This is a genomic window from Profundibacter sp., assembly GCF_965277155.1.
Lineage (GTDB): Bacteria > Pseudomonadota > Alphaproteobacteria > Rhodobacterales > Rhodobacteraceae > Profundibacter.
Map to the genome: position 1 here is coordinate 113,488 of NZ_CBDIBV010000014.1, position 57,671 is coordinate 171,158.

General features: G+C 56.1%; 51 protein-coding genes and 5 pseudogenes (1 of these 56 running past the window's edge). 29 read left to right on the plus strand and 27 right to left on the minus strand.

Features of this window, described 5'->3' with window-relative positions:
• Window positions 1-1,212 carry the 5' portion of an IS21 family transposase gene (gene istA, locus ACQY4M_RS21400; protein WP_428548555.1) on the minus strand. The gene continues 288 nt to the left of window position 1, outside the view, so 1,212 of the gene's 1,500 nt are visible here — the first part of the coding sequence; it begins with the start codon at window positions 1,210-1,212; its stop codon lies beyond the left edge, outside the window.
• A gap of 116 nt (window positions 1,213-1,328) precedes the next feature.
• Here istA and ACQY4M_RS21405 point away from each other — a divergent pair.
• A pseudogene (locus ACQY4M_RS21405) lies at window positions 1,329-2,234 on the plus strand (IS256 family transposase); the annotation flags it as partial.
• A gap of 185 nt (window positions 2,235-2,419) precedes the next feature.
• A protein-coding gene (locus tag ACQY4M_RS21410) for an IS3 family transposase (RefSeq protein ID WP_428548558.1) occupies window positions 2,420-3,552 on the plus strand; the annotation gives its coding sequence in 2 pieces (ribosomal slippage) (window positions 2,420-2,672 and window positions 2,672-3,552; 1,134 coding nt in all).
• 230 nt (window positions 3,553-3,782) lie between these two features.
• Here ACQY4M_RS21410 and ACQY4M_RS21415 read toward each other — a convergent pair.
• A complete protein-coding gene (locus ACQY4M_RS21415; protein ID WP_428539582.1) occupies window positions 3,783-5,009 on the minus strand; it encodes an IS256 family transposase in 1,227 nt (408 codons plus the stop codon).
• 148 nt (window positions 5,010-5,157) lie between these two features.
• On the opposite strand from ACQY4M_RS21415, the pseudogene ACQY4M_RS21420 reads away from it, so the two are divergent.
• The 3 pseudogenes from ACQY4M_RS21420 to ACQY4M_RS21430 all read left to right on the plus strand — a co-directional run.
• Window positions 5,158-5,427: pseudogene (locus ACQY4M_RS21420) on the plus strand (cytochrome-c peroxidase); the annotation flags it as partial.
• A 92-nt stretch (window positions 5,428-5,519) separates the two neighbouring features.
• Window positions 5,520-6,770, plus strand: a pseudogene (locus tag ACQY4M_RS21425) (IS256 family transposase).
• A gap of 33 nt (window positions 6,771-6,803) precedes the next feature.
• A pseudogene (locus ACQY4M_RS21430) lies at window positions 6,804-7,580 on the plus strand (cytochrome-c peroxidase); the annotation flags it as partial.
• A 46-nt stretch (window positions 7,581-7,626) separates the two neighbouring features.
• On the opposite strand, the gene ACQY4M_RS21435 reads toward ACQY4M_RS21430, so the two are convergent.
• From ACQY4M_RS21435 to ACQY4M_RS21445, 3 genes are read right to left on the minus strand one after another with little or no spacing between them, the layout of a single operon-like run.
• Complete coding sequence (locus ACQY4M_RS21435) at window positions 7,627-8,064, minus strand: hypothetical protein (protein WP_428548561.1); 438 nt, start codon at window positions 8,062-8,064, stop codon at window positions 7,627-7,629.
• A gap of 29 nt (window positions 8,065-8,093) precedes the next feature.
• Entirely contained in the window at window positions 8,094-8,390 is a 297-nt protein-coding gene (locus tag ACQY4M_RS21440; RefSeq protein WP_428548564.1) for a Dabb family protein, read from the minus strand.
• A gap of 38 nt (window positions 8,391-8,428) precedes the next feature.
• Window positions 8,429-9,298, minus strand: a complete 870-nt coding sequence (locus tag ACQY4M_RS21445) for a branched-chain amino acid aminotransferase (RefSeq protein WP_428548567.1) — start codon at window positions 9,296-9,298, stop codon at window positions 8,429-8,431.
• A gap of 183 nt (window positions 9,299-9,481) precedes the next feature.
• On the opposite strand from ACQY4M_RS21445, the gene ACQY4M_RS21450 reads away from it, so the two are divergent.
• Together ACQY4M_RS21450 and ACQY4M_RS21455 are read left to right on the plus strand one after the other, a co-directional pair.
• On the plus strand, window positions 9,482-9,982 hold the full coding sequence (locus tag ACQY4M_RS21450) for a MarR family winged helix-turn-helix transcriptional regulator (RefSeq protein ID WP_428548570.1): 501 nt from the start codon (window positions 9,482-9,484) through the stop codon (window positions 9,980-9,982).
• Window positions 9,982-10,689 carry a response regulator gene (locus ACQY4M_RS21455; RefSeq protein ID WP_428548573.1) on the plus strand — a complete coding sequence of 236 codons (708 nt, stop codon included), beginning with the start codon at window positions 9,982-9,984 and terminating at the stop codon, window positions 10,687-10,689. Before ACQY4M_RS21450 ends, ACQY4M_RS21455 begins: the two co-directional genes overlap by 1 nt.
• A gap of 55 nt (window positions 10,690-10,744) precedes the next feature.
• On the opposite strand, the gene ACQY4M_RS21460 is transcribed toward ACQY4M_RS21455, so the two are convergent.
• From ACQY4M_RS21460 to ACQY4M_RS21505, 10 genes are all read right to left on the minus strand, one after another.
• The gene (locus ACQY4M_RS21460; RefSeq protein ID WP_428548576.1) at window positions 10,745-11,548 is read right to left on the minus strand and encodes a peptidylprolyl isomerase; all 804 of its coding nucleotides are present in this window, start codon (window positions 11,546-11,548) and stop codon (window positions 10,745-10,747) included.
• Complete coding sequence (gene narI / locus ACQY4M_RS21465; RefSeq protein WP_428548579.1) at window positions 11,545-12,237, minus strand: respiratory nitrate reductase subunit gamma; 693 nt, start codon at window positions 12,235-12,237, stop codon at window positions 11,545-11,547. Before narI ends, ACQY4M_RS21460 begins: the two co-directional genes overlap by 4 nt.
• A 12-nt stretch (window positions 12,238-12,249) precedes the next feature.
• A complete protein-coding gene (narJ, locus tag ACQY4M_RS21470) occupies window positions 12,250-12,963 on the minus strand; it encodes a nitrate reductase molybdenum cofactor assembly chaperone (RefSeq protein WP_428548582.1) in 714 nt (237 codons plus the stop codon).
• Window positions 12,964-14,511, minus strand: a complete 1,548-nt coding sequence (gene narH, locus ACQY4M_RS21475; RefSeq protein WP_428548585.1) for a nitrate reductase subunit beta — start codon at window positions 14,509-14,511, stop codon at window positions 12,964-12,966.
• Entirely contained in the window at window positions 14,508-18,242 is a 3,735-nt protein-coding gene (locus ACQY4M_RS21480) for a nitrate reductase subunit alpha (protein ID WP_428548588.1), read from the minus strand. Before ACQY4M_RS21480 ends, narH begins: the two co-directional genes overlap by 4 nt.
• Before the next feature lie 65 nt (window positions 18,243-18,307).
• Complete coding sequence (locus tag ACQY4M_RS21485) at window positions 18,308-19,915, minus strand: antiporter (RefSeq protein WP_428548591.1); 1,608 nt, start codon at window positions 19,913-19,915, stop codon at window positions 18,308-18,310.
• Window positions 19,916-19,981: 66 nt separating this feature from the next.
• The gene (locus tag ACQY4M_RS21490) at window positions 19,982-21,298 is read right to left on the minus strand and encodes an MFS transporter (protein WP_428548594.1); all 1,317 of its coding nucleotides are present in this window, start codon (window positions 21,296-21,298) and stop codon (window positions 19,982-19,984) included.
• Between the two features lie 15 nt (window positions 21,299-21,313).
• Window positions 21,314-21,511, minus strand: a complete 198-nt coding sequence (locus ACQY4M_RS21495) for a hypothetical protein (RefSeq protein ID WP_428548597.1) — start codon at window positions 21,509-21,511, stop codon at window positions 21,314-21,316.
• A gap of 65 nt (window positions 21,512-21,576) precedes the next feature.
• The gene (locus ACQY4M_RS21500; RefSeq protein WP_428548600.1) at window positions 21,577-22,620 is read right to left on the minus strand and encodes an IS5 family transposase; all 1,044 of its coding nucleotides are present in this window, start codon (window positions 22,618-22,620) and stop codon (window positions 21,577-21,579) included.
• A 314-nt stretch (window positions 22,621-22,934) separates the two neighbouring features.
• Window positions 22,935-23,123, minus strand: a complete 189-nt coding sequence (locus ACQY4M_RS21505) for a hypothetical protein (RefSeq protein ID WP_428548602.1) — start codon at window positions 23,121-23,123, stop codon at window positions 22,935-22,937.
• A gap of 422 nt (window positions 23,124-23,545) precedes the next feature.
• Between ACQY4M_RS21505 and ACQY4M_RS21510 the strand changes: the two genes are divergently transcribed.
• Window positions 23,546-24,796, plus strand: coding sequence for an IS256 family transposase (locus tag ACQY4M_RS21510; RefSeq protein ID WP_428539230.1), 1,251 nt, complete (start codon window positions 23,546-23,548; stop codon window positions 24,794-24,796).
• A 337-nt stretch (window positions 24,797-25,133) separates the two neighbouring features.
• Window positions 25,134-25,463 (plus strand): annotated as a pseudogene (locus tag ACQY4M_RS21515) (C4-dicarboxylate ABC transporter); the annotation flags it as partial.
• 41 nt (window positions 25,464-25,504) lie between these two features.
• Here the strand turns inward: ACQY4M_RS21515 and ACQY4M_RS21520 are convergent.
• Window positions 25,505-26,637 (minus strand): IS3 family transposase gene (locus ACQY4M_RS21520; RefSeq protein WP_428539245.1). Its coding sequence is split into 2 segments (ribosomal slippage): window positions 25,505-26,385 and window positions 26,385-26,637, totalling 1,134 coding nucleotides; the frame shifts between segments, so codons are not numbered across the junction.
• A 1-nt stretch (window position 26,638) separates the two neighbouring features.
• Here ACQY4M_RS21520 and ACQY4M_RS21525 point away from each other — a divergent pair.
• The 3 genes from ACQY4M_RS21525 (at window position 26,639) to ACQY4M_RS21535 (ending at window position 29,547) form a co-directional block, all read left to right on the plus strand.
• A complete protein-coding gene (locus ACQY4M_RS21525; protein ID WP_428548605.1) occupies window positions 26,639-27,403 on the plus strand; it encodes a DctP family TRAP transporter solute-binding subunit in 765 nt (254 codons plus the stop codon).
• A 78-nt stretch (window positions 27,404-27,481) separates the two neighbouring features.
• Window positions 27,482-28,156 carry a TRAP transporter small permease gene (locus ACQY4M_RS21530; protein WP_428548608.1) on the plus strand — a complete coding sequence of 225 codons (675 nt, stop codon included), beginning with the start codon at window positions 27,482-27,484 and terminating at the stop codon, window positions 28,154-28,156.
• Window positions 28,153-29,547, plus strand: coding sequence for a TRAP transporter large permease (locus ACQY4M_RS21535; protein WP_428548611.1), 1,395 nt, complete (start codon window positions 28,153-28,155; stop codon window positions 29,545-29,547). The genes ACQY4M_RS21530 and ACQY4M_RS21535 overlap by 4 nt, the downstream gene beginning before the upstream one ends.
• 73 nt (window positions 29,548-29,620) lie before the next feature.
• On the opposite strand, the gene tpiA is transcribed toward ACQY4M_RS21535, so the two are convergent.
• The 9 genes from tpiA to ACQY4M_RS21580 all read right to left on the minus strand — a co-directional run bounded on the left by tpiA (window position 29,621) and on the right by ACQY4M_RS21580 (window position 36,638).
• Window positions 29,621-30,370, minus strand: a complete 750-nt coding sequence (gene tpiA, locus ACQY4M_RS21540; RefSeq protein WP_428548614.1) for a triose-phosphate isomerase — start codon at window positions 30,368-30,370, stop codon at window positions 29,621-29,623.
• A gap of 98 nt (window positions 30,371-30,468) precedes the next feature.
• A complete protein-coding gene (locus ACQY4M_RS21545) occupies window positions 30,469-30,780 on the minus strand; it encodes a TfoX/Sxy family protein (protein ID WP_428548617.1) in 312 nt (103 codons plus the stop codon).
• On the minus strand, window positions 30,777-31,142 hold the full coding sequence (locus tag ACQY4M_RS21550; RefSeq protein WP_428548620.1) for a TfoX/Sxy family protein: 366 nt from the start codon (window positions 31,140-31,142) through the stop codon (window positions 30,777-30,779). The genes ACQY4M_RS21545 and ACQY4M_RS21550 overlap by 4 nt, the downstream gene beginning before the upstream one ends.
• Entirely contained in the window at window positions 31,142-31,492 is a 351-nt protein-coding gene (locus tag ACQY4M_RS21555) for a HesB/IscA family protein (RefSeq protein ID WP_118942075.1), read from the minus strand. The genes ACQY4M_RS21550 and ACQY4M_RS21555 overlap by 1 nt, the downstream gene beginning before the upstream one ends.
• 60 nt (window positions 31,493-31,552) lie before the next feature.
• Window positions 31,553-32,617, minus strand: a complete 1,065-nt coding sequence (locus tag ACQY4M_RS21560) for a hypothetical protein (RefSeq protein ID WP_428548623.1) — start codon at window positions 32,615-32,617, stop codon at window positions 31,553-31,555.
• A 66-nt stretch (window positions 32,618-32,683) separates the two neighbouring features.
• Window positions 32,684-33,049 carry an SUF system Fe-S cluster assembly protein gene (locus ACQY4M_RS21565; protein WP_428548626.1) on the minus strand — a complete coding sequence of 122 codons (366 nt, stop codon included), beginning with the start codon at window positions 33,047-33,049 and terminating at the stop codon, window positions 32,684-32,686.
• Window positions 33,050-33,249: 200 nt separating this feature from the next.
• On the minus strand, window positions 33,250-33,537 hold the full coding sequence (locus tag ACQY4M_RS21570) for a hypothetical protein (protein ID WP_428548629.1): 288 nt from the start codon (window positions 33,535-33,537) through the stop codon (window positions 33,250-33,252).
• 89 nt (window positions 33,538-33,626) lie between these two features.
• Complete coding sequence (locus ACQY4M_RS21575; RefSeq protein WP_428548632.1) at window positions 33,627-35,867, minus strand: cation:dicarboxylate symporter family transporter; 2,241 nt, start codon at window positions 35,865-35,867, stop codon at window positions 33,627-33,629.
• 114 nt (window positions 35,868-35,981) lie between these two features.
• On the minus strand, window positions 35,982-36,638 hold the full coding sequence (locus ACQY4M_RS21580) for an IS1595 family transposase (RefSeq protein WP_428539609.1): 657 nt from the start codon (window positions 36,636-36,638) through the stop codon (window positions 35,982-35,984).
• Between the two features lie 328 nt (window positions 36,639-36,966).
• On the opposite strand from ACQY4M_RS21580, the gene ACQY4M_RS21585 reads away from it, so the two are divergent.
• Window positions 36,967-37,629, plus strand: coding sequence for a hypothetical protein (locus ACQY4M_RS21585; protein ID WP_428548635.1), 663 nt, complete (start codon window positions 36,967-36,969; stop codon window positions 37,627-37,629).
• A 14-nt stretch (window positions 37,630-37,643) separates the two neighbouring features.
• Here ACQY4M_RS21585 and ACQY4M_RS21590 read toward each other — a convergent pair whose 3' ends face one another.
• Entirely contained in the window at window positions 37,644-38,324 is a 681-nt protein-coding gene (locus ACQY4M_RS21590) for an alpha/beta fold hydrolase (protein WP_428548638.1), read from the minus strand.
• A gap of 107 nt (window positions 38,325-38,431) precedes the next feature.
• Between ACQY4M_RS21590 and ACQY4M_RS21595 the strand changes: the two genes are divergently transcribed.
• A complete protein-coding gene (locus ACQY4M_RS21595) occupies window positions 38,432-39,658 on the plus strand; it encodes an IS256 family transposase (protein ID WP_428539582.1) in 1,227 nt (408 codons plus the stop codon).
• Window positions 39,659-39,858: 200 nt separating this feature from the next.
• Here the strand turns inward: ACQY4M_RS21595 and ACQY4M_RS21600 are convergent, their stop codons facing one another.
• Complete coding sequence (locus ACQY4M_RS21600; RefSeq protein WP_428548641.1) at window positions 39,859-41,037, minus strand: NAD(P)/FAD-dependent oxidoreductase; 1,179 nt, start codon at window positions 41,035-41,037, stop codon at window positions 39,859-39,861.
• A gap of 136 nt (window positions 41,038-41,173) precedes the next feature.
• Between ACQY4M_RS21600 and ACQY4M_RS21605 the strand changes: the two genes are divergently transcribed.
• The 15 genes from ACQY4M_RS21605 to recN all read left to right on the plus strand — a co-directional run bounded on the left by ACQY4M_RS21605 (window position 41,174) and on the right by recN (window position 57,546).
• Window positions 41,174-42,340, plus strand: a complete 1,167-nt coding sequence (locus ACQY4M_RS21605) for a peptidoglycan glycosyltransferase FtsW (protein WP_428548644.1) — start codon at window positions 41,174-41,176, stop codon at window positions 42,338-42,340.
• Window positions 42,341-42,343: 3 nt separating this feature from the next.
• Entirely contained in the window at window positions 42,344-43,456 is a 1,113-nt protein-coding gene (locus ACQY4M_RS21610; protein ID WP_428548647.1) for a UDP-N-acetylglucosamine--N-acetylmuramyl-(pentapeptide) pyrophosphoryl-undecaprenol N-acetylglucosamine transferase, read from the plus strand.
• Window positions 43,453-44,853 carry a UDP-N-acetylmuramate--L-alanine ligase gene (murC, locus tag ACQY4M_RS21615; RefSeq protein WP_428548650.1) on the plus strand — a complete coding sequence of 467 codons (1,401 nt, stop codon included), beginning with the start codon at window positions 43,453-43,455 and terminating at the stop codon, window positions 44,851-44,853. Before ACQY4M_RS21610 ends, murC begins: the two co-directional genes overlap by 4 nt.
• 3 nt (window positions 44,854-44,856) lie before the next feature.
• Entirely contained in the window at window positions 44,857-46,044 is a 1,188-nt protein-coding gene (locus ACQY4M_RS21620) for an APC family permease (RefSeq protein ID WP_428548653.1), read from the plus strand.
• On the plus strand, window positions 46,041-46,292 hold the full coding sequence (locus ACQY4M_RS21625) for a DUF2484 family protein (RefSeq protein WP_428548656.1): 252 nt from the start codon (window positions 46,041-46,043) through the stop codon (window positions 46,290-46,292). Before ACQY4M_RS21620 ends, ACQY4M_RS21625 begins: the two co-directional genes overlap by 4 nt.
• Window positions 46,289-46,549: a DUF2484 family protein gene (locus ACQY4M_RS21630; RefSeq protein ID WP_428548659.1), complete on the plus strand. Its 261-nt coding sequence runs from the start codon at window positions 46,289-46,291 to the stop codon at window positions 46,547-46,549. The genes ACQY4M_RS21625 and ACQY4M_RS21630 overlap by 4 nt, the downstream gene beginning before the upstream one ends.
• A 3-nt stretch (window positions 46,550-46,552) precedes the next feature.
• Window positions 46,553-47,857, plus strand: coding sequence for a hypothetical protein (locus tag ACQY4M_RS21635; protein WP_428548662.1), 1,305 nt, complete (start codon window positions 46,553-46,555; stop codon window positions 47,855-47,857).
• 213 nt (window positions 47,858-48,070) lie between these two features.
• Entirely contained in the window at window positions 48,071-49,003 is a 933-nt protein-coding gene (gene murB / locus ACQY4M_RS21640; protein WP_428549044.1) for a UDP-N-acetylmuramate dehydrogenase, read from the plus strand.
• Window positions 49,004-49,057: 54 nt separating this feature from the next.
• Complete coding sequence (locus ACQY4M_RS21645; RefSeq protein ID WP_428548665.1) at window positions 49,058-49,972, plus strand: D-alanine--D-alanine ligase; 915 nt, start codon at window positions 49,058-49,060, stop codon at window positions 49,970-49,972.
• The gene (locus ACQY4M_RS21650; RefSeq protein ID WP_428548668.1) at window positions 49,960-50,826 is read left to right on the plus strand and encodes a cell division protein FtsQ/DivIB; all 867 of its coding nucleotides are present in this window, start codon (window positions 49,960-49,962) and stop codon (window positions 50,824-50,826) included. The genes ACQY4M_RS21645 and ACQY4M_RS21650 overlap by 13 nt, the downstream gene beginning before the upstream one ends.
• 13 nt (window positions 50,827-50,839) lie before the next feature.
• Window positions 50,840-52,174, plus strand: coding sequence for a cell division protein FtsA (gene ftsA / locus ACQY4M_RS21655; RefSeq protein ID WP_428548671.1), 1,335 nt, complete (start codon window positions 50,840-50,842; stop codon window positions 52,172-52,174).
• A gap of 178 nt (window positions 52,175-52,352) precedes the next feature.
• Window positions 52,353-53,747: a cell division protein FtsZ gene (gene ftsZ, locus ACQY4M_RS21660; protein ID WP_428548674.1), complete on the plus strand. Its 1,395-nt coding sequence runs from the start codon at window positions 52,353-52,355 to the stop codon at window positions 53,745-53,747.
• 224 nt (window positions 53,748-53,971) lie between these two features.
• Window positions 53,972-54,895: a UDP-3-O-acyl-N-acetylglucosamine deacetylase gene (gene lpxC, locus ACQY4M_RS21665; protein ID WP_428548677.1), complete on the plus strand. Its 924-nt coding sequence runs from the start codon at window positions 53,972-53,974 to the stop codon at window positions 54,893-54,895.
• A gap of 125 nt (window positions 54,896-55,020) precedes the next feature.
• On the plus strand, window positions 55,021-55,872 hold the full coding sequence (locus ACQY4M_RS21670; RefSeq protein ID WP_428548679.1) for an outer membrane protein assembly factor BamD: 852 nt from the start codon (window positions 55,021-55,023) through the stop codon (window positions 55,870-55,872).
• A gap of 21 nt (window positions 55,873-55,893) precedes the next feature.
• On the plus strand, window positions 55,894-57,546 hold the full coding sequence (gene recN / locus ACQY4M_RS21675) for a DNA repair protein RecN (protein WP_428548681.1): 1,653 nt from the start codon (window positions 55,894-55,896) through the stop codon (window positions 57,544-57,546).
• Window positions 57,547-57,671: the final 125 nt, after the last annotated feature.

Consider the following 57,671-nt stretch of genomic DNA (forward strand, 5'->3'; position numbering starts at 1 on the left):
ATGCATGGCCTCGGGCAGTTCCCAGCCCACAAAGGGGGCGCCATTGCGCAGGGCACCAGGCTTGCGGTCCAGCAGGGGAACGTAATGCCAGGGCTCGAAATAGCTGATATTGCGGGTAAAATGACGCCTGTGCTCGGCAATCACATCCTGACCGGAGACCACCACGATCCGGCCGGCATAGGCGCGTAGCGACACATGATGCCCGGCAAAGCGGGAGGGCACGCTGTAGCGATTGCTGGCATATTGAACCAGGCAGGTGGAGCGGACACGGACGGTCTTTTCCACGTAGCCGTCGAAGGCCCGACCCAGGGGGCGCAGTTCGGCGCGCTCGTCTTCGAACACTTCGGTAATCGTGCGATCCTGCTGCTCGGGATGGGGACGCTCTGCCAGATCTTCGCAACGCAGACGCAGCCACGCGTTCAGCGCCTCGAGATCATCAAAGGCCGGTTCGGGAACGAACAACCGGCCCCGCAAGAACTGGACCTGGTTCTCGACCTGTCCCTTCTCCCAGCCCGCAGCGGGCGTGCAGGCCACCGGCTCCATCACATAGTGGTTCATCAAGGCCAGGAACCGGGGATGGAATATCCGCTCCTTCGAGCGCGAAACGTAGGTCACCATGGTCTTGGGGTTGTCGATGATCACCCTGCGCGGAACGCCTCCGTAAAAGGACAGCGCCTGCACGAAAGCATCCAGCACCATCTCCTGGGCTTCACCGGGATAGGCAATCACGAAAGGCTTGCGGCTGTGACACAGGCGGAAATGAGCGACCTTCACCTTCTGCTCGACACCACCCAGTACGACCCGTTCTTCGCTCCAGTCAAATTGCAGCGCGTCACCCGCCGCAAAATGCAGCGGGATAAACGCATCTCCCGAACAGGCCCCGGCGCGCTTCAACTCACGAACAAAACGCTGAACCGGCGAATAGGACCCGGTATAGCCCTCTGCCACAAGCTGCTCGTATAGCTTCTGGGCCGTCCGCCGCTCCCAGCGTGGTCGCCTCGAGTCCTGATCAAACAGTTCCTGCAGCCGAAGATCAAACCCATTGCACAGTTTGTGCCGAACTGGCGGCGCATGGCGCTGGTAGCTCGGCGGATTCTCGTCCTTCAAATACTTCTTGATCGTGTTCCGCGACAGTCCCGTCGCCCGCGCCACAGACCGGATGCTGCGCCCTTCAACCAGCACCCAGCGCCGGATCTTCGATACGCTTTCCATCAATATCACCTGCTCTTTCCTCCGCACAATTTTGCGCGGATGTTAACGAAACAGGTGGGTCAATTTTACTCGCTCATAACCCACCCAAGTGGGTCAGTTTTGCACGCCGATTCACACCCTGGCTCTATCTCAAAGGTATTTCCACGGGTGATTTCGGCGAAGCACTGGCGGCCCTTCTGGGGCCTGATGCGGGTGGTTTGACATCGAGCACGATTTCGCGCCTGAAGGCGGAGTGGTGGGCAGAATACGAGCGTTGGAACCGGCGTGACCTGTCGGCCAAACGCTATGTGTATTTCTGGGCCGACGGGGTTTATTTCAAGCCGCGCACGGATGCTGACAAGCAATGCATGCTGGTGATCATCGGCGCGGACGAGTGGGGTAACAAGGATGTTCTGGGCCTCGTGGACGGGTATCGAGAAAGCAGCCAGAGCTGGCGTGAACTGCTGCTGGACTTGCAACGTCGTGGCCTCAGAAAAGCCCCTGATCTGGCCGTTGGTGATGGCGCGCTCGGCTTCTGGAACGCCTTGCGGGAGGTGTTCGGTGAGACCCGGGAGCAGCGCTGCTGGGTGCATAAAACCGGCAACGTCCTGAATGCCATGCCGAAGTCGCTGCAAGCCAAAGCCAAGGGCCATCTACAGGACATCTGGATGGCCGAGAACAAACGGGACGCCGAGGCCGCGTTCAATTTCTTCATCGAAGCCTATGGCGTGAAATACGAGCGTGCCGTGGGGAAGCTGACCAAGGACCGGGACGTGCTGCTGACCTTCTACGACTTCCCTGCCGAGCACTGGAAACACATCCGCACATCCAACCCCATCGAAAGCATATTTGCCACCGTGCGGCACCGAACGAAGAAGACCAAAGGCTGCCTCGGGCGCAAGACCGCCTTGGCAATGACCTTCCGCCTGATGATGTCGGCAAAGAAGAAATGGCGTAAACTCGACGGCGCATTCCGATTGCCGGAAATCATCGAAGGGGTTGAATTTAAGGACGGGATCAAGCAGGAAAAACATGCCGCCTGATTACTGCGTCACCAACTTTTGGGCATAGCTCTCTCGTCACCGTCTCTGGCCAGTTCAGATAGTGCACCCTTATCCAAGGAATCTCTCCGCTTTCACAATTGGTTTAGCGTCAGGATCTTAGAGGTGGTCGCGGAAATTCGGACCAGTTGTTAAGGTGGATCGACTTATGAGAAAGACGATTCAAAATGACGAAACGAAAGAACCATTCTCCCGAATTCAAAGCCCGCGTTGCGCTTGAAGCAATCCGCGAGGAAATGACGATGGCGGAGCTGTCGAAGAAGTATGGTGTGCATCCAACCAAGATTGGCACATGGAAACGAGCAGCGATTGAAAACATGGCCACGGCATTTTCCAGACGGGGCCGTGATCCTGATCGGGTTGATGAAGCCCAGATTGAGAAGCTGCACTCCAAGATTGGTCAGCTGGTCGTGGAACGGGATTTTTTAGCCAACGCCTCGCAACAGTTGCTCGGGAAGCGAGGCAAAAAATGGTGAGCCGTGAGCATGATCTGAGTGTGCGACGACAATGCGGGCTACTTTCTCTGGCGCGCTCGAACCTGTATTACCAGCCAAAAGGCGAAAGTGCTGAAAATTTGCGGTTCATGACAATAATCGACAAGCAATTCTTGCAGACGCCGTGGTATGGATCACGGCAAATGGCCCGGCACATGCAGCGCCAAGGTTACAAGTGTGGTCGCCACAGGGTCCGCCGTTTGATGCGGCTGATGCGGTTGGTTCCGATCTACCAGACGCCCAACACGAGCAAGAAACATCCGCAGCATAAGATCTACCCGTATCTGCTGCGAGACCTGACGATTGATCGTCCAAACCATGTGTGGTGCGTAGATATCACCTACATTCCGATGCAGCGCGGGTTCCTCTATTTGGTCGCGATCATGGACTGGCACAGCCGCAAGGTTTTGAGCTGGAGATTGTCAAACAGCATGGAGGCAGATTTTTGCGTTGAAGCCCTGAAAGAGGCTATGGCCAAATACGGCAAGCCCGATATCATGAACAGCGACCAGGGCAGCCAGTTCACCGGGTTTGAATGGACGCAGGCGCTGAAAGAAGCCGACGTGAAAATCTCGATGGATGGCAAAGGTCGCTGGGTCGATAACCGGATGATCGAGCGGCTTTGGCGATCCTTGAAATACGAATGCATTTACCTCAACGCATTTGAAACGGGTTCGCAGACCCGCGCCGGGATCGGGAAATGGTTGGCTTACTACAACACCGAGCGCCCGCATTCCACCCACGGAATATTGACCCCGGATGAAGCCTATGACAGAAAAACAAAACCAATGAGTTTGGCAGCCTAAATGAAACCCTGATCCATCTTAAACTGGCTGCTGACTGGTCAAAAAAGTGGGACCACCTCTCTTAACATTCTTTTCCCGTGGATCACTACGTTTATGTTATTGCCAACTCATACTTTGACCTAAATCAAATAATTATTCTTATTCTAAATCAAAGAAGAATTTTCGGTTGTGTCTCGAAAGTGGTGGAAATTGATTTCAGGCACCTCCGAGCGGGTTGAGTTATGCGCCGGTCAGGCGGCTTGGTCAAGGGTTGCGTCGGCGACGGGCTGAGCGAGCGTTTCCCAGCCATCGACCTTTCGCATGACGATCTGCCCCGAGGCCATCAGAGCCCAAAGCAGCATCGGCACGGTCTCGGCGCATGGCAGCACGGTCTGGGTCTTGATGCGGCGGCGGAATTCCTCGTTCAGGCGTTCGATCGCATTTGTCGTTCTGGCCGATTTCCACTGGCCTTGTGGCAGACGCGTGAAGGTGAAAAGCTTATCTCCTGCTTCTTCCAAGCTGTCAGCGACGGCCTTGCATTTCAGCCGCCATTTTCGCAGAAATGCCTTGCGGCGGGTGGCGATTTCCTCGGGTGTTTTGGCGTAGATCATGTCGCGGTAATCTTCTGTCAACTCATCATGCATACGCTTGGGTGCCTTGGCCAGAAGGTTGCGGTGCTTGTGCACCGTGCACCTCTGGATCGGCAGATCTTCACCCCAGAGGGCAATGAGAGCGACCTCAAGTCCCGGTGCCCCGTCCACGATGACAAATTCGGGCCGTTTCAACCCGCGCGCATCCAGATCGTTGATGAACTGACGCCAGGCGGAGGTGCTTTCGCCGCCCATGTTCATCAGTGATAACAAGACCTTCTGCCCATCCCGGCGCACGCCAATCGCGGCCAGAACCGAGATATTGGTGGCCTTCCTGTCAATCCGCGTTTTGATCACGGTGCCGTCCAGGATCAGCCGCACGATGTCTTCATCCGCAAGGCTGCGGGCGCACCACGCCTGCCAGTCCACCTTCACCTTGCGCCAGGCGCGGCTCACCACATCCTTGCTGACCGCCCCCTGAAACAGGCCGAACAGGGCGCGTTTTACCCGCCGTGTGTTGGTGCCCGAAAGGTAGACAGCAGCGATCAGCGCCTCGGCCTTCTTCGTCAGCCGCTGGTAGCGGGGCAATGCCTTCGAGCGCCATTCTCTGGCCTTGCCGGCCTCGCCTGTGATCCGCGCACGCGGCACGCGCACCGTTTCGGTTCCAAATGTTCCGACCAGTTGCCGCTCGCGATGCCCGTGGCGGTATCCGGCCTTTGCCCCGCCGCTGCGGCCATACCGGCAACGGCCCAGAAACTGCTCCAGCTCCTCTTCGAAAACCGCCTCGATCGTCGCGCGGATGTTCTGGCGCAGCCGGTCTTCAATCGGGTCATAGCCTGCTTCATTGGCCAGTAGCGCGGATGTCGATGTTGCTGTATTCTTTGTCATGGCGTGATCTCCTTGGCGGTTCCAGCCGCCGGTTGGGTGGCTTCGATGCACCCGGAGATTACGCCGTCCTCGAATTTCCACCAAACTCGCGACACTACCGAATTTTCAAACCTCTGCAAATTAGAATTATTGTAATTTGGAGGACAAAATGAAAACCCTGATCCCGATCCTGCTTGTTTCCACGGCCATGACTGGTGCGGCTTTTGCCGATGATTTACGCGCAACAGCGCTGGAACAGTTCAAGCCATTGCCATCTACCGTACCCAATGTGGCAGACAACCCGACATCTCCGGCCAAAGTCGAACTGGGGCGGGCGTTGTTCTTTGATCCGCGCCTGTCGGCTTCGGGGGTGTTAAGCTGTTATTCCTGCCACAACCTGACAACTGGAGGCGATGACAACCTGGAAACATCAATTGGAGTAATGCCCGAAAGTTGGTGATGGGGTGATTGGGTGGCATATCATGGCGGTGTTGACGCGCCGCGATTCTCAGAGAGAAAAGGATATGCCACATGGAAGACGATACTATTTTGGAGTTTACCGATCCAGCCGGAATTTCACCTGATCCGCTGACGGATATCTTGCGCAAAGGCGCGCGGGATCTGTTGGCACAGGCGGTCGAGGCCGAGGTTTGTGATCTGATGGCGCAACACGCGCATTAAAGGGATTCGGCCGGTCGCCAGCGCCTTGTTCGCCACGGATACCTGCCGGAGCGCGAGGTGATGACGGGGATCGGCCCTGTCCCGGTGAATGTGCCTCGGGTGCGTGATCGTGGCACGGGGGCGGAGAAGATCAGGTTCACCTCGACGCTTCTGCCGCCGTATCTGCGCCGGGCAAAGTCGGTCGAGGAGTTGTTGCCCTGGCTCTATCTCAAAGGTATTTCCACGGGTGATTTCGGCGAAGCACTGGCGGCCCTTCTGGGGCCTGATGCGGGTGGTTTGACATCGAGCACGATTTCGCGCCTGAAGGCGGAGTGGTGGGCAGAATACGAGCGTTGGAACCGGCGTGACCTGTCGGCCAAACGCTATGTGTATTTCTGGGCCGACGGGGTTTATTTCAAGCCGCGCACGGATGCTGACAAGCAATGCATGCTGGTGATCATCGGCGCGGACGAGTGGGGTAACAAGGATGTTCTGGGCCTCGTGGACGGGTATCGAGAAAGCAGCCAGAGCTGGCGTGAACTGCTGCTGGACTTGCAACGTCGTGGCCTCAGAAAAGCCCCTGATCTGGCCGTTGGTGATGGCGCGCTCGGCTTCTGGAACGCCTTGCGGGAGGTGTTCGGTGAGACCCGGGAGCAGCGCTGCTGGGTGCATAAAACCGGCAACGTCCTGAATGCCATGCCGAAGTCGCTGCAAGCCAAAGCCAAGGGCCATCTACAGGACATCTGGATGGCCGAGAACAAACGGGACGCCGAGGCCGCGTTCAATTTCTTCATCGAAGCCTATGGCGTGAAATACGAGCGTGCCGTGGGGAAGCTGACCAAGGACCGGGACGTGCTGCTGACCTTCTACGACTTCCCTGCCGAGCACTGGAAACACATCCGCACATCCAACCCCATCGAAAGCATATTTGCCACCGTGCGGCACCGAACGAAGAAGACCAAAGGCTGCCTCGGGCGCAAGACCGCCTTGGCAATGACCTTCCGCCTGATGATGTCGGCAAAGAAGAAATGGCGTAAACTCGACGGCGCATTCCGATTGCCGGAAATCATCGAAGGGGTTGAATTTAAGGACGGGATCAAGCAGGAAAAACATGCCGCCTGATTACTGCGTCACCAACTTTTGGGCATAGCTCCATCAATTGGTCATGGATGGCAAAAAGGTCCGCGCAATGCACCGACAGTCTTAAATTCCGTTCTGAACGAAGCCCAGTTCTGGGACGGGCGCGCCGACGATTTGAAAGCACAGGCCAAAGGGCCGATCCAGGCAGGTGTGGAAATGGCCAACACGCCGGAAAATGTGGTGGTGACGCTGAACAGTATGCCCGAATATGTCAGCATGTTTGGTGCCGCGTTTTCGGACGAGTCTGAACCTGTCAGCTTTGACAATATGGCCCGCGCGATCGAAAGCTTCGAGGCAACCCTGATTACCCCAGCCACGTTCGATGCCTATCTGAATGGTGACGACACAGCCCTGAACGATGATGAAAAGGCCGGGTTGGCCTTGTTCATGGAGAAAGGCTGTTCCTCTTGCCATAGCGGTGTCAACGTCGGTGGGCATGGGTATTATCCATTTGGATTCGTTGAAAAACCTGGTGCGGACGTTCTGCCGGTTGGCGACAAAGGGCGCTTCAAGGTTACGGAAACAGTCGACGACGAATACGTATTTCGCGCCGCCCCTTTGCGCAATGTAAGTGTCACCGCCCCCTATTTCCATTCCGGCAAGGTTTGGGATTTGAAAGTCGCGGTGCAGATAATGGCGGAATCCCAGTTAGGTGAAGAGTTAAGCGATACTGAAACCAATCAGATCGTTGCCTTCCTTGGTGCACTGGAAGGGGCCGTTCCCCCGGTTGTGCTTCCGATACTGCCAGCGGAAACCGCATCCACGCCGCGTCCGACAGCTGAAGTAAAATAAATCAACAAGCCAGATGCGCCGGCGGGGCAAAGCTTGCCGGCGTATACTACCTGCGGATAGGGGCCGACATCTGGTACATCCGGTAGACAGCAATTGCATTGTTCACAGCATCCCCTGCCTTGTTAATCCGCAAGGGTCCGAATTTATTTCGCCCGACCTGATAAGTGATAGACACGGGATCGGCACTGTCCGCGGTTTCAAAAACAGTCCGCACCGCAACACCATGCGCCCGAAAGGCCCGTAAAATGACATTGGCCAGTTCCCGCTGTGTAAAAGATTTCTGCCGCCTTGTGGTCCAGCGCACATGCGCGACGATTTCAACGGCCACCGCCTCGCCCCGATAAATCGCCTCGTCATTCAGGGTTCTGGCAAGGGGCCGCAGGGTGGGGTTTTTTGTCAGCATATAGGCCACAACCATTGTGGTTGCGGGCAAAGCAATCACAAGGATGATCGCAATCAGGATCGAGCTGTTCTTGATTTCCATAACACCCCGACCCTAGGCCGCAAGGGTTGTTATTTGGTGAACGGGCTTTGGAAATCGGCGGCCATGCGCAATTCGCGCAAAGGACGAACGCGCTGAATGGAATCCTGATAAAGCGGATGCGCCTTATAGGCCGCCAGTGCTGCTTCATCCGCAAATTCACCATAAACCACCACGTCCACGGCATCTGACAAATCGTCGGATTGCAGGTTCGGTTCAACTTCCAGAATGGTGGCGTGGGGGATATCCCGCAGGATCCGCAGACCAGCCAGAACATCCCCGATGTCGTCTTTGTTCTTTGCACTAAAGAACACGATGTGACGTATCATTGAGGGCCTCAATGCTGTGTGAATTAACGAGGGCGCGGTTACTCCCGCACCAACCTCTCGTAATCCGCAGCGATGTCGCGCGCAAGGGCCCCGACCTCGAAATGATAGTCCCCTATCTGCCCCACCGGCGTAACCTCGGCGGCGGTGCCGGTCAGCCAGCATTGCTCGAACCCTTCCAGTTCCTCGGGCATGATGTGGCGCTCGTGCACCTTGATACCTTTTTCCTGCAACATGCCGATCACCGTTTGCCGCGTGATCCCGTTCAGGAAACAGTCGGGCGTAGGCGTATGCACTTCGCAGTCCTTTACGAAAAAGATATTCGCGCCCGTGGCTTCGGCCACATAACCGCGATAGTCGAACATCATCGCATCCGAACAGCCCTTGGCCTCGGCCGCGTGTTTGGACATGGTGCAGATCATATACAGACCTGCCGCTTTGGCCGCGCAAGGGATGGTTTCGGGGCTGGGGCGTTTCCATTTGGAAATGTCCAGTTTTGCCCCTTTGGTTTTGGCGTCACCGTAATAGGCGCCCCATTCCCACGCAGCAATCGCCAGATGGACAGGATTGCGCGCGGATGCGACACCCATATCTTCGCCAGCGCCACGCCATGCGATGGCCCTGATATAGGCATCTTTCAAACGCGAGGCACGCAGAACCTGTGCCTTGACCTGTTCGATTTCATCCACGCTCCACTGAATTTCAAAATCAATCAGCTTGGCCGAGCGATGCAACCGCTCTGTATGCTCGCGGCTTTTGAAAATCTTGCCGTTGTAGGCCCGCTCACCTTCAAACACGCTGGAGGCATAGTGCATCGCATGGGTCAGAATATGGACCTTGGCATCGCGCCAGCGGGTCATCATCCCGTCCATCCAGATGGTTCCATCGCGGTCATCATATGCACCTGACATGGGGTCGTCCTTTCCGATCATCGCCGATCTTTGGCCAGTAGTTTTCATATGTTGCGCAAAATAGGTCCGCATGGGGCATAATATTGCGCAAAATCTGCTGATTGTTACGAATTGATTCTTGGAATGTCAACAACACTGACGTAAAATCAGGCAAACCGAAAGAAAACGTGATTAGGGGGTATTATGGCGCAAGATGCAAGATCGGGGGGCGAGGCGCTGTTGTTCCTGACCGACGAACAATTGCGCAAGGGGATCGAGGCGATGTTTTTTGCCTATCGCGGATTCACTGCTGATCCGGATCGTATTTTGAACAATTACTCCTATGGTCGGGCACATCACCGCGCAGTGCATTTCATCCACCGCAGTCCCGGCACCACGGTCAATAACCTGTTGGGTATTCTGGGGGTGACCAAACAATCGCTGAACCGCGTGCTGCGCACCCTGATCGAGGACGGATTGGTGGAAAGCCGCGTTGGCACCCGTGACAAACGCGAACGCCACCTGTTTCTGACCGAAGCAGGCATTGCACTGGAACGTGAACTGTCGGATGCCCAACGCAAACGGATGCGCGATGCCTATCGTGCGGTCGGGCCGGATGCGGTGGCCGGATTTCGTAAAGTGCTTGAGGCAATGATGGAGCCGGAGTACCGTCGCTACTTCAAATCCTTAAAGGAGGGTGAGTGATGAACGACACCCCCGAAGCCCACCTGCTGATCATAGACGATGACGAACGCATTCGCGGGCTGTTGCAGAAATTCCTGATCCGCCACGGGTTCTGGGTGACCGCCGCGCGCGACGCCGAACATGCCCGCCGCATCCTGTCGGGACTGGAATTCGACATGATCGTGATGGATGTGATGATGCCGGGCGAGGACGGTATCAGCCTGACCCGCAGCCTGCGCGAGGGCGGCGTCCCCACCCCCATCCTATTGCTGACCGCCAAGGGTGAAACCAATGACAGAATTACCGGACTTGAGGCCGGCGCGGATGATTATCTGGCCAAACCGTTCGAACCCAAAGAACTGTTGCTGCGCCTGAACGCCATTCTGCGGCGGATGCCGGCAGATACGCTAGCGGATCAGGGGCCGAAGATGCTGCATCTGGGGCCGGTGCGTTACAATGTGGAACGCGGCGAGATGTGGCGCGGCGAGGAACTGGTGCGTCTGACATCGACCGAAAGCGCCTTGATGAAAATCTTTGCCAGTTGCCCGAATGAACCCGTCAGCCGTGCCAAACTGGTCGAGGATCTGGGGCGCGATACCGGACAGGCACAGGAACGCGCGGTGGATGTGCAAATCACGCGCCTGCGCCGCAAGATCGAAACAGACCCCAAACAGCCCCGTTACCTGCAAACCGTGCGCGGCGAGGGGTATATGTTGGCACCGGAATAGCAATGCCGCCCCGAGGACAGGGGGCGGCATTTTATAGGTCGAACATGCAAAGCAATTATGCCGCCATATCGACTCCGATGATTTCAGCCTTGGCCACCAGCTCCTGAACAAATCCATTTGCGGCACTGGCCCAAGCGGCCTTCTCTAGCATTTCGCCGATCTGCTGCTTGACCTGGTCATAGGGCAACACATCCCCCTCGGCCTTGGCATCCAGTCGTAGGATGTGTATGCCGTAACGGGATTTGACAGGCTCGGGGTTGATCACGCCCGGCTCCATCGCATCCATTGCGGCCTCGAATTCCGGCACGGTGTCGCCGGTGACGATCTGGCCCAATTGGCCGCCCGCATCACGGGACGGACAATCGCTTAACTCTTTGGCCAAGGATGCAAAATCCTTGGGGTTGGAACGCAACGTGGCAAGGGCCGCCTGGGCCTTTTGCAACGCTTCGGCCCAGGCCTCGGCATCGGTCGGATCAGCGGCGAACAGGATGTGCGAAGGCTCGTACAAGGTGGGTGCGCGGAACATATCGGGCTGCGCGTCGTAAACCTTGCGCGTGTCATCAACGTTTGGAACCTTCGGCGTCACCGCCAGATCCAGCAATTCGCGGATCAGCGATTCATCCTCGGTTTCAAACATGCCGGGCTCCAGTTCGTTGGGCTGCGGTTGCAGGTCACGCTTGCGCGCCTCTTGCAACAGCAACTCGCGGATCACCAGAGCCCGGGCACCGTCACGCCAAGCCCAGCCGGGCTTGTCCTTGGGGGCATTGTGGTTCTGGGCCTCTGCCGCGATATCCGCGGCAGAGATTTCTTGTCCGTTCACGAAAACATCCGGGAACAGGGGTTTGCGCTCGGTGCTCATTTCGCAGCTTTCCGGCGCGAACGCACGATCTGGTACCCTTTGCGCAGCGGAGTTACATAGCGCACGGGAACCGAGAGCATGTGAACCAGCCGTGTGAAGGGGAACAGCAAGAAGATGGTCAGACCCAGCAGGATATGCATCTTGAAGATGATTGATGCATCCTGAATATAGCTGGCTGCATTGCCATCAAAATAGAATATCCCCTGTGCCCATGACATCAGTTTGACCATTTCTGTGCCATCCAGATGCTGCATGGAAACAAAGATCGTGCTAACCCCCAAAACCAATTGCAGCAGCAACAGGATCAGGATGCCGGTGTCGGCAAAGCTGGAGTTCTTGGCGATCCGTGGATCCCCCAGACGGCGCATCAGCAGCATCGTGCCACCAACCAGCGCCATGATACCGGCAATACCACCGGCAGCCATCGCCAGAATTTGCTTTGCTTCATGGCTGATGCCAAGCGCATTGAAAATCCAGATAGGTGTAAGCAGACCGACAAGATGGCCGCCAAAGATGATCAACACACCCACATGGAACAACACCGACCCGACAATCAGCTGTTTGCGACGCAAAAGCTGGCTCGAGGAGGATTTCCATGTGAAAGGGTCACGTTCATACCGCGCGATCGAGCCGATAAACAGCACCGTTAGCGCGATGTAGGGGTAAGTTCCGAACAGAAATTGGTTCATTATTCTGTCTCCTTATTCTGCCGCTGCGGGCGCTGTTTCAGGGGGGGCGTTCCGGGGCGTATCCATCTGGGCCAGCATATCGCGGACCTGTGGACAACCGGCGTTCGGATCGGGGGCGAAAGTGACTTCACTTTCTTCCCAGACCTGATCCAGCGCTTCCAGATCGTCAGGATCGTCTTCCTTTATGGCCAACAGTTCGGCAACAGCCGTCTGATCGGCCTGCTCGCCGGAAATGTGCAGGAGGGCGGCAAAGACCGGCGCATAAATGCTTTCGCGTCGTGTGAGACGTGTGCGAAGCACTTCCAGTATATGCGCGGCATCGGCCAGCACCTCCTGCGCCTCGTCAATGGGACGCATTGCGAGGAATTCCAGCAAGACAGGCAGGTGATCCGGCAATTCGGTTGACGCAGGCTCGAACCCGGCCGCCCGATAGTTTTCCACCAGATCGACCATCGCTGGCCCCCTGTCGCGGCTTTCGCCGTGGACATGCTCGAACAGATTCAAGCTGAGGGTGCGCGAGCGGTCAAACAGCCCGACATATGTTTCCTGCAGATCATAGATATCACCGGTGGCGATTCCGTTAATCAGCACGGATAGATCATTGATCATCTCGGCGGGCAGCAGGTCACCCTGCCCCAACGCCTCGATCAATTCGGCCTTGGCGGCCTGTAGCTCTTCTGTCGGATAGCTCAGAAGCGCTGATATCGCTTTCAGAGGCATGTGCATCTAAAATACCTCCCGTGCGGCGGCGGGCATCGGCGGAATAGAGAAGCCTTTGTCCTTTTTCTTGCCGCCGAACATGCTGCCGGTGCTGATCCCCGAGGAACAGCCATTACAGTCAGTAAAGCCCTGACCGGTGCGGATTTCCATGCCGTCCTCAACCGTTTCGCGGTGTGTTGTCGGCACAACAAAGCGGTCTTCGTAGTTGGCAATCGACATGATATGGAACATATCCTCGATCAGTTCAGGCGTCAGGCCGACGCGTTCGGCGATACCCGCATCAATCACACCGTCAATGGTTTTGCTGCGCATATAGGCACGCATCGCCAGCATCCGTTCCAGTGCTGTGACCACGGGGGCCTCGTCACCGGCGGTCAGCATGTTGGCCAGATAGCGCACCGGAATACGCAGGGATTTCACATCCGGCATATCGCGGTCCAGCCCGATTGCGCCGGCTTCGGCAGCATTCTGGATGGGCGACAGTGGCGGGATATACCAGACCATCGGCAAGGTGCGGTATTCGGGATGCAGCGGGAAGGCGATCTTCCAGTCCATCGCCATCTTGTAAACAGGCGATTTCTTGGCTGCATCGATCCAGTCCTGCGGCACGCCATCAGCCAATGCCTGCGCTTCGACAGCGGGGTCATTGGGGTCAAGGAACATATCAAGCTGTGCCTGATACAGATCCTTTTCCGATGGAGTATTGGCCATTTCCTCGATCCGATCGGCATCATACAGGATCACGCCCAGATAACGAATGCGGCCCACGCAGGTTTCCGAACAGACTGTCGGCATGCCTGACTCAATCCGTGGATAGCAGAAGGTACACTTCTCGGATTTGCCGCTTTCCCAGTTGTAGTAGACCTTTTTGTAGGGGCAACCGGACACGCACATCCGCCAGCCGCGACATTTTTCCTGGTCAATCAGCACAATGCCGTCTTCTTCACGCTTGTAGATCGCGCCCGACGGGCAGGATGCAGCACAAGCGGGGTTCAGACAGTGTTCGCAAAGGCGCGGCAAATACATCATGAATGTATTTTCGTATTCGCCGTAGATTTCCTTTTGAACACCTTCAAAGTTATAGTCCTTGGACCGCTTGCTAAATTCACCACCCAGGATTTCCTCCCAGTTGGGACCACCGACGATCTTTTCCATCCGCTCGCCTGTGATCACCGAACGCGGACGCGCGGTGGGGAAGGCGGGCATGTCAGGGGCCGATTTCAGATGGTCATAGTCAAAGGTGAACGGCTCGTAATAGTCGTCAATCTCGGGCAAATCGGGGTTGCCAAAGATTTTCGCCAAGATGCGCCATTTGCTACCCTGTTTGGGGTGTAGTTTGCCGCGTTTGGAGCGTTCCCAGCCACCATTCCAACGGGCCTGGTTTTCCCAGTCTTTGGGATACCCGATACCGGGTTTGGTTTCGACGTTGTTGAACCAGGCGTATTCAACACCTTCACGGCTGGTCCAGACGTTTTTACAGGTAACCGAACAGGTGTGACACCCGATACATTTATCAAGATTCAGCACCATGCCTATTTGTGCGCGGATTTTCATTCTGCTGCCTCCGTAGATGTTAAGGGGGTATCAAGCCAGTCGACTTTCTTCATTTTGCGAACGATCACGAATTCGTCGCGGTTCGAACCGACTGTCCCATAATAGTTGAAGCCATAGGATTGCTGGGCATAACCGCCAATCATATGGGTTGGCTTCACCGTAACACGGGTGACCGAGTTATGGATACCACCCCGGATGCCGGTCTTTTCCGACCCCGGTGTATTCACGATCTTTTCCTGGGCGTGATACATATAGATGGTGCCTTGCTTCATCCGCTGGGACACAACAACACGGGCCGTCAGTGCCCCGTTGGCGTTGTATGCCTCGACCCAGTCATTATCGACCAGCCCGGCGGTTTTGGCGTCCACTTCGGAAATCCAGACCACAGGGCCACCGCGGTTCAGCGTCAGCATGTGCAGGTTATCCGAATAGGTCGAGTGGATACCCCATTTCTGGTGCGGCGTGATAAAGTTCAGCACCACATGCGGCTGGCCTTCTTCGGTGTTGAAGTCGCCTTCGATGGTTTTCAAATCAACCGGAGGGCGGTAGCTACAGAAGCCTTCGCCAAAGGCCAGCATCCATTCGTGATCCTGATAGAGCTGCTGACGACCTGTCAGCGTGCGCCACGGGATCAGTTCATGAACGTTGGTGTAACCGGCGTTATAGGACACATGTTCGCTTTCGATCCCCGACCAGGTGGGCGAGGAAATGATCTTGCGGGGTTGTGCCGCAATATCGCGGAAGCGGATTTTTTCATCCTCTTTGGTTTCGGCCAGATGCGTGTGTTCGCGGCCTGTGGCCTCGCCCAATGCTTTCCATGCTTTTACCGCCACTTCGCCGTTGGTTTCAGGGGCCAGCATCAGGATCATTTCAGCGGCATCAATCGCGGTGTCCAGTTTGGGCATGCCTTTCGATACGCCCTCTTCCAGAACCACACCGTTCAGATCGCGCAGATGCTGCACTTCGACCTTGGTATCCCAGCCGATGCCCTTGCCACCATTGCCCAGCTTGTCCAGCAAAGGACCAACCGAAGTGTATTTGGCATAGATTTGCGAGAAATCCCGCTCGACCTCGATATATTTCGGCGCGGTCTTGCCGGGGATCAGATCGCATTCACCCTTTTTCCAGTCGCGAACGCGGTCCTGGGCCACTTCCATCGGGCTGTCGTGCTGCAACGGCAGTTGCACAACGTCGGTTTCCACATCCAGAATTTCCGGCGCGATCTCACTAACCGATTTGGCAATCCCTTTGAAGATTTCCCAGTCCGTGCGGCTTTCATAGGCCGGATCAACCGCCGCCTGAAGCGGGTGGATGAACGGGTGCATGTCGGATGTGTTCATGTCGTCTTTTTCATACCAGGATGCAGTCGGCAGAACGATGTCTGAATAAACTGCCGTGGTGGACATGCGGAAGTCGATGGTCACCAGCAGGTCAAGTTTGCCTTCGGGGGCCTCATCATGCCATTTGGCTTCTTTTGGCATCCGGCCACCTTCTTCACCCAGATCCTTGCCCAGCACACCATGATCGGTGCCCAGCAGGTGCTTGATGAAGTATTCGTGGCCCTTGCCGGACGCGCCCAGCAGGTTAGAACGCCACACAAACAGATTGCGCGGCCAGTTTTCCGGTGCATCCGGGTCCTCGCAGGACATTTCCAGATTGCCGGATTTCAACTGTTCCGCCACATATTCGGCAACGGGCTGACCAGCTTTCTTGGCCGCCTTTCCCACTTCCAGCGGATTGGTTTTCAACTGTGGTGCAGATGGCAACCAGCCCATGCGTTCAGCGCGAATGTTGTAATCAATCAGGCTGGCATCCCAATCGCCCTTAGGCGCAGTGGGGGACAGGATTTCATTCACATCCAGCTGCTCGTAACGCCATTGGTCGGTGTGGGCATAGAATGCCGATGTTCCGTTCATATGGCGCGGTGGGCGACACCAGTCCGTGGCAAAGGCCAACGGGATCCAGCCGGTTTGCGGGCGCAGTTTTTCCTGACCCACATAATGGCTCCAGCCGCCGCCGGATTTACCAACGCAACCACACATCACCAGCATGTTGATGATACCGCGATAGTTCATATCCATGTGGTACCAGTGGTTCAGACCGGCCCCCAGAATAACCATCGAACGACCTTCGGTTTTTTCCGCATTCAGTGCAAATTCACGGGCAACCGTTTCGATCTTGTCAGCAGGAACACCTGTAATCTTTTCGGCCCATGCGGGGGTATAGGGGATATCTTTGGAATAATCATCCTTCACCCAATCACCACCAAGGCCGCGATCCAGCCCGTAGTTGGCGCAAAACAGGTCAAACACGGTGGCAACAAGGATTTCCTTCTTGCCCGATTTGATCCGTTTGACCGGCACGTTTTTGGTCATCACATCGGGGTGGTCACATTTGACGAAATGCTTGGTGGCCTGACCGCCGAAATAAGGGAAATCCACGCCAACAACATCGTCGCGGTCTTCTTCCTGAACAAACGACATCATCAGTTCGGTGTCTTTGCCCTTGGCGCGTTCCTCGAGGTTCCATTCGCCATCTTCACCCCAGCGGAAACCGATGGTGCCATTGGGCACAACAAGGCTTTTGGATTTTCCGTCCCAAGCCACGGTTTTCCATTCGGGATTGTTCTTCTGGCCCAGCTTCCCTTGCAGATCGTCCGCCCGTAACAGGCGGCCCGGGATCAGTTGGCCATCTTTTTCCTCGATCTTCACCAACATCGGGAAGTCGGAATATTTACGGGTGTATTCCTCGAAATACGGCGCCTGACGGTCCAGGTGGAATTCGCGCAGGATAACATGGCCCATCGCCATCGACAGGGCACTGTCGGTGCCGGCCTTGGGGTTCAGCCATATGTCACCGAATTTCGCGGCCTCGGAATAGTCGGGGCTGATAACAGCGGATTTGGTGCCTTTATAGCGGACCTCTGTATAGAAGTGCGCATCGGGTGTACGCGTTTGCGGCACGTTCGAACCCCACAGCAGAAGATAGCCGGCATTATACCAGTCGGCCGATTCCGGCACGTCGGTTTGTTCACCCCATGTCATCGGGCTGGCCGGTGGCAGGTCGCAATACCAGTCATAGAACGACAGACAAGTGCCGCCCAGCAGGCTGAGGTAACGGGCACCGGACGCATAGGACACCATCGACATCGCCGGGATAGGAGAGAACCCGAAAACGCGGTCGGGGCCGTATGTTTTGGCGGTATAGGCGTTGGCGGCGGCGATAATTTCGTTGGCCTCGACCCATGTGGCACGAACAAACCCGCCTTTACCACGGGTTTTGACGTAGGAAGCACGGAGGATCGGATCGTCCTGCAGGGCCTTCCACGCGGCAGTTGCGCTCATGGTGGCGCGCAGTTTGCGATAGGCACGCAGCATCTTGCCACGGATCAGCGGGGTTTTCACGCGGTTGGCGGAATACAGATACCAGCTGTAAGAGGCGCCACGCTGGCAACCACGCGGTTCATGGTTGGGCATATCGGGGCGGGTGCGCGGGTAATCGGTTTGCTGGGTTTCCCAGGTCACAATGCCGGATTTGACGTAAATTTTCCACGAACACGAGCCGGTGCAGTTTACACCATGGGTCGAGCGGACAATTTTGTCGTGGCGCCAGCGATTGCGATAAACGTCTTCCCAGTCGCGGTTTTCAGCGGTGGTTTCGCCGTGGCCGTTGGAAAACGTATCCAGTCGCTTGGACTGAAAGAAATTCAGGCGGTCGAGCAGATGGCTCATTTTGTTTCTCTCCTGTTCTAGGGGATGCTGCCCCGGCACGGTGCCGGGGCAGACAGACGTTTGTTTTACGGGTTCTTCACATAGGCGCCGGGACGCAGGTAGAACCACCAGTTGATGACGATGCAAACCGCATAGAACGCCGCAAAGCCGTATAGTGCATTCTCTGGTGTGCCCGCTTTCATTTGCTCGCCAAACACCTTGGGAATAAAGAAAGCGCCATAGGCAGCAACCGCAGAAGTCCAGCCCAACACCGGACCTGCCTGCTCTTTGTTGAAAACGGCGGCAATTGTACGGAAGGTCGAGCCGTTGCCGATGCCAGTTGCAGTAAACAAGATCAGAAACAGGATCATGAACGGCAGGAAGTAGTCCTGAGGTGTGGCCGAGACGTAGGCCTTTTGTAGAAAGTAAGCCACGCCAAGTGTCGAGAACACCATGATGAAGGATATGATATGCGTGACCTTGGCTCCGCCCATCTTGTCAGCAATCATCCCACCTACAGGGCGGATAAGTGCACCGATGAATGGGCCCATCCATGCATACATCAACGCTGACGGACCGTCAGGGTTCACTGTATTATGGGTCATCACCCCATCTACCATCAAATGCTGGAAGCCAAAGACCACCTTGATCGTCAGGCCAAAGGCCGCCGAATACCCAATGAAACTACCGAACGTCATCGTATAGATCGTGGTCATTGCCCAAGTATGTTTGTTCTCGAAAATCTTGTATTGACGCGACAAGTTACGCCCAACAGCACCCGGAATCAGATAAAGCAACCCCACTGTGGTTCCGATAACCAACGGGATGACGATTAGCTTGTCAACGTTCCAGCCGGAACCGCCCACCTTGGCCGGCAGCATCATCCAAAGACCCACACCTGCGGCAAAGAACCCGATCAACAGCATGAATGTCATGATGCCAAAGGCCCCCAACGGGTTCGGGATGCGTGGCGAAACATGCTCATCCCGAATGTTGTTCATACCCCACCAGCCGACAATAGCGAGCGGGATCAGGAATACCAGCCAGATGTAACCGGCATTCTGGATGTAGGTTTCCGTTCCTGCCGGAATTTTCCCAATCAGCGTGCCGGATGTGTTGACCAACTTGCGCCCGACGCCGCCAAATAGCGGGATTGTCATCACCAACGGGATCAGGATTTGCATGGTGGTTACACCAAAATTACCAAGACCTGCGTTCATTCCCAAAGCATAGCCCTGCACCTTTTTCGGGTAGAAGAACGAGATGTTCGACATCGAGCTGGCAAAGTTGCCGCCACCGATACCCGACAAGAAGGCCAGTATCTGGAACTGCCAAAGAGGCGTATCGGGATTGCTCAACGCCCAACCAGTCCCGATTGCGGGGATCATCAGCAGCGCAGTGGTGAAAAAGATCGTATTTCGCCCGCCCGCGATGCGGATAAAGAACGTCGAAGGGATACGCAATGTCGCCCCCGTCAGTCCTGCAATCGCTGACAGTGTGAACAGATCGGACTTTTCAAACGGATAGCCAAGGTTGATCATTTGCACCGTGATGATTCCCCAATACAGCCAGACAGCAAAGCCGACCAGCAGGCTGGGGATCGAAATCCACAGGTTTCGTGTTGCGATGGACTTGCCGGTCGAGGCCCAGTAGCCCTCGTCCTCGATGTCCCAGTTTCTAAGATCTTGTCCCAAAGTCTTTCTCCCTTTGGTGGTGGTTTTTATGACGGGCTGCCTGTGCAGCCCGCCTGTTTATTCGAATTAGTGTGGCACGTCTGACAGGTGGGTATTCTTCACCAGTTCGGGGTGGTTCTTGCGATCCATAGAACGGATTGCCAAGTGCATCCAGATCATGCTGACCGCCACAAGGACAAACATCAGCATAAACACGACCGACCAGACTTGAAACATGTCCAGCAGTATCCCGAAGGCAATCGGCAAAACAAAGCCGCCCAAGCCCCCGATCATCCCGACCAGACCGCCCACAGCCCCCACATTTTGCGGGAAATAGACGGGGATGTGTTTATAAACCGCCGCTTTGCCAAGGCTCATCATAAAGCCAAGGATCACGGTCAGGAACACAAACACATATAGCGGAATACCAAAGCTGAACTGAATCATATTCGGGGTGCCGTCTTTATGCGGAATACCTTCGACGATGTATGTGGTTTCCGGGTAGCTCATGATGAACAGTAAAATCAGTGACACACCAAAGGTCAGATACATCACATGGCGCGCGCCCCAGACGTCCGACATCCAGCCGCCCAGTGCCCGGAAGATCGAGCCGGGAAGCGAATACATGCCGGCAAACAGGCCCGCCGAAGTCAGCGCGACACCGTAAGCCCCGACATAATACCGCGGCAGGAACGAAGCAAAGGCAACAAAACCGCCAAACACAAAGAAATAGTAAGTGGCAAAACGCCAGACTTGCATATTTTTCAGCGGCTCAAGTTGTTTCAAGGCCGATACTGGTTTTGCTCCGGTTTCCTTTTGCATCTTGCGTACCGGATCGGTTGGCGCAAACAAATAGAAAAGGACCGCCATGATTACCAGAACAACCGCATAGATACGCGCGGTATCTTCCCATCCATACGCCAGAACAAGGAAGGGTGCGGCAAAGTTGGTAACCGCAGCACCCACGTTTCCAGCCCCAAAGATACCAAGGGCTGTCCCTTGTCTCTCGGCTTCAAAGAAACGCGACACATAGGCAATCCCGATAATGAACGACCCACCGGCAAGCCCCAGACCAAGGGCGGCCATAAGGAACACTGTGTATGTGTGAACCGATGCCAGCAACCAGACCGAAATGGACGTAATCAACATTTGCAACGGCAACATCAGCCGCCCCCCAACCTGATCTGTCCAGACCCCCAGAAAAATCCGGCTGACCGAACCGGTCAGAACAGGTGTCGCCACAAGCAGACCGAATTGTGTTTCGGACAAGCCCAGCTCTTGTTTAATTTTAACACCGATAATCGAGAAAATCGTCCATACGGCAAAACAGACCGTAAAAGCCAAAGTGCTCAGTCCCAACGCCCGGTACTGATCAGTTTTGGTCACTCCATCAAGTTCATGCATCACGTGCCCTCCACGTTATTTTTGCGCAGCTATACGCTTTGCGCGATGGCGCCACAGGATAGCATTTCCCATACCAACAACTTGATCCACATCAATTTCCCTAAAAAACATGTTTAAAATAAATAATGGGAACCTCTGTAAATTCCCGTTTTCGCCTTCTTCGCGGCGGGGTGGACGGTTTTTCGCCTGTCCCGCCTGATTGCTTCGGATCATAAACCCATTTTCACCGGTTTCAAGCCGGTTTTGGGTATTTCAGGCACACCTCACCCCATGAACCCTTATCCCGGCGCCGCCAGGCCGCATTCGAACTGGACGAAGCGCTTCATGTTGTAGACCAGGTTCATCATCCCGATGCGAAATCGCGCCCGCTTCAGGCCGATGGAGCGGATCAGCTTGCCGCCCATGGAGCGCTCCTGAAAAGCGAATACATGCTCGACCCGGACCCGCACTTTCGAGCGCCTCCGGTTGGCCTTTTGCTGGCGCTCGCCAAGCGGCTTGCCGCGCCTGCCCTTGTGATGGATATGGCTGTGAAGCCCCCGCTCTTCCAGCTCGCTTTCGATCTTTTGCGAGCGATAGGCGCTGTCGGCCCACAGGTCCGATGAGGTGTTGCTCGCATCAATCAGACCGGCAAGCGCCTGGCTGTCATGCACGGCGGCATCGGTGACATCATAAGCGCGGATGAATTTGTGCCGCCGGTCGACATTGATGTGGTTCTTGTAGCCGTAATAGCTCTTGCCGTGCTTCTTCGTCCAGCGCGCATCCACGTCCTTCTGGCGCTTCTTGTGGGGTTTTTCCTCCCACTCTTCAGGCGTTTCGCCCGCCTTGATTTTCTCGTTCTCGTCCCTTTTGTTGTGCTGGCGCGGCGCCGGAACGATGCTCGCATCAACAATCTGCCCGCCCATCGCCAGATAGCCCTTTTCGCGCAGAAAGGCATCGAACTTGTCAAACAGCTCCTTCATCTTCCCGGCCCCGGCCAGCCTTTCACGGTAGGCCCAGATGGTCTTGGCGTCAGGTACGCTGTCTTCAATGCCAAGGCCGAGAAACCGCATGAACGACAGGCGGTCGCGGATCTGATACTCGATCTGATCGTCAGAGAGGTTGTAGAGCTGCTGCAAAACCATCGTCTTGAATATCAGCACCTCATCCCAAGGCGGGCGGCCAGCGTTGGATTTGCGCTGTTCGGGCGGCGTGCGCCATATGGCCTTCAGCTCGTCCCGGTAATCCTCGAACGGCACCATGTCGTTGAGCAACACCAGCGGATCACCAGATTTGTCCAGTCCCGCGTATCGGCTGGAAAGATCAAAAAATCTCATCTGACCCATGACAAAACCCCGTCGGTCGAATCATTTTCATCCTGATGACGATTCTACCCCGTCAGGCCGGATTTTGGGGGATTTTTAGAGGTTCCCTTTGGTCATATAAACGGCAAAACCGGCCAGTCCCAACCCTAAAATCAGAACCAAACCAAAAACCATTCGCATGATGTATCCTTTCGCTTCCTATGCGTAGTGGGCATATAATCTATTACCAATCACATCAATAGACAATGATTGCGGCAATAACGTGAACAAAAGGCGGGTTTTGTTTGGAAGGGTAGCAGCGTTGCCGCTGCAAGAAAGGCGAGAATGCGGCTCGATTAGAATGTTGGGTCTACACCCGCGGCATCAAGCACCGAACCAATAGCAACTGTCTTATCTTCTACTTTTGGGCGAAGTACCAAAACGACGGCAAGGCCTAGCCCGGCAATAGCGGCCGTAAGCACAACCCAATCAACAGTGACGGCCCCGTTTTCAGATTTAGCAAATTTAATTAGTGAATTTATCATGTCCGTCTCCGTGCGCCCATCTTATGGTTGTGTGGTTTCTTTGATGCTATCGTCGTACTGTGTCCAAATTGTGAAAGAGGGAAGGAATAAAGCAGGCAGATCTAACTCTAGATTTTGCAATACCCTAACGAAAAACCGCGCCCGGTAAGGGACGCGGTTTAACAATTCTCGAAAACTTCGGTTTAGAAGTTTGTGGAAACAGACATGCTGTCCATGGCCGAGCCGATTTTGTTTGTCAGAGTCTGTGTTTTGCCTTTGATCAGCGACAGCACAGCGAGGCCCAGGCCTACAACAGCAGCAGTCAGAACAACCCAGTCAACGGTTACGGGAGTAATGCCCGAAAGTTGGTGATGGGGTGATTGGGTGGCATATCATGGCGGTGTTGACGCGCCGCGATTCTCAGAGAGAAAAGGATATGCCACATGGAAGACGATACTATTTTGGAGTTTACCGATCCAGCCGGAATTTCACCTGATCCGCTGACGGATATCTTGCGCAAAGGCGCGCGGGATCTGTTGGCACAGGCGGTCGAGGCCGAGGTTTGTGATCTGATGGCGCAACACGCGCATTTGAGGGATTCGGCCGGTCGCCAGCGCCTTGTTCGCCACGGATACCTGCCGGAGCGCGAGGTGATGACGGGGATCGGCCCTGTCCCGGTGAATGTGCCTCGGGTGCGTGATCGTGGCACGGGGGCGGAGAAGATCAGGTTCACCTCGACGCTTCTGCCGCCGTATCTGCGCCGGGCAAAGTCGGTCGAGGAGTTGTTGCCCTGGCTCTATCTCAAAGGTATTTCCACGGGTGATTTCGGCGAAGCACTGGCGGCCCTTCTGGGGCCTGATGCGGGTGGTTTGACATCGAGCACGATTTCGCGCCTGAAGGCGGAGTGGTGGGCAGAATACGAGCGTTGGAACCGGCGTGACCTGTCGGCCAAACGCTATGTGTATTTCTGGGCCGACGGGGTTTATTTCAAGCCGCGCACGGATGCTGACAAGCAATGCATGCTGGTGATCATCGGCGCGGACGAGTGGGGTAACAAGGATGTTCTGGGCCTCGTGGACGGGTATCGAGAAAGCAGCCAGAGCTGGCGTGAATTGCTGCTGGACTTGCAACGTCGTGGCCTCAGAAAAGCCCCTGATCTGGCCGTTGGTGATGGCGCGCTCGGCTTCTGGAACGCCTTGCGGGAGGTGTTCGGTGAGACTCGGGAGCAGCGCTGCTGGGTGCATAAAACCGGCAACGTCCTGAATGCCATGCCGAAGTCGCTGCAAGCCAAAGCCAAGGGCCATCTACAGGACATCTGGATGGCCGAGAACAAACGGGACGCCGAGGCCGCGTTCAATTTCTTCATCGAAGCCTATGGCGTGAAATACGAGCGTGCCGTGGGGAAGCTGACCAAGGACCGGGACGTGCTGCTGACCTTCTACGACTTCCCTGCCGAGCACTGGAAACACATCCGCACATCCAACCCCATCGAAAGCATATTTGCCACCGTGCGGCACCGAACGAAGAAGACCAAAGGCTGCCTCGGGCGCAAGACCGCCTTGGCAATGACCTTCCGCCTGATGATGTCGGCAAAGAAGAAATGGCGTAAACTCGACGGCGCATTCCGATTGCCGGAAATCATCGAAGGGGTTGAATTTAAGGACGGGATCAAGCAGGAAAAACATGCCGCCTGATTACTGCGTCACCAACTTTTGGGCATAGCTCGAAATTGCCGCGCAAAACCTTTTACGACAAGCTGACCAAATACGGGATTCGGCCGGAACGGTTCCGGTGACCTGTGTGGAAATCCGCACAACGGGCCAAATTGCCTGTGTGGATTCCCGCCACCGGCCAGCCGGAAGGCTGTAACGTCAGTCGCTAACGTATTGCCAGATAACGGTTTTGCTCATTGTAACAGCCCTGTGAAGTTTTTCTTGAGCGGTGCGGGGGGCTGGGGTCTGATCTAGGCGGGTGCCTGCGGGATGCGGGTGCACATCTATGCAATGTCTCAAAACCCGGGAGGAGACCCCAATGAAATTTTTGACTGCTGTCACCACTGCTGTGGCGCTTTCTTTCACCGCACAAACCGCTGTTGCGTCGGCTGGTTGTGACGAAGGCGAAATCGTAATCAAGTTCGCCCATGTGACCAACACTGACAAACACCCCAAAGGTATCGCTGCCAGCCTGCTGCAAGAGCGTGTGAACACCGAGATGGACGGCAAAGCCTGTATGGAGGTTTACCCCAACTCGACCCTTTATGATGACAACAAGGTTCTGGAAGCCATGTTGCAGGGCGACGTTCAACTGGCGGCGCCGTCGCTGTCCAAGTTCGAGAAGTTCACAGAGGTGGTCCCACTTTTTTGACCAGTCAGCAGCCAGTTTAAGATGGATCAGGGTTTCATTTAGGCTGCCAAACTCATTGGTTTTGTTTTTCTGTCATAGGCTTCATCCGGGGTCAATATTCCGTGGGTGGAATGCGGGCGCTCGGTGTTGTAGTAAGCCAACCATTTCCCGATCCCGGCGCGGGTCTGCGAACCCGTTTCAAATGCGTTGAGGTAAATGCATTCGTATTTCAAGGATCGCCAAAGCCGCTCGATCATCCGGTTATCGACCCAGCGACCTTTGCCATCCATCGAGATTTTCACGTCGGCTTCTTTCAGCGCCTGCGTCCATTCAAACCCGGTGAACTGGCTGCCCTGGTCGCTGTTCATGATATCGGGCTTGCCGTATTTGGCCATAGCCTCTTTCAGGGCTTCAACGCAAAAATCTGCCTCCATGCTGTTTGACAATCTCCAGCTCAAAACCTTGCGGCTGTGCCAGTCCATGATCGCGACCAAATAGAGGAACCCGCGCTGCATCGGAATGTAGGTGATATCTACGCACCACACATGGTTTGGACGATCAATCGTCAGGTCTCGCAGCAGATACGGGTAGATCTTATGCTGCGGATGTTTCTTGCTCGTGTTGGGCGTCTGGTAGATCGGAACCAACCGCATCAGCCGCATCAAACGGCGGACCCTGTGGCGACCACACTTGTAACCTTGGCGCTGCATGTGCCGGGCCATTTGCCGTGATCCATACCACGGCGTCTGCAAGAATTGCTTGTCGATTATTGTCATGAACCGCAAATTTTCAGCACTTTCGCCTTTTGGCTGGTAATACAGGTTCGAGCGCGCCAGAGAAAGTAGCCCGCATTGTCGTCGCACACTCAGATCATGCTCACGGCTCACCATTTTTTGCCTCGCTTCCCGAGCAACTGTTGCGAGGCGTTGGCTAAAAAATCCCGTTCCACGACCAGCTGACCAATCTTGGAGTGCAGCTTCTCAATCTGGGCTTCATCAACCCGATCAGGATCACGGCCCCGTCTGGAAAATGCCGTGGCCATGTTTTCAATCGCTGCTCGTTTCCATGTGCCAATCTGGGTTGGATGCACACCATACTTCTTCGACAGCTCCGCCATCGTCATTTCCTCGCGGATTGCTTCAAGCGCAACGCGGGCTTTGAATTCGGGAGAATGGTTCTTTCGTTTCGTCATTTTGAATCGTCTTTCTCATAAGTCGATCCACCTTAACAACTGGTCCGAATTTCCGCGACCACCTCTCACCAAGAAATTCCGCCTATTCGATCTGCCCTTCATGTTCAAAAGCATGGATGCGGTTGATGCCTATCAGTCCTCGGATGCCGGTCAGGCGCTGCTGGATTCGATGCAGAAACGTGGCCTTCAGGGGCTGGCCTTCTGGCATAACGGTCTGAAACAACTGTCGGCTAACAAGCCGCTGATCCATCCGTCAGATGCCAATGGCCTGAAATTCCGCGTGCAATCGTCGGACGTTCTGGTTGCCCAGATGGAAGCGATCGGCGCAAGCCCGCAGAAAATGGCGTTTTCCGAAGTTTACGGCGCGCTGCAACAGGGCGTTGTGGACGGTCAGGAAAACACCTGGTCGAACATCTATGGTAAAAAGTTCTACGAGGTTCAGGACGGTGTGACCGAAACCAACCACGGTATCATCGACTATCTGGTGGTGACCAATGTTGACTGGCTGGAAAGCCTGGACGCCGATGTGCGCGATCAGTTCCTGACCATTCTGGGTGAAGTGACCAAAACACGTAACGCCGAAGCCTTTGCGGTGAATGAAGCTGCCAAGCAGTCGATCATTGATGCGGGCGGAACCATTCGCACTCTGACACCTGAACAGCGTCAGGAATGGGTCGATACAATGATGCCCGTTTGGGACAAATTCAAAGGTGACGTTGGTCAGGATGCAATCGACGCCGCCCAGAAGATAAACGAGTCCATGTAAGACCGTTTAGAAAACTTGCGCGCGCCCCGCTGAACGAGGGCGCGCGTTTAATATTTACCAAACAGGGAGGGGGACAGGATGCATCCGAAACCAGGTGCAAGCTTTGTCGACCGGATCGAGGAAACGCTGATTGCGTTTCTGCTGGGTGCGATGACGCTGCTGACATTCGCCAATGTAATTGCCCGTTATGTCTTCAATTCCAACATCCTGTGGGCGCTGGAACTGACTGTGTTCATGTTCGCCTGGCTGGTGCTGTTGGGCGCATCCTATGCAGTCAAAAAAGGCGCGCATCTGGGGGTGGATGCTGTGGTGAATATGCTGCCACGGGGACCGCGCCGTGTGCTGGCGCTGATTGTCGTGCTAATCTGCATTTTCTACAGCTTCCTGCTGCTGAAAGGGGCCTGGGATTACTGGGCCAATTTTGCCAACCTGCCGCAAACCGAAGGTCGCTGGTTTCCCACCGGCTTTCAGGAGAAATTCCGCGGCAAGGGCTGGTATGAAACCAATGACATTCCGCTGCCTGCCTTTCTGAACTGGATGCAAGGGGCGTTTAACGACGGGGATGCGTATGAAAAGCTTCCCCGAATGGTGCCCTATATGGTGCTGCCGCTGTCCATGGCATTGTTGTTGTTTCGGTTTATTCAAACCGCTTTCGCCGTTTGGAACGGTAAAATGGACCGTATCATTGCCAGTCACGAAGTCGAGGATGAAATCGCCGAGATTCAGGAATTGCGCGGGGAGGGTGAACAATGACAGTTGCTTTCCTTTTTGCGATGGTCGTCGGCCTGATGATGATCGGGGTTCCCATCGCTGTGTCGCTTGGATTCAGCTCGATTGTATTCCTGCTGATTTTCTCGGATGCCTCATTGGCGTCGATCGCACAAACACTGTTTTCGGCCTTCGAGGGCCATTCTACCCTACTGGCTATCCCGTTCTTTATCCTTGCCTCGTCATTTATGTCGACTGGTGGTGTGGCGGAACGGATCATCCGGTTCTCCATCGCTTGCGTCGGCCATCTGCGCGGTGGTCTGGCGATTGCCGGTGTGTTCGCCTGTATGATGTTTGCCGCCCTGTCGGGGTCATCCCCCGCGACCGTGGTTGCCATCGGCTCGATCGTGATCGCGGCGATGACCAAGGCGGGCTATACCAAGGATTTCGCCGCCGGTGTGATCTGTAACGCGGGCACATTGGGCATCCTGATCCCGCCCTCTATCGTGATGGTGGTTTATGCCGCCGCGGTCGAAGTGTCGGTGGGCCGGATGTTCCTGGCGGGCATCATCCCCGGTCTGTTGGCCGGTGGTATGCTGATGGTTGCGATCTATGTGATGGCGCGGGTCAAGAAAATGCCGGCGGGTGAATGGGCCGGTTGGGGCGAGATCGGAACAGCCTTTGCCGATGCGTTCTGGGGGCTGATGCTGATCGTGATTATCATGGTTGGGATCTACGGCATACCCGGTGTGACCTCGGCCATCTTTACGCCGACAGAAGCCGCCGCTGTGGCATCGATCTATGCTTTCCTGATTGCCAGTTTTGTCTATCGCGACATGGGGCCACTGGCCGCAAGGAACGGTGGGGCAAAGGGCAGTTTGCTGAACAAGCCCTACGCGCTGGTTACGGCGTTTTTCCATCGCGACACGCAGCGTACACTGTTTGAGGCGGGCAAGCTGACCGTTACCCTGATGTTCGTGATTGCCAATGCGCTGATCCTGAAACACGTTCTGACCGAAGAACAGATCCCGCAGCAGGTGGCCAATGCGATGTTAAGCGCCGGTTTCGGTTGGGTGATGTTCCTGGTGGTGGTCAACCTGATCCTGCTGATTGGCGGGCAGTTCATGGAGCCGTCGGGCCTGTTGGTGATTGTCGCCCCGCTGGTTTTCCCGATCGCGATGGAACTGGGGATCGACCCGATCCATCTGGGGATCATCATGGTGGTGAACATGGAAATCGGCATGATCACCCCGCCTGTTGGCCTGAACCTGTTTGTGACCTCGGGGGTTGCGGGCATGCCGATGATGCGGGTGGTCAAGGCGGCGTTGCCATTTTTGGCCGTGCTGTTCGTGTTCCTGATTATGATCACCTATATCCCGTGGCTGTCGACCGCTATACCCAATGCGGTGATGGGCCCGGAAGTGATTACCAAGTAGCATAGGGTAAATGTGTGAGAAAGCCGCCAAGGGCAACCTCGGCGGCTTTTTTGTGTCTGGTGATTGGGCGAGATCAGGCCTGTTCAAGCTCTGTGATGATGTCCATAAAGTCAGCAGCCTTTAGCGACGCCCCGCCCACAAGCGCGCCATCCACGTTAGACACCGCAAAGATTTCCGCTGCATTTGACGGTTTCACCGAACCACCATAAAGCAGACGCACGGACCGACCCACGCCTTCACCAAAGCGGCGCTCAAGCTGGGTGCGGATGAAATCATGCACTTCGCCGATCTGGTCCAGCGTCGGAACCTTGCCGGTGCCGATGGCCCAGATTGGCTCGTAGGCCACCACAAGGTTTTCGCCGGTGACATTATCGGGGATGGAACCGGCCAATTGACCCGAGATGATTTCCAGCGTGTTCATCGCCTCGCGTTCGGCATCGGATTCACCACAGCAAACCACGGCCACCAGACCGGCCGCAATTGCAGCCTTGGCCTTGTTGCGCACGTCCTTGTCACTTTCGTTGTGGTCCTGACGGCATTCGGAATGGCCAAGGATCACATGGCTGGCACCGGCATCGACCAGCATACCGGCGGCGATATCGCCAGTATGGGCGCCCGAGGGTTCGGCGTGGCAATCCTGTCCGCCGGTGTGGATCGGCCCGTCGCCAATCCGTGCGGCCATGGCCGAAACCAGAGTGGCGGGCGGGCACAGCAGAATTTCGCAACCCGGGGCAGGGTGGGCGGCCAGCAGCGCGTCGACCTCGGTCAGTGACGCGGTGGTGCCGTTCATTTTCCAGTTTCCGGCGGCAAGTTTTTTACGCATGATCAATATCCCTTTGTTGGTTGGGGTAATTGATGCCCTATATCGGCGCATGATGGCAAGGCGTTAGCGGTAACTGCGGCAAGTGAACGCGTTCGCCCCTATAGGGCGTCCAGCGCCTTTTGCCCCCAGATCAACACCGCGTCCGGGTCGTAATTGGCGGTGTCGGGCAGGGTCCAATAGGCCATTTTATCGCCTGTCTCTACCCCGAATTGCCGTCCGCCAGCGGCAGAGATTTCATCGGCAAAGGCCCCTTTGGCCTTTAGATACAGTGTGCCTGCGCGGTCCAGCATGGCGAAAATCGTGCCATCGCAATAGATCGATAGACCACCCATCATTTTACGGGTGGTGATCTGGCCCAGCGGGTCAAACATATCGTGGACAAAGGTGATATCGGTGTCGCTGACGCTCATTTTTTGGCCTGTTTGGCTTTGGTGCGTTTGGTCGCGGCCTTTCGGGCCGGAACCATGGATTTTCTGGCCCAGAACATGGCCTCGTCGGGATCGTCCAATGCGCTTTCAGGCAGGGATATTAGGCCAGGGATGATACGCACGCCGGTTTTGGTATCGTATTGAAACGGCACTGAACCGGCATCGGCATATTCGGCGGCAAGGGGTTTATCGGCCTTCATATACAGCGCATCCCCAAAGATCACCGCAAACATCGCATCATCGACATAAAGAGCGGTGCCTCCGAACAAGCGGCCGGTTCTGATCGGGCCAAGATCGGCGAACAGATCGCGGGCGTGGGCCAGAAATTCGGAGTCGGTCGACACTACATTTCTGCGAATTTGATGGATTCGCCGCAGCCGCAGGATTCTGTCACGTTGGGATTGCGGAATTTGAAACCGCTTTCCAGCAAGGAAACCTCGTAATCGATTTCCGTGCCGAACAGGAACATCTGCGCCATCGGGGCAATCATCACCCGCGCGCCGTCCTGTTCTACCACTTCGTCCATCGGATCAACTTCGTCCACATAGTCCATGGTGTATTCCATCCCTGCACAGCCGCCTTTCTTGACGCCGATGCGCAGGCCCTGATGGCCCTTTTCAGCCATCAGCTTTGAGATCTGTTTCGCTGCGGTCGGGGTCATGCTGACCGCCTGTTTGCCGGGGATGCCGAACATGGGGTTCTCCTGTTTCCTGACCCTTTATATAGGGTATTATGCATGTGATCTCAAGCGGGGTCAGACCATTGCCGCCGCTTTGCACATATTTGTCAGCTTTGTGCGGGTCTGTTCCAGCGTCAAAAAGCCCAACCCGCAATCGGGCGCGGCGATCAGGCGTTCTGGGGGCAGCATTGTCAATACCTCGCGCATCCGCGCTGCGATTTGATCCACCGCCTCGATCTGGCTGACGGCGATATCGACAAAACCGACAATCGCGGTGGTTTTGCGGAACTTCTCGAACAGCGAAAGGTCGCTGTGGCAATGGCAATCCTCGATCGACAGGGCGTCGATGCGGCCATCCAGCGCCTCGACCAGCTGGTGATAGACGTTGTGATCCGCCTTGGGGTAATCCGGCTGATCAATATGTTCGGGATAGCCGCAACACATGTGGGCAGTGCGCACCACATGATCGGGCGCGCCGTGGAATACGCGTTCCAAGGCCTCATACCCAAAGGCCGCTGCGTCCTCGGGCTTGCGGGCGAACAGGGGTTCGTCCACCTGAATGTGGATGCAACCGGCATCGGCCAGCGCCAGCACCTCTTGGTTCAGCGCGTCAGCCAGATCGAAGGCCAGTTTGGCATCATCATTGTAGTGGCAATCGGCCACGGTGCCGATGATGGTCATCGGGCCGGGCAGGGTCAGTTTGACAGGGCGGTCGGAAAAGGATTGCGCCTGTTTGTAATCGCGTGGCAGCACCGGTTTGCCGGCACGGATTTTGCCACGGATCGCGGGCAGGTCGGATTCATAAGCGCCGTTGCGCAAAACCCGATGTTCCAGATTGTCGAAATCAAAGCCGTCCATATAGCGGCACTGGTAATGCACATAGTTCTCGCGCCGCTGCTCGCCGTCGGTGGGAATGTCGATGCCACAGGCGATCTGGGTCTGCACCGCTTCTCGGGTGGCGCGCTCAAAGGCAGGTTCGTGTTCGGGGGAATCCGACCAGTTTTGCACCACATCGGCAGTATAGCTATCGGCGGCATGGGTGACCTTGAACCAGTCTTTGATCGGCACATAGTCGGGCTTGGGAAAGGCCCCGATGGTGGTGGTTTTGATCGGCATCTTGGATGATCCTCTGCGTTGCATCTTCCCGAACGCTAAAAGCGCGGCACAGGGCCGCGCTAGCAGGATAGCGACTGCAATATGTCGTTTTTACATGAAACCCAGTTCAAGGCGGGCCTCGTCGGACATCATTTCCATGCCCCACTGTGGTTCCCAGACCAGTTCGACATTGACGGTTTTGACACCGGCCAATGGCGAAATCGCATCGGCAATCCAGCCGGGCATTTCGCCAGCGACAGGACAGCCCGGTGCTGTCAGCGACATATAGATTTGCACATCGCCCTCGTCTGAAATCTCGATCGTATAGACAAGGCCCAGATCATAGATGTTCACCGGCACCTCGGGGTCATAGACCGAGCGGCAAGCCTCGACGATTTTGTCATACAACGGATGATCCGTGCTGGACGGTTTGATCAATGGTGTGCCTTCAAGCGGTGTATCGGATTCGGCAGTCATGGGACCCTCTTTGGATTACTTGACTGAATATATAAGGATTGCAGCCGCTGTCGTCCAGAGGGGAAGCACCGCAATCGGGGTGCGGCGTTTTCGCAGGGGCAGGACACAAAAATGGCCCACATGAAACATCACGCGGGCCATTCGGTTTTTAGTGAGTGGTCGTTACATATCAAGGCATGATGCCCAGTTCGGCATCAAATCTATTCAACCAGCATTGTATATTGGCTGATGAAATCTTCATTTTCATCAATCACGGTTTCGACGACATGTATGGCTTCCTTCAACGTCGCAATTCCGGTGATTGTGCTGTCGCGTAACCGAATGGCATAGGACAGGTTGCCATCGATATCGGATTCAGTATTGATGAAAAGGCTCATCCGTGATCCGACGCGGATGTAATGGGCGCTGCGCAATTCCTTGCCCTTGTAGGTCCATTTGCCGCGCATGTCGTGCAGCACGAAGCTTTTGATCGTCTTTGGAAATTCCATTTTGTTTCTCCATCTAGGGCTTGCAGCAGGTCAGAACATGGGGCAAATGCCGTTCCGTTCTGACCTGCTGTTAGGCTTTCCATTCCAGTTTATGCGGCTGCTGGTTCAGCGCCGGAAAAACCGGTCGCAGAATCGTCAATCGCACCCTCTGATCGGGCGATCACCACTGCCGCGCAGGCATCTCCCCACACGTTGATTGCTGTGCGGAACTGGTCAAGGATCCGGTCAATCGCCAGGATTAGGCCAATGCCGTCAAGCGGCAAACCTGCTGCTGTCAGAACGATACCCATGGTCACCAGACCAGCGCCCGGGATAGCCGCCGCGCCAATGGCTGCCAGAGAGGCCGTGATGAAGATGACGATCTGCATCCCGAAGGTCAGATCAATTCCCAACAACTGGGCGATAAAGATAACTGCCACCGATTCATACAGGGCTGTGCCGTCCATGTTGACGGTTGCCCCAAGTGGCAGCACAAAGTTGGATATCTTTGGTTCCACTCCGGCCCGCTCGGTCAGGTTTGACATGGTCATGGGCAGCATTGCCGCTGATGAAGCGGTGGACCAGGCTGTCATCAACGCCGGTGCTACGGCTTTGAACAGTTTGATCGGGTTGTATTTGCCAAATATCCACACAAGTGCTGTCAGCGTGATGAAGGCATGAATGGCAAGGCCCGTCAGCACAGTAGCTGCGTATTTACCAAGCGCCGAAAGTGCGGCAAAACCCAGATCCATGAAGATCGCCGTGACCAGCATGAAGATGGCATATGGCGCAATTTTCATCACGGCCATAATGCCGGCCTGCATGATGCGGTCAAGCCCGTGGATGACATCTACCATAGTATCGGACGCCTTACCGACGATCGAGGCCATGATAGCAAGGAAAATGGTAAAGAAGATCACCTGCAGGATATTGCCATCGGCAAAGGCCGCAGCCGAGTTTTTCGGGATCATGTTAACGAAGGTATCAACAATGATAATCACCGCCGATTTTTCACCAACCCCTGCATTTCCAACCTTACCGGGTACTTCGGCACCAATCCCCAAGGCTGACAGTGCTTCCTTATCAATGCCCAGACCGGGGTTGAAGACATTGACAACGATCAGGCCAGCGCCAACCGCCAAAGCCGTGGTCAGAAAGTAGAACCCGACCGTCTTGCCGCCCAGTTTACCAAGCGCACGGACATCGCCAAGATTGACAATGGCCATAAAGATCGAGGCAAACACCAGAGGGATAATCAACATCCGTAATAAACGGATGAATATCTCGCCACCATATTTGAAGAAGGTTTTGAGGTAGAAAATTGGCCCGCTGTCAATACCGGTGCCATAGGTCACATTGATAAATAGCCCCAGCGCAATGCCAAGCACGATTTTCCATTGTAAATCCAGCCCCTTTTTCTTTTTTGGTTCACTTGTAGTCATGGGCTTAGTCCCCCCGTAAACATCATCGGTAAGATTGTAGCTGCGTATAGAAAGCTGCGCTTTTACCGGAATGTAATTGTTCATGTACTCAATAACGCGCCCATTGCCCTGCAGTTCGGCAAGGATGAATGTGTCAAGCATATGGACAAAATCGAGATTGCCCTTGGCCACGGCATAGCCGTAGTTGTCCGGTTTGAACGGGCTATCGAATACCGTAACAACGAATTGCGCTGTTTTGGCATTGTCATGCAGCCAGATCTTCAGGAACATTTCATCATGCACCATGATATCGGCCTTGCCAGCCAGAACCGCTTCGGCTGCGGCTTCGTTCGTATCGTATTGGACAACCTGCGCGTCGGGAAAAAACTGTGGAACAGCCTTTTCGGGTGATTTGCCTTTGGTCACGGCAATGACAAGATTGGCTATTTTACCGTTCTCTTTCAGACGGGTTATCAGGCCGTTGTAATCCTTGACCTGTCCTGCCCCCAGTTTGCCCAGCCGGCCCTTGTTGGCCAGCACGGACAATCCGGTTTCGAAATACGGTTGTGAAAAATCCACGGCCATTGCGCGGTCAAAGGTGATGCTCATCCCGGCCATGACAACGTCGATCTGGCCTGACTGTACCATGGGGATCAGATCGCCAAACGAATCCGGAACGACAAGCTGTAGCTTCACCCCCATCTTCTCGGCCAGCAGGGTTGCAATATCGACATCCACACCGACGCGTTTGCCGTCTTGTTCAAATGAAAAGGGTTTGAACAACGGATTGACACCGACTTTCAAAACACCTGATTGCGTGATCCGTGTAAGGGTCGAGGAACTGTTGTCCTGCGCCTTTACTTCTTTCGCGCCGACACCCCAGACCATAGCGGTCAGGGCTAATAGCACCGGTAGTAGAAACCGTTTCATGGCGTAAGCCTCCCGTTTATGTAACGGGCCGCGCTTGACGTTTTATTTTGATTACTATGCTGTCAATGCAGCCCAAACTAATAGTGAAATTAACATTGGGGCTGACCCAGATAACTACTTCAAGTAACGCTTAACCCATTGTCTTAGCTGCAATAACTGAGCTGAAGGGTCACTGTTGTTGAAACGCCACTCGCATTCCTTCAAATATAGCCCAAATTGGGCCTTGGGGACACCGTTAAATCGGCGCATGTGGCGCTTGGCTTGGTTCCAGAAATTCTCGATGCCATTGATGTGGTTGTGACGGTCTGCAAAGAGCTTGGAATGGTTGATGCGAAAGTGGTGGAAGTCTGACACATCCAGCACATTATAACCGCGCCAACAATCGGAATAGACGATGGAATCCGGCACGACTTTGCGCTCTATGATCGGGATCAGAGTGGCGGATTTGGCGTCCGGGATGATCTTGGTGTAAACCTTCCCACCCCTTTTTAATATACCAAAAACGGGAATTTTACCTGCCGCACCACGCCCGCGTTTACCTTTGCGTTTGCCGCCAAAGTAGCTTTCGTCCACTTCTATTTCTCCGCCGAACATAGCTTGGCTTTCCGCCTCCAGCTCATAGGCGATTATCTCGCGCAGGCGTAGAAAATAAAACGCTGCGGTCTTGCGGTTTACACCACACAAACTGGCTGCTGTTCGTGCTGTCGATCCCGAAACAAAATGCTCCGTAAGACGGTCTTGCTTGTAGTGGCTCAGGCGACTCTTTCTCATGCTTCCCATCATAACCTCTTTTTAGGTTATCTGGGTCAGCCCCTTAACATTTTATCGCGGTAGCGCGATGTCTTGCACGTACCTCCCTTTATGTTCACCGTCCTTAAATAGACAACAGATGTCGCACGGTGTTCCGCGGCACAACCATAGAGGTTCAGTTGCTGTCTATTAACGATCAAGGCTAGGTCAGTTCCGGTGTTGACGCAAACGAACCATTGTTAACAATATTTCAATTAATACGTATGTTTCAGGGAAATTGTTTCCGGATTTAGTGTTGGATTTTTCTGATATGCCGATAGAATAAGCGAATTGAAAGAAGGAAAATATTATGAAACGACTTAAATTTTTCAGCGCTGCTTTTTGTGCAATTGCCATTTATGCCGGTTATGCCGGCCCACTTGCAGCACAATCATCTGTTGAAGTGAACGTCCTGAAGGTTGAAGGTCTTGTGGTCGGTGTGCCACAAAAGATAGACGCGGATTTTGCGGCTGAACATGGGGTGGCCGTGCCCAAGCCTTTCCATTTCACCATCCCCACGGACCGGACCAAAAACATCAAGGTTCTGCCGGCGCCCGGCGGAACGGGGATATTCAAGGTCAGTTTTGCTACCGAGAATGACCAGTTGCGATCCAATCTGCAATTCATTCCGTTTACATTGGGCGATGGCACGGACGAGGAACGCCTGAACGGTATGGCGCGGGTCGTGCAACAGGTGTTCGGGAATGCGGTGGTTGACCCGAACCGCGCCGAAATCAACGTCACCCGCCCAACCGAAATTGGCCCCTATAAGGCAGTCAAGGCTATCGGGCGCTATGCCGAAGCTGATGATACAATGGTTGCCCTGCGGGTGGTCGCCGTGATCGAGGAGGGGGCAGGCGACGGGCTGATTGCCATCATTAACGCACTGCCCAAGACGACAGGGATGACCAAGGTCGGGGATATCATCTATGTTGACGGCTCGCGGACACTGGGGACGATGCGATTTGAGTGAGGGCACGCCTGCGCCTATGATCCGTCGATAAAAGATAAAACCATCTGGTTAAACACTTTGGGCTGATCGCGGTTAAGGATGTGGGCAGCATCGGGAATCTCTGAATACTCGGCGCCTTTAATATGGTCGGCCATTAATAGGGCGCGTTTATGTGTGTGAGAATTCTTTTTCCCCACCAAAACCAGTGTTCTTGCCTTTATGCGATCGAACAATGGTCGCCCGTCATATAACAGGGCGGCCTTCATGACTGCATAGGCGTTTTTACAGGTCATCTTCGCGATGGCTTTTTTGACATACAAGCCGGATTCACGCCTATATCCGCCCATAGCACTGGCAGGCAGTTTTGCGATCAGTTTTGGCGAAATAATGCGCAACGGCCAAAGAAAAACCTGTGCGATGCTACGGCCAAAATTGCTGTCGGCAACATTGGCAACGGTTTCAGCCAAAACCAAATGCGTGACCTCGTTCGGCCACCGTCCGGTAATTTCAAGGGCGACCATGCCACCAAGGGACATGCCAACAACAGTGTAATTCTGCAATCCAAGGGCCTTGATTTCATCATGAACCGCTTTTGCCATACCCGGTATCCCTCCCATGACAAGCGGGCTGTTTCCGTGCCCCGGCAGGTTAACAACGATCAAACGATGTCGTTTTGAAAACTGTTTGACCTGTGGATCCCAAAGTCGGGTATCCACCCCTGCACGGTAGTGTCGCGAGTTTGGTGGAAATTCGAGGACGGCGTAATCTCCGGGTGCATCGAAGCCACCCAACCGGCGGCTGGAACCGCCAAGGAGATCACGCCATGACAAAGAATACAGCAACATCGACATCCGCGCTACTGGCCAATGAAGCAGGCTATGACCCGATTGAAGACCGGCTGCGCCAGAACATCCGCGCGACGATCGAGGCGGTTTTCGAAGAGGAGCTGGAGCAGTTTCTGGGCCGTTGCCGGTATGGCCGCAGCGGCGGGGCAAAGGCCGGATACCGCCACGGGCATCGCGAGCGGCAACTGGTCGGAACATTTGGAACCGAAACGGTGCGCGTGCCGCGTGCGCGGATCACAGGCGAGGCCGGCAAGGCCAGAGAATGGCGCTCGAAGGCATTGCCCCGCTACCAGCGGCTGACGAAGAAGGCCGAGGCGCTGATCGCTGCTGTCTACCTTTCGGGCACCAACACACGGCGGGTAAAACGCGCCCTGTTCGGCCTGTTTCAGGGGGCGGTCAGCAAGGATGTGGTGAGCCGCGCCTGGCGCAAGGTGAAGGTGGACTGGCAGGCGTGGTGCGCCCGCAGCCTTGCGGATGAAGACATCGTGCGGCTGATCCTGGACGGCACCGTGATCAAAACGCGGATTGACAGGAAGGCCACCAATATCTCGGTTCTGGCCGCGATTGGCGTGCGCCGGGATGGGCAGAAGGTCTTGTTATCACTGATGAACATGGGCGGCGAAAGCACCTCCGCCTGGCGTCAGTTCATCAACGATCTGGATGCGCGCGGGTTGAAACGGCCCGAATTTGTCATCGTGGACGGGGCACCGGGACTTGAGGTCGCTCTCATTGCCCTCTGGGGTGAAGATCTGCCGATCCAGAGGTGCACGGTGCACAAGCACCGCAACCTTCTGGCCAAGGCACCCAAGCGTATGCATGATGAGTTGACAGAAGATTACCGCGACATGATCTACGCCAAAACACCCGAGGAAATCGCCACCCGCCGCAAGGCATTTCTGCGAAAATGGCGGCTGAAATGCAAGGCCGTCGCTGACAGCTTGGAAGAAGCAGGAGATAAGCTTTTCACCTTCACGCGTCTGCCACAAGGCCAGTGGAAATCGGCCAGAACGACAAATGCGATCGAACGCCTGAACGAGGAATTCCGCCGCCGCATCAAGACCCAGACCGTGCTGCCATGCGCCGAGACCGTGCCGATGCTGCTTTGGGCTCTGATGGCCTCGGGGCAGATCGTCATGCGAAAGGTCGATGGCTGGGAAACGCTCGCTCAGCCCGTCGCCGACGCAACCCTTGACCAAGCCGCCTGACCGGCGCATAACTCAACCCGCTCGGAGGTGCCTGAAATCAATTTCCACCACTTTCGAGACACAACCCCCTGCACCATGCAATAGTATGATCGCGGGGCCATGGCCGTATTCGAAGACTTCCAGCATATTATACACAGCCACTGTTGGGGTTGGGCTTTGAAGATAGCTGGGGACACAGTAGCAGTTTTCAACCCCATTGATTATTCTCTTGCCGCAATCGCCATCCCCGCCGCCCATCCCGACGACCACGCCCACTGGAAATTATACCCGCCCAGCCAGCCGGTGACGTCCACCACTTCACCGATGAAATACAACCCCGGCACGTTCTTGGCCTGCATGGTTTTGGACGACAGCGCGTTGGTGTCCACCCCGCCAAGGGTGACTTCGGCGGTGCGGTAACCTTCGGTGCCGCCCGGGTGCAGTTCCCACGCCGTCACCGCTTGCACGATGTCGGTTAAGGTCACGTCGCCATGGTCGGCCAGATTGCCCTTCCAGCCGTGCAGATCCGCAAGGTAGGCGACCAGCCGTTTTGGCAGCCATTCGGCCAGATTGGTGGAAATATCGCGCCGCCCCGATTTTTGCCGCTGGTCACGCAGACGGTCCAGCAGATCACCGGCAGGCCACAGGTTCAGCGTGATCGGCATGCCCTCGCGCCAATAGGACGATATCTGCAAGATCGCAGGGCCGGACAATCCGCGATGGGTGAACAGCACCGCTTCGTCAAACGACACCCCGCCACAGGACACGCGCGCATCCAGCGCCACACCGGCCAGCGGTTTGAACATGTCGCCAAAGGTCAGCGGCACAAGGGCAGGGCGGGTTGGTGTGATCGGCAGACCGAACTGGCGGGCGATTTGATAACCCAGCCCGCTCGCCCCCATCTTGGGGATCGATTTGCCACCGCAGGCGACGACAAAATTATTGCTGCGCAAAACCTCGCCGGTATCCAGTGTCACGGTAAACCCGTCGCCGGTGTGCTCAACAGCAGAAACCGTGGTCCGCAGCCGCACCACGGCTGCGCCCATTTCCTCAACCAGCATGTTGATGATCTGTTTGGCCGAGCCATCACAAAACAACTGCCCCAGCGTTTTTTCGTGATAAGCGATGCCGTGACGCGCCACCAGATCAATAAAATCCCATTGGGTATACCGGCTTAGGGCGGATTTGACGAAATGCGGGTTCTGCGAAATATAGTTTTCCGGCCCAGCATACATATTGGTGAAATTGCAACGCCCGCCGCCGGAAATGCGTATCTTTTCGCCCACTGCACGGGCCTGATCAATCAGTAAAACCCGTCCGCCGGCATGCGCCGCGCACATCATTCCGGCGGCACCAGCGCCCAGAATAATGGTGTTAAATATATCCGATCCCTTGCCCATACCTATCCGTCAACCACGATGTGCGGCCAGACGCAAGCCCCTGTGAACAAAGGGCTAGCGTCACGCGAATCATTGCGCTACACTGATAGGCAGACCCGGCAAACGGGCAGTATTAGAGGCAGTAAGGCGGTATCCCATGACAGAAATGGTCTATGGAACAGTTCCGGTTCGCAACAGCGATCCCATTCTTCCCCGTTGGTGGCAGACAGTCGACAGGTGGTCATTGACTGCAATCCTGTTGTTGTTCGGCATCGGTATTTTGCTGGGCTTGGCCGCGTCCCCGCCGTTGGCGGCAAAAAACGGGCTGGCCCCGTTTCACTATGTGCAGCGGCAAATGCTGTTTGGCGGCATGGCGCTGGTGGTGATGATGGTCACCTCGATGATGGCCCCGTCTCTGGTGCGCCGCCTGGGCGTGCTGGGGTTTCTGGGGGCATTTTTGGCATTGGTTATGCTGCCGGTTCTGGGCACGGATTACGGTAAAGGGGCGATCCGCTGGTATTCGCTGGGCTTTGCCTCGGTGCAGCCTGCCGAGTTTCTGAAACCGGGCTTTGTGGTGATTGCTGCATGGCTGATGTCGGCCAGTCAGGAAATCAACGGACCACCCGGGCGGCTGTATTCGTTCATCATTGCCATGACGGTCGTCGGGTTTCTGGTGATGCAGCCAGATTTCGGGCAGGCGTCTTTGGTGCTGTTTGGCTGGGGCGTGATGTATTTCGTCGCCGGTGCGCCGATGTTCCTGCTGTTGTCGATGGCCGGTCTCGTCGTGTTTGGCGGCATGTTCGCCTATAATAATTCAGAACACTTTGCGCGGCGGATTGACGGGTTTCTATCTGCCGATATCGATCCCACGACCCAGATGGGCTATGCCACCAATGCCATTCAGGAAGGCGGCTTTTTCGGGGTTGGCGTGGGCGAAGGGCAGGTGAAATGGTCGCTCCCCGATGCGCATACAGATTTTATCGTGGCTGTCGCGGCCGAAGAATACGGCCTTATCCTCGTGCTGGTGATTATCGCGCTATATATGGTGATCACCGTGCGGTCCCTGCTGCGCCTGATGAAGGAACGTGACACGTTTATTCGTCTGGCCGGAACGGGCCTTGCCTGTATGTTCGGCGTTCAGGCGATGATCAATATGGGCGTTGCTGTGCGCCTGCTGCCCGCCAAGGGCATGACGCTGCCCTTTGTCAGCTACGGTGGCTCGTCGCTGATTGCGGGCGGGATTGCGGTTGGCATGTTGCTGGCCTTTACCCGCACGCGGCCACAGGGCGAAATTGTTGAACACTTTGCACGTCGGGGACACTAATATATGTCAAAACCACCCCTTCTGATCATCGCCGCTGGCGGCACGGGGGGCCATATGTTCCCCGCACAGGCGCTGGCCGAGGTTATGCTGCGCAAAGGCTGGCGGGTGAAACTGTCCACCGATGCCCGTGGCGCACGCTATACCGGCGGCTTCCCTCATGTGGTCGAGATCGAGGAAATTTCATCAGCCACCTTCGCCCGTGGCGGAATGCTGGCGAAACTGCTGGTGCCGTTCCGTATTCTGGGCGGTATTGCTTCTGCAACCCTGCGGATGATGCGTGACAGGCCGGCAATGGTGGTCGGCTTTGGTGGCTATCCGTCGATTCCTGCCGTATCAGCCGCATGGATATTGCGCCGCCCGCGTATGCTGCATGAACAAAACGGTGTGCTGGGACGGGTGAACCGGCTGTTTGCCAAACGGGTGAACGCGGTGGCCTGTGGCACATGGCCCACCGATCTGCCCAAAGGGGTCGAAGGCACATTCACCGGCAACCCGGTGCGTGCCGCTGTGCTGGAACGCGCCGGTGCTGCCTATATTGCACCCGGTGATTACCCGATGTCGATACTGGTGATGGGCGGCAGTCAGGGCGCGCGCATCCTGTCCGATGTGGTACCCGAGGCGATCCTGAAACTGCCCGAAGAACTGCGCGGCTATCTGCGCATCTATCATCAGGCCCGCGAGGAAGACCGCAAGCGGGTCGAAGTCTATTATGCCAGCCACGGGTTGGTGGCTGTGGCCAAACCGTTCTTTAACAATGTGCCAACTTTGATGAGCGAGGCGCAACTGGTCATCTCGCGCGCTGGTGCCTCCTCGATTGCGGATATATCCGTGATTGGGCGGCCTTCTATCCTCATCCCTCTTGCTGCGGCTATTCGCGATGAGCAAACGGCAAACGCACGCGGACTGGCCGAGGCCGAGGCCGCTGTCTTGATCCCGGAATCAAAACTGGATGCAGACTTTTTAAGTGCGCAAATCAAGGCCATTCTGACCACGCAAAAGGCCGCCGAACATATGGCAAAGGCCGCGCTTTCCTGCGGACGACCGGATGCCACCGAACGGTTGGTCGAGATGGTCGAAACCCTTGCCGATACTGCCGATACTGGAGCCAGCCAATGAACGCCGCCGCCACCAAACTGCCCCTTGATGTGGGCGCGATCCATTTCGTCGGCATTGGCGGCATTGGCATGTCGGGCATTGCCGAGGTGCTGCTGGATTACGGCTATACCATTCAGGGATCGGACCTGAAGGCCAGCAAGATCACCGACCGGCTGGAAAAACTGGGCGCAAAAATATTCGTCGGCCAACGCGCCGAAAATCTGGAAAATGCCGAAGTGGTGGTGATTTCATCCGCTATCAAACCCGGCAACGCCGAACTGGACGAGGCCCGCAGGCGTAGCCTGCCTGTGGTGCGGCGTGCCGAAATGCTGGCCGAGCTGATGCGCCTGAAATCAAACGTCGCCATTGCCGGTACCCACGGCAAAACCACCACCACCACGATGGTTGCCACATTGCTGGACGCCGGCGGTCTGGACCCGACCGTGATCAATGGCGGCATTATCCATGCCTACGGTTCCAACGCTCGCATGGGCGGTGGCGAATGGATGGTGGTCGAGGCGGATGAATCCGACGGCACCTTCAACCGCCTGCCGGCCACCATCGCCGTGGTCACCAACATCGATCCTGAACATATGGAACACTGGGGCACGTTCGATGCCCTGCGTGAAGGCTTCCACGATTTTGTCTCGAACATCCCCTTTTACGGCCTTGCCGTCTGTTGCACCGATCACGCCGAGGTTCAGGCGCTGGTGGGGCGCATCACCGACCGGCGCGTGGTGACTTACGGGTTTAACGCGCAGGCCGATGTGCGCGCGCAGAACCTGACCTACAAGGACGGCATGGCGCATTTCGACATCGCCCTGCAATCCGAGGACAGGATGATCGAGGGCTGCACCCTGCCCATGCCCGGGGACCACAATGTTTCCAATGCCTTGGCCGCCGTTGCCGTGGCACGGCATTTGGGCATGAAGCTGGATGAAATCCGCACAGCACTTGAAAATTTCAAAGGTGTCAACCGCCGCTTTACCCGTGTCGGCAAGGTGAATGGCGTGACCATCATTGACGATTACGCCCACCACCCTGTCGAGATTGCCGCCGCCCTGAAGGCCGCGCGCCAATCGACCGAGGGGCGCGTGATTGCCCTGCATCAGCCGCACCGCTTTTCCCGTCTGCATGATCTGTTCGACGATTTCTGCGCCTGTTTCAATGACGCCGATATCGTCGGGATCTCGGACGTCTTCGCGGCGGGCGAGGATCCGATCAAGGGCGCAAACCGCGACGATCTGGTCGCAGGCCTGATCCGCCACGGCCACCGCCACGCGCTGGCGATTGAAGACGAGGACGCCATGACCGCCCTGATCAAAGAACAGGCCAAACCGGGCGACATGGTGATCTGTCTGGGCGCGGGCACCATTTCCGCATGGGCCAATGCCCTGCCGGAGCGATTGAAAGGATAACCGATGCCCGATACCCTTAAACGCCGGCTCGGACTTGGTCTGTTGACGGTCTATGGTGTCGGGATCATGGTCGGGGCAGGCATCTATGTGCTGGTTGGCGCTGCGGCCGGTCAGGCGGGTATATGGGCGCCTGTTTCCTTCTTGCTGGCTGCCGTGGTTGTGACCCCAACGGCGCTGACCTATTGTGAATTGTCGTCACGCATTCCCGAAGCGGCAGGTGAATCCGCCTATGTGGACGCCGGTATTGGCTGGCATTGGCTGGCCTTGCTGGTTGGGGCAATCATGGTCATTGCCGGAACTGTTGCTGCCGCGGCGGTGCTACGGGGCGGGGTGGGGTATCTGACCTCGGTCACACCTATGCGTTTTGATGTGGCGGTGATCGGGCTGGGCCTGCTTTTGATGCTGATCGCCATGATCGGCGCACTGGAAAGCCTGAGCTTTGCCGCTATCCTGACAGTAATCGAGGTATCGGGCCTGCTGATTATCATCTGGGCCGGATTTTCCGCCGTACCCGTGGCCGATTGGCAAAACCCGCCGCCAACGCAATGGTCGGGAATTATCGGGGCCTCGGTGTTTGCCTTTTTCGCCTTTATCGGCTTTGAAGATCTGGTCAACATGTCCGAAGAAACCCGAAAACCCACGCGCAATATGCCTCGGGCCATTTTGATGGCGCTGGGGATCACGGCCGTTCTTTATGCGCTGGTGTCCTTGGCCGCTGTCCGGGCCGTGCCGATAGATATGCTAAGCCAAAGCAGCCGGCCCTTGGCGCTGGTCTGGGAGGTGGCAACGGGACGCTCCGCCGCATTCATGGCATGGATAGCGGTTGCGGCGGCGCTGAACGGGGTGCTGGCGCAAATCGTCATGGCCAGCCGCGTGTTGTTCGGGCTGGGTAAACGCACAGCATTTCTGGCGGTGTTCCACCGCGCCCACCCGCGTTTTGGCACACCGGTTCTGGCCACTGTGCTGATTGGCACAACGGTTATCATTTCGGCGCTTGCCCTGCCGGTGGCAAAGCTGGCCGAAATAACCTCGATGGCGCTGCTGCTGGTTTTCGCCATTGTGAACACGACTTTGATTGCCCTGAAATACTGCCAACCAGTGGCCCCTTTCCGGGTGCCTGCGATTGTGCCGTGGTTCGGGATGCTGGCGTCTCTGGCGGCATTTGGCGCAACGATCGGGGTGTCGCAATGACTGCCTCGCTCACGCTTGCCGCCCTTTGGGTGATCTTGGCGGCCATCGTTGTCCTTTTGCCTATGCGCCGCCAGTTCGCGCCGGGTATTACCCTGCTGATCGCGGCGCCGTTTTTGCTGGTTTATCTGGGTTATCAGCATGGCGGATGGGTTGTGCTGGCGGCCACTGTCGCCATCATATCCATGTTCCGCCGTCCGCTGTTTTACATGGGCAAACGGCTGATCGGGCGGGTCAGGGGGGCGGAATGACGCTTTCTTTCGTGCTGGCCTGCCTGTGGGTGATCGCCGCCAATGTGCTGGCGATGCTGCCCAGCAAGGACAACTACTGGCGCCGCGCCTATGTGCTGATCGCCATCGGCATCCCGTTGCTGGGCTATGTCACTTATGAAAACGGACCCGTCTGGGGGATGATTTTCCTGATCGCGGGCGCCTCATTGCTGCGCTGGCCGCTGGTGTATCTGGCCCGCTGGATAAAACGGATGGTGCGGGGGCAGGGGGCGGAATAACCCTTGATTGAATATCCGGCATCCGACACTGTGCAAGGCATGGTGAAGGTATCGGAAATCAAGGATCGGGACAGTCTGGAAGCATGGCTGCTGGACAGGCCCGAGGACGAGGCAAGGCAATTCGCACTTATTTTAATTCATCGTGCAGCAATGCGGGTCCTGCCCTATTACTGGGAATGGGTCGGGAATGCAGCTTATGCAAAAGAAAGAAATATATCAGCTTTGCGAGTATTGCATGGTAATTTGGTCTCGGGAGTTGCCCGCACTATGGTAAATTCGGATATTAAAGAGGCCGCCGAGCATGCTAACCGCGCAGCCAATATCAGTAGCCCAAATGGCTTTCTTGATGCTGTAACTTACTCGGCCTATTCAGCAGCTAAAGCTGCGGCATATATCGCGGGGTCTGCGTTTGCTGTCAACGCTATTGATCAGGTGGGCAAAGTATTTGTTTCTGCCGCTGATGTTCTATGGGGGACTATTAGACTCGATAGCGAGGCAATCAAGAATGGAGATATTTTGCTTACCACACCCTTGTGGAACGGCAATGAAAACCCGTTTCAGGCGGAATGGGAAAAGGTGCGGGGCTCGGCGTCCAAGGACTGGTCATTCTGGATCAACTGGTATCAGGACGCGCTGGAGGGGCGGGAGCCGGATTGGGACATGCTGGAAGAAATCGCCCTGATCCCTGACGAGGATTGGCAAAAGGGGCCGGAGCATATCAACAACGAGGTGATCGCGGGGATTGTCGAGAAATATGCAAAGAAAAGGGAAAGTGAAACATCCATCAATGATACCGCCATGCCAAGCAAGGCCGAACAGAAAACCATTGCGCAAAAAGTAGCTGATAATCGCGAGGCGCTGGCCTTTTCCATAGCAGGAGTTCTGGAACAGATAGCGGAATATCGCGAACGTGTGCGCAAACTGAACTCGCTTGAACCGGAATACAAGGAAGGGCTGTTGGAGTTTCTGGACCGGTTATCAAAACAGTTTTCTGATTTACTGGGGGAACTTCCTGACGAAGGTGAGGTTGTTAGCGAGGAAAAAACGACAAAACTTGCCCTTTGGTGGCGTGAATACAAGGCTTTGATTGGCGTAAAGGCAAAGAAATATGTAACCCCTGATAATTTATCTGAAGCAACAGTACCGGCGGGTATCATACTGGGTTGCGCGGGGATTGGAGCTATATTTGGTCCAGTTGGTGCAACGGCGGGGGGCGTTGTTGGTAGTTTGATAACTGGGCAGATAAAGCCGGGAAAAGCGGCAGGTGAACTGATGAAGGATTTTGACGCGCCGGATAGTAGTGCGTGAATATTCCCAATATAGGACAGCGCCCGTCCCTGGGTGGGCGCTCTGCGGTGGTTTGATGCGCGGTATCGACTGGTTCCGAACCGTTTTGTAAAGAGGCAAGGGTGCAAAAGCGCCCTCCCGTGGGGAGGGTCGGGCGCTGTCCGGGCCGCTGGCCCGTCCGGTGCGCGATAAACGGGATTGCCTTTGGCCGAAGTTTCGCTAAACCCTCGGGATATGACACAAACCTATCCCCCCGTGCGCGGCACGCTGACCGAAAACCGCCCTTTGAACGATCTGACTTGGCTGCGGGTTGGCGGGCCGGCGGATGTGCTGTTTCAGCCTGCCGATGTGGATGATCTGGCCGGTTTTCTGCAGGAACTGGATGCGTCCATCGCCGTGTTCCCGATGGGGGTCGGCAGCAATCTGATTGTGCGCGATGGCGGTATTCGGGCGGTGGTGATCCGTATGGGACGGGGCTTTAACCACATTGATATCGACGGTACTCGTGTGACGGCGGGCGTGGCCGCGCTGGATGCGCATGTGGCGCGCAAGGCTGCGGCCCAAGGGCTGGACCTGACCTTTCTGCGCACCATTCCCGGCGCGATTGGCGGGGCGGTGCGGATGAATGCGGGCTGTTACGGGTCATATGTGGCGGATGTGTTCGTCAGTGCCAAAGCGGTGACGCGGGCGGGCGAGGTGGTGACGCTGATGGCGGATGATCTGAATTTTCGCTACCGGCAAACCGATCTGCCCGAGGGCTGGGTTCTGGTCGAGGCCAGTTTTGAAGCGCCGCGCGGGGATGCGGGTGCGCTGGCTGCCCGCATGGACGATCAGATCGCCAAACGCGATGCGACCCAGCCGACCAAGGAACGCAGTGCGGGATCAACTTTTCGCAATCCGGCGGGGTTCAGCTCGACGGGGCAGGCGGATGACCGCCATGATCTGAAAGCGTGGAAGGTGATTGATGATGCGGGTTTGCGCGGATTTTCCATCGGCGGGGCGCAAATGAGCGAAAAACACCCCAACTTTATGATCAATACCGGCGGGGCAACGGCGGCTGATCTGGAAAAACTGGGGGAAGAGGTGCGAAAAAGGGTTTTCAAATCAAGTGGTTTAACGCTAGAATGGGAAATTATGCGGATCGGTGAACCGGACGCGGAAAAATAAACAATAAGGGGCCGCCAAAAAAGGCCCCATAGGCAAATAAAGCACGAGGCGGGTATGTCGAGCAGGACAACCCCGAAAGTGGCGGTACTAATGGGCGGACCTTCGCGTGAGCGCGAGGTGTCTTTGTCGTCCGGGCGCGAATGCGTCACCGCACTGCGGGAAACAGGTTATGAAGTGATCGAGGTGGACGCGGGTCCGGACCTTGCCGCACGCCTGTCCGAAATTTCCCCCGACGTTGCCTTTAACGCGCTGCATGGTCGCTGGGGCGAAGATGGCTGCGTGCAGGGGCTGCTTGAGTGGCTGCAAATTCCTTACACACATTCCGGCGTGCTGGCCTCGGCTCTTGCGATGGACAAGGCGCGGGCGAAGGCGGCTTATCAATCCGTTGGCCTGCCGGTGGTCGAGAGCGTGATCGCCAGCACGGACGAGGTGCAGGCGCGGCATGTGATGGCGCCGCCCTATGTGGTCAAACCGAACAATGAAGGGTCCAGTGTTGGCATCTATCTGGTGAACGAGGATGCCAATTCGCCGCCCAAACTGTCCGAAAACATGCCTGACACCGTGATGGTCGAGGCTTTTGCTGCCGGCCGCGAAATGACCACTACTGTGATGAGTGATCGGGCGCTGGCGGTGACGGATATTCTGACCGATGGCTGGTATGACTATGACGCAAAATATGTCGAGGGGGGATCGAAACATATCCTGCCCGCAGACCTGCCGCAGGACATCACCGATGCCTGTCTGGATTACGCCCTGCGCGCCCATAATGTGCTGGGCTGTCGCGGCGTATCGCGCACCGATTTTCGCTGGGACGAAACACGTGGGCTGGACGGGCTGATCCTGCTGGAAACCAACACACAGCCGGGGATGACCCCGACGTCGCTTGCGCCGGAACAGGCCGCGCTATGTGGATATTCTTTCCCTGATTTGTGCCGCTGGATGGTCGAGGATGCCTCATGCAACCGTTAAAGAAAACACATAACATGCGCCGTGATCCGGCCCCAAGCCGCGCCGCCTATAAGGCGCAGCGCCTGATGCTGACCCCGGGTTTTCGGCGGTTTTTGCGGGTCGGGTTGCCGGTGATTGCGATTGCCGCAGCGGTGGGGATTTACCTTTCGGATTCCGACCGGCGCGATGCGTTGGAGCTGAAGGTGTCCGAGATGCGCCGCGCGATCGAGGAGCGGCCGGAATTCATGGTCAACCTGCTGGCGATTGATGGCGCCAATGACGCCGTGGCCGCCGATATACGCGAAATCATTCCTGTGGATTTTCCGATCACCGCCTTTGATCTGGATCTGGAAGACCTGCGCGCCAATATCGCGCAAATGGACGCTGTGGCCAGTGTGGATGTGCAAGTGCGCAGCGGCATATTGCAGATCAATGTCACCGAGAGGGTGCCCGCTTTGGTCTGGCGCACCTATGAGGGCACTATTCTTCTGGATGCAGCCGGGCATCGTGTGGCCTCGATTGCTAGGCGAGAAGAGCGCCCTGATTTGCCGCTTGTCGCAGGGGATGGCGCAGACGTTGCAGTGGGTCAAGCCCTTGAAATTATTGCGGCATCTGGCCCCCTGTTGACGCGGGTGCGTGGAATTGAACGTATAGGTGAACGCCGCTGGGATCTGGTGCTGGACCGCAACCAGCGGATTTTGCTGCCCGAGGACAACCCGATTGCCGCGCTGGAACGCGTGATTGCCTTGAACAAGGCGCAGGACATGCTGGCGCGGGATTTGACAGTGATTGATATGAGAAACGGGCAACGCCCGACGATCAGAATTGCCGACAACGCCATCGAAGCGTTGCGGCAGATTCGGGCGGAAAATTGAGGGAGAACGAGGGATGAGCAACCAATACGAAGCCCAACGCGCGATGCGCAACATGCGCAAAGCGGCGATGCAGCGCGGGGTGATTGCGGTTCTGGATGTTGGCACTTCGAAAATCGCCTGTCTGGTGCTGCGGTTTGATGGCACGGACAAGTTTACCGGCGTAGACGAAATGGGGTCAAAGGCAGGGCAGTCCGGTTTTCGGGTGATCGGTGCGGCCACCACCCGTTCGCGCGGGGTGCGCTTTGGCGAAGTCGATGCGATGCAGGAAACCGAACGGGCAATCCGCACGGTCATTCAGGCGGCGCAAAAGATGGCCGATTTGCGGGTGGATCATGTGATCGCCTGTTTCTCGGGCGCGCGCCCGCGTTCATATGGGCTGGCCGGATCAATTGATTTGCAGGAAAATGTGGTCACTGAAAACGATGTATCGCATGTGCTGGCGATGTGTGATGTGCCCGATTACGGCAATGATCGCGAGGTGCTGCATGCCCAGCCGGTGAATTTTGCGCTGGATCACCGTAGCGGGCTGATTGATCCGCGCGGGCAGATCGGCAACCGTCTGGCGACCGATATGCACTTGCTGACAGTGGATGCCACAGTTGTGGCAAACCTGCTGCATTGCATCAAACGCTGTGATCTGGAAATCGCGGGGCTGGCCTCGTCTGCTTATGTGGCGGGCATTTCGGCGCTGGTCGAGGACGAGCAGGAACTGGGTGCGGCCTGTATCGATATGGGTGGCGGCGCGACGGGCCTGTCGATCTTTATGAAAAAGCACATGATCTATTCGGATTCCGTGCGTTTGGGCGGCGACCATGTAACGGCGGATATTTCGCAAGGGTTGCAGGTGCCGATGGCCACGGCCGAACGGATCAAAACCTTTTACGGCGGCGTTGTTGCCACCGGCATGGATGACCGCGACATGATCGAGGTCGGCAGCGATACCGGCGATTGGGAACATGACCGGCGCACCGTTTCACGGGCCGAACTGATCGGCATCATGCGCCCCCGGGTCGAGGAAATTCTGGAAGAGGTACGCGCCCGTCTGGACGCGGCCGGATTTGAACATCTGCCAAGTCAGAAAATCGTGCTGACCGGTGGCGGCAGCCAGATACCGGGCCTTGACGGGTTGGCGACAAAGATACTCGGCCAGCAGGTGCGCCTTGGGCGTCCGATGCGGGTTCAGGGGCTGCCGCAGGCGGCAACAGGACCGGCCTTTGCGGCCTCGGTCGGGCTGTGTTTATTCGCGGCGCACCCGCAGGACGAGTGGTGGGATTTCGATATTCCCGCAGAAAAATACCCCGCCCGGTCCTTCCGGCGGGCGGTAAAATGGTTCAAGGACAACTGGTAAACCGCAACATTTGGTGAACATGGCGAAATCCTGCCGAAAAATAACATGTTTACCCCATATTTTGTGGTATATTTGTGTTTTTTAGGTGACGTTTGCGGTATCTGTGGATAAGATCGGACAAGAGTAGGCAATCAATAGCCCTTGAAGGGCTTGGAACGAAAAACAGGCGGATAGTTACATGGCATTGAATTTTGTAGAAGACCAACAGCAGCAGGACCTGAAACCACGCATTACGGTTTTCGGTGTAGGCGGGGCAGGTGGCAACGCTGTCAACAACATGATCGAAAAAGAGCTCGACGGGGTCGAGTTTGTGGTGGCCAACACCGATGCGCAGGCGCTTCAACAAAGCAACGCCGCCGCGAAAATCCAGATGGGTGTGAAAGTCACCGAAGGTCTGGGTGCTGGCGCGCGCCCCTCGGTTGGGGCGGCTGCTGCCGAAGAAACCATTGAATCCATCGTTGATCATCTGGCGGGCGCACATATGTGTTTCATCACTGCCGGCATGGGCGGCGGCACCGGCACTGGTGCTGCCCCGATCATCGCACAGGCCGCCCGTGAACTGGGTGTTCTGACTGTTGGCGTTGTGACCAAACCCTTCCAGTTTGAAGGCGGCAAGCGCATGAAGCAGGCCGAAGACGGCGTCGAGGCGCTGCAAAAGGTTGTTGATACGCTGATCATCATCCCAAACCAGAACCTGTTCCGTCTGGCGAATGAGAAAACCACCTTTACCGAAGCCTTCTCGATGGCTGACGATGTTCTTTATCAGGGCGTCAAAGGTGTGACCGACCTGATGGTCCGTCCCGGCCTGATCAATCTGGATTTTGCCGATGTTCGCGCGGTAATGGACGAAATGGGCAAGGCCATGATGGGCACAGGCGAAGGCGAAGGCGAAGATCGCGCAGTTCAGGCCGCCGAAAAAGCCATAGCCAACCCGCTGCTGGACGAAATCAGCCTGCGCGGTGCCAAAGGTGTGCTGATCAACATCACAGGTGGTTACGACCTGACCCTGTTCGAACTGGACGAAGCCGCCAACCGCATCCGCGAGGAAGTGGACGCAGAAGCAAACATCATCGTTGGCTCGACGCTGGACACCAGCATGGAAGGCATGATGCGCGTCTCCGTGGTTGCCACCGGCATCGATGCTGTGGACGTGAATTCGGATATGCCGCTGCCACGCCGCAGTCTGGCCGAACCGCTGAAACAGCCCGAGGCAACAACCGAGGCAAGTGAAGCACCCGCTGCTGCTGTTGCGGCGACCGCTGTTGCCAGCGAAGCGAGTGAGCCATCCTTCTTTGATGCGGCACAAACAACAACCTCCGACGAAACCGACAACTTCTTTAATGAATTCAGTGATACCTCTGACGATCTGCCCCCGCCGGCCTACCAGCCTGAAACCGAGGCAGCACCGGCACAGGCCGAAAGCATTGAAGCAATTGAAGAAGATGTGGCCCAGTTTGTGGCCCAGCAAGTGCGCCAACAGCCCCCGGTTCAAAGCCCCGCTGTTGAAGCAGAGGCAGACCCAGAGCAGGAGCGGGTGGAGATTCCAGCCTTCTTGCGGCGTCAGGCCAACTAAATAACGCTCAAATCTTTTTTAAAAGGGCCTGCATTTTTGCAGGCCATTTTTATTTAAATACAATGGGTTAGAGTGACGCTGCTCAACTTGTGGCAGGTCTTTGCGCATCTGTTACAAAGATGTTTCAAGCCGTTACAAACTGTGTGTTGTGAAATGCACCGGTACCATTTACCTCAAATCCGTCGGAAACAGGTATGTCCGGCGTATCCTTTAACGGGGTTTGAATGCAAACAACGATCAAATCGACAGTCGGCTTTAGTGGCGTTGGCCTGCACACAGGGAAACCTGTGCGCATGACACTACATCCTGCTTCGGCGCATTACGGTATCTGGTTCCGTCGCACCGATCTGGATGGAGACAGTTTGATCCCCGCGCGTTACGATGCTGTCAGCGATACACAGCTTTGCACAAAGATTTCGAACGGGGCCGGGGCCTCGGTTTCGACCATCGAACATATCATGGCAGCCCTTTCGGGATGTGGCGTTCAAAACGCGCTGATCGAAATTGACGGCCCCGAAGTGCCGGTTCTGGATGGATCATCCGCTGAATTTGTCAAAGCTCTGGTTGCAACAGGTCAGCGCCGTCTGGATGCACCCGTCCGCGCGATCGAGGTTTTGCAAACGGTCGAAGTTTCCGAAGGGATGGCCACGGCCCGGTTGGAGCCGTCTGATACCCTGCATATTGATTTCCACATAGATTTTGCGGAACAGTCCGATCTGATCGGGCGTCAGAACAAAACCCTGAATATGGCCAATGGTGCCTTTGTTCGTGAATTGTCCGACAGCCGCACGTTTTGTTTGCAAAAAGACGTGGATATGATGCGCGCCAACGGTCTGGCCCTTGGTGGAACCGTTGAAAACGCGGTTGTCGTGGATGGTGATACAGTGCTTTCCCCCGGCGGTCTGCGCCACAAGGACGAAGCCGTGCGTCATAAAATGCTGGACGCATTGGGTGATCTGGCGCTTGCCGGCGCGCCACTGTTGGGCCGTTATACAGGCGTTCGCGCAGGTCATGCGATGACCAACAAATTGTTACGCAAACTGTTCGCCACACCGGGCGCTTATCGCATGGTAGAATGCGATGAAACGCTTGCCGCGCGCCTGCCTGGCGTTGGTGTTCACCGCGCCGATTTGCCCGCCTCTGTGTAATCCCATAAACAAGCGATGAAAAAACGTCGTTAAGGCGTTTTGCACCGGATTTTTCTGTGCTAGACAGAGTCGAAGTAATTGGGACCAAAGCGGTCCGTACAGGCATATGACGGGGTAGTCGGGGAATGGCACGCGGTAAAACACGCTTGGTTCTGATCGGAATGATGGCTGCTTTGGCCATTACGGCAGGCTGCTCTGGTAAAGGGGGCAATCGCGCAAAAGAGCGTCCCCTTGAATCCTACAGCGCCGAAGAATTGTACAAACGCGCCGAATTCGAACTGGAGACCAAGCGCAAAGCGACTGAAGCCACCAAACTGTTTGGCGAGGTCGAGCGCCTGTATCCCTATTCGGAATGGGCCAAACGCGCCTTGATCATGCAGGCATTCGCCTTTCACAAGGATAGGAAATATGAAGAAAGCCGTGCCGCCGCACAGCGTTTCATTGATTTCTATCCCGCCGACGAAGACGCCGCTTATGCGCAATATCTGCTGGCAATTTCCTATTACGACCAGATCGACGATGTTGGCCGTGATCAGGGCCTGACCTTTCAGGCATTGCAGGCCCTGCGCACCGTGATTGAACGCTATCCCGATAGTGATTATGCGCGCTCAGCGATTCTTAAATTCGATCTGGCGTTTGACCATCTGGCCGCCAAGGAAATGGAAATTGGTCGCTATTATTTGAAGCGCGGGCATTTCACCGCTGCGATTAACCGGTTTCGGGTCGTGGTTGAACAATTCCAGACCACATCACACACCGCCGAGGCGCTGCATCGACTTGTCGAGGCCTATCTGTCGCTGGGATTGGATGATGAGGCCCAGACCGCCGGGGCGATTCTTGGCCACAACTTCAAATCGACCGAGTGGTATAAGGATAGTTACCGCCTGTTGACTGGCAAGGGTCTGGAGCCAAAGGTGCGCGGCAAGAACTGGTTGGCAACGATTTACCGGCAGATGATCAAGGGCGAATGGCTCTGATCGGGCAAGATCGGGGAACCTATGCTTAGAAGCCTTGATATTCGCGACATTCTGATTATCGAGCGGCTGGAACTGGCGTTTCAACCGGGTTTGAACGTGTTGACCGGTGAAACCGGCGCGGGGAAATCCATTTTGCTGGATTCGCTTGGTTTTGTGCTGGGCTGGCGCGGGCGGGCCGAACTGGTGCGCAACGGTGCCGATCAGGGCGAAGTGGTGGCGGTGTTCGATCTGCCCGATGGCCACGCAGCGCGGACCGTGCTGGAAGAGGCGGGTCTACCGGTCGAGGACGAGCTGATCCTGCGGCGGGTAAACACCAAAGACGGGCGCAAAACTGCGTGGGTCAATGACCGGCGCTGTTCTGGTGAAGTGTTGCGCGCGTTGTCGGATACATTGGTGGAATTGCACGGCCAGTTTGACGACCGTGGCTTGCTGAACCCGCGCGGACATATGGCCCTTCTGGATGATTATGGCAATCATTCCAAAGATTTGGATGATTTACGGCGGCAATGGCGGGCAGTTGGTGCCGCACGAAAGGCGTTAGAACAGGCCGAGGTTGCTCTAGCAGAGGTGCGCAAGGAAGAAGAGTTCCTGCGTCACGCGGTGGCTGAACTGGACACGCTGGACCCGCAGCCACAGGAAGAGGCCGCGCTGGATGCCAAACGTCGTATGATGCAAGGGGCTGAACGTATCCGCGAAGATGTGTCCAAAGCCTTTGCTGCGATCGGCTACGAGGGGGCCGAGGGGCTGGTGAATGATGCCACCCGCTGGCTGGAAGGTGCGGCGGATCAGGCCGAGGGGCGGCTGACCGACCCGCTTGAGGCTTTGATACGGGTACAGGATGCATTGGGCCAAGCGCAGGCCGGGGTCGAGGCAACGCTTGAGGCATTGGCATTTGATCCGTCCGAGTTGGAACACACCGAAGAACGTCTGTTTGCCATTCGCGCATTGGCCCGCAAGCACGAGGTATTGCCCGATGAACTGGGCGGGTTTGCCGATACCCTGCGCGAAAAACTGACAGCGCTGGATCAGGGTGAAGGGAATGTTGCAGACCTGCGGGCAGCCCTTGTAGCCGAGGAAAAAACCTACGGCAAAATGGCCGCCAAACTGACAGCCAAACGCCAAAAAGCGGCGCGGGCGCTGGACAAGGCAATGGCCACCGAACTGGCCCCTCTGAAAATGGAACGTGCGGTTTTTACCACGGATATTACCGCAACCGATGCCGGACCGGACGGGCAGGATGCGGTGGTGTTCACCGTGGCCACCAACCCCGGTGCGCCCTCGGGACCGTTGAACAAGATTGCTTCGGGCGGGGAGCTGTCGCGGTTCTTGCTGGCGCTGAAGGTCTGTCTGACCGCACAAACCAGCGGTATTACGATGATATTCGATGAAATTGACCGCGGCGTGGGCGGGGCAACGGCGGATGCTGTCGGACGGCGTCTGGCCGCACTGGCGGATGGCGCACAGGTGTTGGTCGTTACCCATTCGCCGCAGGTGGCGGCACGTGGTGCGCATCACTGGCGGGTGGAAAAGCGGGTGGCAAAGGGGCAGACCACTTCGGCGGTCGTGCCGCTGGATGATCTGGCGCGGATTGACGAAATTGCGCGGATGTTGTCGGCGGACAAAGTGACCGATGTAGCGCGTGAAGCTGCGAAATCATTGATAACAGACAAGTAAATTCGGGACGACCGCCTGATGTTTAACACTGAAAAGACCTCTGCATGAGGCCATGGCTTTCGGTTGAAGCAAGATTTCGGCCGCCCACCTTGCGCCCCTGCGGGTCCGGCGGACAGACGGGTGGC

Bases quoted from the DNA above. Each gene is read 5' to 3' on its own strand.
- ACQY4M_RS21415 (WP_428539582.1), bottom strand. From the start codon at position 5,009: ATGACAAAGAATACAGCAACATCGACATCCGCGCTACTGGCCAATGAA.
- ACQY4M_RS21435 (WP_428548561.1), bottom strand. From the start codon at position 8,064: ATGGAAATCAAGAACAGCTCGATCCTGATTGCGATCATCCTTGTGATT.
- ACQY4M_RS21440 (WP_428548564.1), bottom strand. From the start codon at position 8,390: ATGATACGTCACATCGTGTTCTTTAGTGCAAAGAACAAAGACGACATC.
- ACQY4M_RS21445 (WP_428548567.1), bottom strand. From the start codon at position 9,298: ATGTCAGGTGCATATGATGACCGCGATGGAACCATCTGGATGGACGGG.
- ACQY4M_RS21450 (WP_428548570.1), top strand. From the start codon at position 9,482: ATGGCGCAAGATGCAAGATCGGGGGGCGAGGCGCTGTTGTTCCTGACC.
- ACQY4M_RS21455 (WP_428548573.1), top strand. From the start codon at position 9,982: ATGAACGACACCCCCGAAGCCCACCTGCTGATCATAGACGATGACGAA.
- ACQY4M_RS21460 (WP_428548576.1), bottom strand. From the start codon at position 11,548: ATGAGCACCGAGCGCAAACCCCTGTTCCCGGATGTTTTCGTGAACGGA.
- narI (WP_428548579.1), bottom strand. From the start codon at position 12,237: ATGAACCAATTTCTGTTCGGAACTTACCCCTACATCGCGCTAACGGTG.
- narJ (WP_428548582.1), bottom strand. From the start codon at position 12,963: ATGCACATGCCTCTGAAAGCGATATCAGCGCTTCTGAGCTATCCGACA.
- narH (WP_428548585.1), bottom strand. From the start codon at position 14,511: ATGAAAATCCGCGCACAAATAGGCATGGTGCTGAATCTTGATAAATGT.
- ACQY4M_RS21480 (WP_428548588.1), bottom strand. From the start codon at position 18,242: ATGAGCCATCTGCTCGACCGCCTGAATTTCTTTCAGTCCAAGCGACTG.
- ACQY4M_RS21490 (WP_428548594.1), bottom strand. From the start codon at position 21,298: ATGCATGAACTTGATGGAGTGACCAAAACTGATCAGTACCGGGCGTTG.
- ACQY4M_RS21495 (WP_428548597.1), bottom strand. From the start codon at position 21,511: ATGATCCGAAGCAATCAGGCGGGACAGGCGAAAAACCGTCCACCCCGC.
- ACQY4M_RS21500 (WP_428548600.1), bottom strand. From the start codon at position 22,620: ATGGGTCAGATGAGATTTTTTGATCTTTCCAGCCGATACGCGGGACTG.
- ACQY4M_RS21505 (WP_428548602.1), bottom strand. From the start codon at position 23,123: ATGATAAATTCACTAATTAAATTTGCTAAATCTGAAAACGGGGCCGTC.
- ACQY4M_RS21510 (WP_428539230.1), top strand. From the start codon at position 23,546: ATGGAAGACGATACTATTTTGGAGTTTACCGATCCAGCCGGAATTTCA.
- ACQY4M_RS21530 (WP_428548608.1), top strand. From the start codon at position 27,482: ATGCATCCGAAACCAGGTGCAAGCTTTGTCGACCGGATCGAGGAAACG.
- ACQY4M_RS21535 (WP_428548611.1), top strand. From the start codon at position 28,153: ATGACAGTTGCTTTCCTTTTTGCGATGGTCGTCGGCCTGATGATGATC.
- tpiA (WP_428548614.1), bottom strand. From the start codon at position 30,370: ATGCGTAAAAAACTTGCCGCCGGAAACTGGAAAATGAACGGCACCACC.
- ACQY4M_RS21545 (WP_428548617.1), bottom strand. From the start codon at position 30,780: ATGAGCGTCAGCGACACCGATATCACCTTTGTCCACGATATGTTTGAC.
- ACQY4M_RS21555 (WP_118942075.1), bottom strand. From the start codon at position 31,492: ATGTTCGGCATCCCCGGCAAACAGGCGGTCAGCATGACCCCGACCGCA.
- ACQY4M_RS21560 (WP_428548623.1), bottom strand. From the start codon at position 32,617: ATGCAACGCAGAGGATCATCCAAGATGCCGATCAAAACCACCACCATC.
- ACQY4M_RS21565 (WP_428548626.1), bottom strand. From the start codon at position 33,049: ATGACTGCCGAATCCGATACACCGCTTGAAGGCACACCATTGATCAAA.
- ACQY4M_RS21570 (WP_428548629.1), bottom strand. From the start codon at position 33,537: ATGGAATTTCCAAAGACGATCAAAAGCTTCGTGCTGCACGACATGCGC.
- ACQY4M_RS21575 (WP_428548632.1), bottom strand. From the start codon at position 35,867: ATGAAACGGTTTCTACTACCGGTGCTATTAGCCCTGACCGCTATGGTC.
- ACQY4M_RS21580 (WP_428539609.1), bottom strand. From the start codon at position 36,638: ATGAGAAAGAGTCGCCTGAGCCACTACAAGCAAGACCGTCTTACGGAG.
- ACQY4M_RS21585 (WP_428548635.1), top strand. From the start codon at position 36,967: ATGAAACGACTTAAATTTTTCAGCGCTGCTTTTTGTGCAATTGCCATT.
- ACQY4M_RS21595 (WP_428539582.1), top strand. From the start codon at position 38,432: ATGACAAAGAATACAGCAACATCGACATCCGCGCTACTGGCCAATGAA.
- ACQY4M_RS21600 (WP_428548641.1), bottom strand. From the start codon at position 41,037: ATGGGCAAGGGATCGGATATATTTAACACCATTATTCTGGGCGCTGGT.
- ACQY4M_RS21605 (WP_428548644.1), top strand. From the start codon at position 41,174: ATGACAGAAATGGTCTATGGAACAGTTCCGGTTCGCAACAGCGATCCC.
- ACQY4M_RS21610 (WP_428548647.1), top strand. From the start codon at position 42,344: ATGTCAAAACCACCCCTTCTGATCATCGCCGCTGGCGGCACGGGGGGC.
- murC (WP_428548650.1), top strand. From the start codon at position 43,453: ATGAACGCCGCCGCCACCAAACTGCCCCTTGATGTGGGCGCGATCCAT.
- ACQY4M_RS21620 (WP_428548653.1), top strand. From the start codon at position 44,857: ATGCCCGATACCCTTAAACGCCGGCTCGGACTTGGTCTGTTGACGGTC.
- ACQY4M_RS21625 (WP_428548656.1), top strand. From the start codon at position 46,041: ATGACTGCCTCGCTCACGCTTGCCGCCCTTTGGGTGATCTTGGCGGCC.
- ACQY4M_RS21630 (WP_428548659.1), top strand. From the start codon at position 46,289: ATGACGCTTTCTTTCGTGCTGGCCTGCCTGTGGGTGATCGCCGCCAAT.
- murB (WP_428549044.1), top strand. From the start codon at position 48,071: ATGACACAAACCTATCCCCCCGTGCGCGGCACGCTGACCGAAAACCGC.
- ACQY4M_RS21645 (WP_428548665.1), top strand. From the start codon at position 49,058: ATGTCGAGCAGGACAACCCCGAAAGTGGCGGTACTAATGGGCGGACCT.
- ACQY4M_RS21650 (WP_428548668.1), top strand. From the start codon at position 49,960: ATGCAACCGTTAAAGAAAACACATAACATGCGCCGTGATCCGGCCCCA.
- ftsA (WP_428548671.1), top strand. From the start codon at position 50,840: ATGAGCAACCAATACGAAGCCCAACGCGCGATGCGCAACATGCGCAAA.
- ftsZ (WP_428548674.1), top strand. From the start codon at position 52,353: ATGGCATTGAATTTTGTAGAAGACCAACAGCAGCAGGACCTGAAACCA.
- lpxC (WP_428548677.1), top strand. From the start codon at position 53,972: ATGCAAACAACGATCAAATCGACAGTCGGCTTTAGTGGCGTTGGCCTG.
- ACQY4M_RS21670 (WP_428548679.1), top strand. From the start codon at position 55,021: ATGGCACGCGGTAAAACACGCTTGGTTCTGATCGGAATGATGGCTGCT.
- recN (WP_428548681.1), top strand. From the start codon at position 55,894: ATGCTTAGAAGCCTTGATATTCGCGACATTCTGATTATCGAGCGGCTG.